Origin of the sequence: Streptomyces sp. NPDC051578 (genome assembly GCF_044454045.1) — a bacterium.
In the GTDB taxonomy this organism is placed as follows: domain Bacteria; phylum Actinomycetota; class Actinomycetes; order Streptomycetales; family Streptomycetaceae; genus Streptomyces.
The window spans coordinates 772,144-829,258 of the sequence record NZ_JBITDH010000001.1 but is presented as its reverse complement, the minus strand read 5'-3'; the positions used below and the strand labels follow the sequence as shown (position 1 = coordinate 829,258).

The window sequence follows — 57,115 nt, the reverse complement described above, 5'->3', positions numbered from 1 at the left end:
GGTGGTTCTCCGCGGACATCGATGCCGTCGCCATCGGACACGACCTCAACCGCGGGACGGCGGCCTTCCGCCGGGTCGTGAGGACGGACGTGTCTCTGATGGACGATCAGAAGGCGGCGGTGGTCTGAATGTTCGAGGGGGCTAAGATCACCCGGTACTCACGGGCACCTGGGCCTTCGGCCCGAAGGGGAAGACTGTGTCGATCGCTGTTCCCGCATCCTCCGTTCCTGCTCCAGCCGTTGTTCCTGCTCCCGCCGTTGTTCCTGCTCCTGATCCTCTCGCCGGCCCTCCGCGGATTCCTCCCGCCCCACCGGCGGCGGGTGTTGCGGCGCGGTCCGCCGGTGTTCCGGTTCCGTCGGCCGGTGTTCCGGTTCCGGCCGACGGGCGTGCTTCCGTACGGGCCTGCGCGCGGCGGCCGCTGGCGGTGGCCCTGCTGGCCGCGGCCCTCACCGCCGCGCCGGGAGCGGCCGCAGCGGCGGATTCCGGTTCGGCGTCGGAGCGGACCCCGGGGGGCGCGAGCGCCGTGCTGGACGGGCTGAAGACGTTCGGGCAGGCGGTCCTGCGCGGCGGGGACGGATCGGTCCGGCAGATCCCGGCCGGGCTGTACGAGATGCGCGTCGACGGCGGCGGGATGCTCCAGACGTACGGGGTCGGGGTGGCGGGCTTCGCGCAGCCCGAGGCCCGGTACACCGAGAGCGGGTGGGGCGGGACCCCGCTCGCCGCCAACCAGGAGGCGAGCCGCATCCGCTGGGTGCTGGAGCACTCCTACCCGCAGCTCAACGACCTGGCCGGACTCGCGAAGGCGGCCGGGGCCGGCTCCCTCACGGTGGAGAGCGCGGCGGCCGGGACCCAGGTGGCGATCTGGCGGCTGGCCGACGGTGCGCAGGTCGAGGCGGCGGACCCGGCGGCGGCGAAACTGGCCGACTACCTCCAGCGGGAGGCGGGCCGGCTGCCGGAGCCGCCGGCGTCGCTGGGACTGGACCCCGCAGAGGTGTCCGGCTCGGTATCGGGGCCGACGGGCGCCCGGCTGGGGCCGGTCACGGTGCGGACGGCTGCGCAGAGCGTGACGGTCACCCCGGACGCGGCGGCCGTGGCGATGGGCGTGCGGGTGGTGGACGCCGAGGGGCGGCCGCTGACCACCGCGACCAACGGGACCCGGCTCTACTTCGAGGTACCGCCGGGCACACCGGACGGACATGCCTCGGTCACCGTCCAGGGCTCCACCCGAGTCCCGGTCGGGCGGGTCTTCGCCAACGGGATCCCGGGGCAGGCGCAGATCGTGGCCGGCTCCAGCGCCGCCGCTACGGCCGCCACCGCGACCGCGCTGTGGCCCTCGCCCGGGGCGACCCCGATGGGCGGGGCGGCGGCGGTGCCGCTGTCCGCACCGCAGGACACCGCCGACGGGGAGCACCTGGCCACCAGCGGCAGCTCGGCGGCGACCCCCGTGATCGCGGCCCTGGCGGTCGGCCTGGTGGTCCTGGGCGGCATGGTGGTGCTGCTCCTGCGCAAGCGCCCCCTGGAGGGCGAGGAGGACGCGCGGGAGGAGGCCCAGCCCTAGCCCCTGGCCCGACCGCGGCCTGGCCCGCGTCCTGCCGCGCGGCGGGGCGGCCCCGACGACGCGGGCGGAGGTCTACTACGGCCTGGGCGGGGTCTCGGGTGAGGGCCGGGTGGGACCTCGGGCGCAGGGGGATTCGGATCAGGGTTGCCGGGTAGGCGGTGGCAATGGGTGATCAGAGGCTGACCTGGCAAGGTGCGTTCGCGCGGTGGGACCGGCGGCTGTTCGACGCGGTGGCGCAGCGGCACTGGCCGGGGGCCGACCAGGTGCTGCCGCGCCTCGGGCGGGCCGCCAACCACGGGGTGCTGTGGGGCGGGGCCGCCGCCGCGATCGGCGTGTTCGGCTCGACCCGCTCCAGGAAGGCCGCGCTGCGCGGCGCGGCCTCGCTCGCGCTGGCCTCGGCGACCATCAACACCGTCGGCAAGTGGTCGGTGCGCCGCGCCCGCCCGCTGCTGGACGGGGTGCCCACCGTGCGCCGCCTGAGCACCCAGCCGTGGACCACCTCGTTCCCGTCGGGCCACTCCGCCTCCGCCTTCGCCTTCACCACCGGGGTCGCGACGCAGGCCCCGGGGTGGGGCCTGGCCCTCGCACCCGTGGCCGCCTCGGTGGCGTTCTCCCGCGTGTACACGGGGGTGCACTATCCGTCCGACGTGGTGGCGGGTGCCGCACTCGGCGTGGCCGCCGGACTCGTCGTGCGCCGGATCGCGCGGGGCGTGGAGGAGGCGCGGACCGTACCGGGTGATGAGCGCAGGGCGGTCGGCGCTCCCGCGCTGCCCGACGGGGCGGGGCTGACCGTCGTGGTGAACACCGACTCCGGGACGGCCGCCCGCGCCGGGCTGGACTCCGTACTGGACCGGCTGCCCAAGGCGGAGCTCGTCGAATGCTCGGGCCCCGACCTGCCCGCGGAACTGGCCGCGGCGGCCTCCCGCTCCAAGGTGCTCGGCATCTGCGGCGGAGACGGCACCATCAACGCCGCCGCCACGGCCGCCCTGCGCGCCGGGGTCCCCCTCGCGGTGTTCCCCGGCGGCACCCTCAACCACTTCGCCCTCGACCTCGGTCTCGCCGGGGCCGAGGACACCTGCCGTGCCCTGGCCGACGGCCACGCGGTCCGGGTCGCCGTCGGCCGCTTCACCCCCGGCCCCCGCCCCGCCCGGCGGGACTCCGACTCCGGGCAAGGGTCCGGCGAGGGGCGGCACGCGGAGTCCGGCTACTTCCTGAACACCTTCAGCATCGGCGCCTACCCCGAACTGCTGCGGCACCGGCTGCGCTGGGCGCCCCGGATCGGCGGCGGGCCCGCCGCGCTGCTGGCGGCCTGGCGGGTGCTGCGGGCCGAGCACCCCGTGGCGCTACGGCTCGCCGGCCGCCCCCGCAAGGTCTGGCTGCTCTTCGCGGGCAACGGCACCTACCACGGCACCGGCCCCACGCCCCGGCGCCGCGACAGCCTCGGCGAGGGGCTGCTCGACGTACGCATGGTCTACGGCGGCGGCCGCCCCGGCCCCCGCCTCCTCGCCGCCGCCTTCGCCGGGCCCCTCACCCGTTCCCCCGTCCACACCGCGACCAAGCTGCGCAGCCTGCGCGTCGCCGACATCCCCGAGGGCACGCCCCTGGCCTACGACGGGGAGTACGCCCACGCCCCCTCGGCACTCGTCCTCGACGCGCTGCCCCACGCCCTCACCGTCTACCGCCCCCACTGAGGCCCGCCCCGCGACCCCCTACGCTCGCCCCGTGACCACTACCTACGTGATCGACGGGGCGCGCGTCCACTCCCTCCAGGACTTCTGGACGGCGCTCGGCGAAGCCGTCAACGGCCCCGGCGGCTACTTCGGCCGGGGCCTCGACAGCCTGACCGACTGCCTCCGCGGTGGCTTCGGCACGCCCGACGACGGCTCGTACGTCTTCGAGTGGCGCGACCACGCCGCCTCCCGGCGGGCCCTCGGCCACCCCGAGACCGCCCGCTATCTGGAGGGCATCCTCGCCCGCTGCCACCACACCAACCGCGGACGCGTCGCCGAGGAGCTCGCCCAGGCCCGGGCCGGGCGTGGCCCCACCCTCTTCGACATCCTGACGGGGATCTTCGCGGATCAGGCGCCCGACCTCCTCCGCCTCCTCTGACGTGCGCACCGGACGCCCTCAAACACGCTGCACGCGCAGGGCCGGCTCACGCCGGTGGTGGGGCCACTCCCAGGTCGGCCCGCATGGCGCCGCGCATGACCGTCCACTGTTCGTTGGCCCGCAGCAGGGCGGCCCGCAGCTCCTCGAAGGAGCCGTCCGGTGCCGCATCGCCTTCCTCCAGGCGCAGGACCCCGTCATAGATCTGCGCGAGCGTCCGCGACATGGAATCCAGCTCCGCCAGTACCGCGTCGGAGGCGGTCATCTGCGCCTCGGCGAAGCCCGCGTGCATCGCATGACGGGCTTCCTCCAGGGCCGCCCGCGCCTCCGCGGTGACTTCCGCCCGGTGGACCAGCCACAGGTACTTCATGAGCTCGATGCGGTAGCGGCGGTACCCGGAGTTCGAGGTCACGTAGCACTGGCGTCGTTTGTCCAGCTCGGCGGCCTGCTGCTGGCGGGCCCACTGGGCGTCCGCCGCCCGTTCCTGGCGTTCGAAGCGCTGCGATTCGGCACGCGCGACGAGCCGCTGGGACAGGACGGGCGCTATGAGGGTGCCCGCCACCGCGATCGTCGTACCGGCGAGTGCCAGTAAGGCGTTGTCCACCCGTCCTCCCCCGCCCCAGCTCAGGGGGCTCTGACCTACCCATTCGCCCGTGGGTATGGACGTCAGGCAAGATGGGGTGTATCTGCCCACCATCGATCTGCCGGACGGTTTCTCTTGGCTGAGTTCATCTACACCATGCGCAAGACGCGCAAGGCGCACGGCGACAAGGTGATTCTCGATGACGTCTACCTGAACTTCCTGCCAGGCGCCAAGATCGGTGTGGTCGGCCCCAACGGCGCCGGTAAGTCCACCGTTCTCAAGATCATGGCCGGGCTGGAGCAGCCGTCCAACGGCGACGCCTTCCTCTCGCCCGGTTACAGCGTCGGCATCCTCATGCAGGAGCCCAAGCTGGACGAGTCGAAGACCGTGCTGGAGAACGTCCAGGACGGCGCGGCCGAGGTCATGGCCAAGCTCAAGCGCTTCAACGAGGTCGCCGAGCTGATGGCGACCGACTACACCGACGCGCTCATGGACGAGATGGGCAAGCTCCAGGAGGACCTGGACCACGCCAACGCGTGGGACCTCGACGGTCAGCTGGAGCAGGCCATGGACGCCCTGGGCTGCCCGCCCGGCGACTGGCCGGTCACCAACCTCTCCGGTGGCGAGAAGCGCCGCGTGGCGCTCTGCAAGCTGCTGATCGAGGCCCCGGACCTGCTCCTCCTCGACGAGCCCACCAACCACCTCGACGCCGAGTCGGTGAACTGGCTGGAGCAGCACCTCTCGAAGTACGCGGGCGCCGTGGTGGCCGTGACCCACGACCGCTACTTCCTGAACAACGTCGCCGAGTGGATCCTCGAACTCGACCGCGGCCGCGCCCACCCCTACGAGGGAAACTACTCCACCTACCTGGAGAAGAAGGCCGCGCGCCTCAAGGTCGAGGGCCGCAAGGACGAGAAGCGCCAGAAGCGCCTCAAGGAAGAGCTGGAGTGGGTGCGGTCCAACGCCAAGGGGCGTCAGACCAAGTCCAAGGCCCGTCTCGCCCGCTACGAGGAGATGGCGGCCGAAGCGGACAAGATGCGCAAGCTCGACTTCGAGGAGATCCAGATCCCGCCGGGCCCGCGTCTGGGCTCGATCGTGGTCGAGGTCAACAACCTCTCGAAGGCGTTCGGCGACAAGGTCCTCATCGACGACCTGTCCTTCACGCTGCCGCGCAACGGCATCGTCGGCGTCATCGGCCCGAACGGTGCCGGCAAGACCACGCTCTTCAAGATGATCCAGGGCCTGGAGACTGCGGACTCCGGCTCCATCAAGGTCGGCGAGACCGTCAAGATCTCGTACGTGGACCAGAGCCGCGCCAACATCGACCCCAAGAAGACCCTCTGGGCGGTCGTGTCGGACGAGCTGGACTACATCAACGTCGGCCAGGTCGAGATGCCGTCCCGCGCGTACGTCAGCGCCTTCGGCTTCAAGGGCCCGGACCAGCAGAAGCCGGCCGGTGTGCTGTCCGGTGGTGAGCGCAACCGCCTGAACCTGGCGCTGACCCTCAAGGAGGGCGGCAACCTGCTCCTCCTCGACGAGCCCACCAACGACCTCGACGTCGAGACCCTGTCCTCGCTCGAGAACGCGCTGCTGGAGTTCCCCGGTGCGGCCGTGGTCATCTCCCACGACCGCTGGTTCCTCGACCGGGTCGCCACCCACATCCTCGCCTACGAGGGCGAGTCCAAGTGGTACTGGTTCGAGGGCAACTTCGAGTCGTACGAGAAGAACAAGATCGAGCGTCTCGGCCCGGACGCGGCCCGTCCGCACCGTGCCACCTACAAGAAGCTCACCCGAGGCTGAGGTCCGAGACCATGGCCAGACACCACTACCGGTGCCCGCTGCGCTGGGCGGACATGGATGCCTTCGGGCACGTCAACAACGTCGTCTTCCTCCGCTACCTGGAGGAGGCGCGCATCGACTTCATGTTCCGCCTGGCGCCGGGGGAGGGCAGCGAGTCGTTCACGGGCGGCTCCGTCGTCGCCCGGCACGAGATCGACTACAAGCTGCCCCTCGTGCACCGTCACGAGCCGGTCCTCATCGAGAGCTGGGTGACCCGGATCGGCGCCGCGTCCCTGACCATCCGCTACGAGGTCAAGGACGAGGCGACCGAGGACGCACCGGAGACGGTCTACGTGCGCGCCGAAACCGTGGTCGTGCCGTTCAACCTCGCCGAGGGGCGGCCCCGCCGCATCACGGCCGAGGAGAGGCGCTTCCTGGAGGAGTACCTCGACGAGCCCGTGCCGGCAGGCGCCCCGAAGCACCGTGAAGGGCGCATCGCGGCATGAACGGGCAGTTGCGCTTCGCCGATTCCGGGGAGGCGGCGGACCTCGCCGCCTTCCTGGGCCGGCTGGTGCACTACGACCGCGCCGCCGTCGTCCGCCTGCAGGCCCGGGCGGAGGGCGGCGCGCTCGCCGTCTTCGGGCGGCCGCCGTCCTTCGACGTCCTGGCCATCCGTACGGTGCGGCTCGCCGCGCCCGTCGGGCGGCCGCTGGACCTGACGGTCTCCGCTGGTGAACTGCTGGAGTCCGTGGACGAGGGCGCTGCCTGCGCCGTCGTCCCGAGGCCGGTCACCGGGCCGCCGTGGGCCGGTGTGCTGCCGCCCCAGGGCGGGTGGGAGCAGGTGCCCGGGCTGCCGGGCGCCGAGGCGATGCGGGCCGCCGTGGCCGGTGCCGTGGCGGAGTTCCGCTCCCGTGACGAGGCTCTGCCCCCGCAGCACCGGACCCGGTCCGAACGCGACCGGATCGGTCGGGACATCTGGTCCCGCACCCTCGGTGACAGCGAGCTGCCGCTGCGCGCCGTCCACGCCGCGCAGTCCCTCGGCTTCCTGCGGCCGGTCCGCACCACCGTCCCGGCCCAGGCGGCGGTCCCCGGGCGCCCCGAGCCGGTGGCGCTGTTCACCTCCGGCGGCTGGCTGCGGCTGCGCACCCCGTACGGGTCCGTCGCCCTGCGGCGCCCCGGGCGGAGCGGGGGGCTCGGCGCCCTGCTGGTCCGGCCGGTCTGAGCCGTCCCCTCAGCCCGCCGCGCAGACCTCGCACCGTGCCGGTCACACTCGGCCGGTCATCCCGCGCCGGTCTGACCGCGCCCTCTCACCGCTTCGACACGCGGAGCCCCGTCGCTCCGAGCGCGTCGGTCAGGCCGTGTTGATCATCGAGGCGGCCGCGTAGGTCAGGTACCGCCACAGCTGCGCCTCGTGCTCCGGCGCCAGCCCCAGCTCGTCCACCGCGACCCGCATGTGGCCCAGCCACGCGTCGTGCGCGGCCGCGTCCACCCGGAACGGCGCGTGCCGCATGCGCAGGCGCGGATGCCCGCGGTTCTCGCTGTACGTGGACGGGCCGCCCCAGTACTGCATCAGGAACAGCGCGAACCGCTCCTCGGCCGGACCGAGGTCGCCCTCCGGGTACATCGGGCGCAGCAGCGGGTCTTCGGCGACGCCCTGGTAGAAGCGGTGGACGAGCCGGCGGAAGGTGGCCTCGCCGCCCACCAGCTCGTAGAAGGTCTGCTCCTGGACCGTGCCCTGCGGATTGTCATTCACCCGACCATCGTCTCAGACACCCGGACGGAGGACCGGGGTCCTAGGACTCCGCCGTCCGGTACCGGCCGGTGCCCGTGGCCGACGACCACCACTCGCCTTCGCCGCCGACCGGCAGGACAGTGGAGGCATGCAAGGACACACCACAGGACGGGACGTGCGCGAGCTCGCGCACGCCGCCCAGGTGCGGGAGCTGACGGCCGCCGGGGTCCTGCAGGACCCGCACTGGCGGGCGGCCTTCTCGGCGGTGCCCCGCCACGTCTTCGTGCCGTACTTCTGGACCGGCCGCGGCGCCGGGCACGAGCGGCTGTGGGGCGAGGACCCGGACCCCGAGCGGCGGGCCCGCTGGCTGCGCGGGGTGTACACGGACACGCCCCTCGCGACCCGGCTGCGCGACGGCGAGCTGCTGTCCTCCAGCAGCCAGCCCTCCCTGATGGCCAAGATGCTGGAGTCGCTCGACGTGCGGGACGGGGACGACGTACTGGAGATCGGCACGGGCACCGGTTACAACGCGGCGCTGCTCTGCCACCGGCTCGGCGACGAGCACGTCACCACCGTGGACCTCGACGACGAGATCACCCAGTCCGCCCGGGCCCACCTGGCCAAGCTCGGCTACCGGCCGACCGTGGTCACCGGCGACGGGGCGCGCGGCTGTCCCTCCCGCGCCCCCTTCGACCGGATCCTGGTGACCTGCACCCTCCCGCTGATCCCGCCGGCCTGGCTCGTCCAGTGCCGGCCCGGGGCGCGCATCCTGGCGCCCCTGTCGACGGGCCTGATCGCGCTCACCGTCCGCGACGCCGACTTCGCAGAAGGCCGCTTCCTGCACACCCCGGCCTACTTCGTCCCCCTGCGCGGGGCCACCGCGGCGGAGCCCCCCTCCGCGGCCGCGCAGGAGGCGCTCCCGTACGAGCTGGTGGAGAACGAGCGCTTCCAGTTCATGCTGATCCTCAGCGGGGGCGCGCTGCACCCCCGGGAGGGGCTGGACCTGTGGCGCCGGGAAGGCCGCCCGGGCCGGGAGCGGTTCGGCGTCACGGTCACCCCGCAGGGCCAGTGGTCCTGGCTGGACGACCCCCAGGGCCCGTACGTCTGGCCGCTGGGGGAAGCCGCCTCGGTCTGAGTCCCGCGGGACTCAGCCGCGCCGGACGGTGATCGTCGTCCAGGCGCCCACGTGGACGCGGTCCCCATCGGCGAGGGGGATGGGGACGTAGGGCTGGATCGCCTCCTCGCCCCCGTTGATGGTGGTGCCGTTGGTGGAGTTCTGGTCCACCACCGCCCAGCTGCCGTCGGGCTGCTGGACGAGCACGGCGTGCTGGTGGGAGACGCCCGGGTCCTCCGGGGGCACCGACAGGTCGATGTCGGGGGACTCGCCCGTGGAGGCACGGCGGCGGCCGATGGTGACCTGGCCGCCGGAGAGCGGGAGGTGCTGCTCGGGGGAGTAGGCGGGGAGGTTGAGCCCGGCCGCCTCCGGGCCGCTGCGCTGCATCATCGCCATGAAGTACGAACGGTCCGGGCCGATCGTCGCGCTCCAGGACCCGCCGCCCTGCGACGGGAAGGACGGCTGCTGGGGCTGTTGCTGCGGCTGCTGGTGCTGCGGCGGCGCGTACTCCTGCTGGGGCTGCTGGTACTCCTGCGGAGCCTGGTGCTGATAGTGCTGCTGCTGCGGCGGAGCGTACTCCTGGCGCAGCGGCTGCTGCTCGTGCGCCGGCGGCGGGAGCAGCCAGTCGTCCTCGCGCTGGAGCGGCTCGGCCGGCCGGTTGACCCGCGACGGGCGCGAGCCCTGGTACTCGAAGTGGTCCTGGGAGAAGGTCGGCGGCGCCGGTACCGGCGGCGGGGGCACGGGCGCGCGGCCCGGGCCGGCCGGCGCGTCCGGGGCGAAGGAGGACGGCGTCGGCGTACGGGTCAGGAAGTTGAACCGGCACTCCTCGCAGAACGGCGCCATCGCCTCCCGCGGCGTGCGGCACTGCGGGCACAGCTCGGCCTGCGCGGTCGGCTCACCGGCCGTGGGAGGGTAGCCGTAGCCGTAGGAGGGCGCCGCGGGGGCGCTCGTAGCGGCAGCCATGCGGTGGCCGCAGACCTCGCACCAGTCGTCGGAGGCGGACCGGTGTCCGTTCGGGCAGGTCGGCATGGCGACGCTTCCCCCTTCTCCCTGCGTCATCGCGTCAGGTTCTTCTCAGGTCTTCTTCACTCGGACGGTCTGCGTCGAACGCGTTTCAAGGGTCATCTCGTCGGCATCGGCGACCTTCGCTTTCAGCCGCACAGTACCCGCCGCCGCATCCACGACATCCACCACCTTCGCCAGAAGTCCGGCAGTGCCGGCGTTCCCGGACGCGCTCGCCAGCTGCACGGCGCGCCCCAGCTTGGCGGTCGCGCCGTCGACATCGCCCAGTTTGCGCGCCTCCAGGCCCTGCTGGATAGCCTGCGCCAGCTCCGCCTGCCCCGTGTAGTGCGCCACCTGCGGACTGATGGCGGTGGAGGCGGCGAGGTCGTCCGTCCACACCGCCCGGACGAGCCCCTGGGCGAGCGTGACCGGCGGCTCGCCGGCGGCTCCGGGCGTCACCAGCATGGCCCGCGCGGCGAGCATCTCCTGGCCGACGGACGCTCCCGGCACCCTTACGCACACGTGGTACTCGCGGGACTCGTCGCCCCACGAACCGGTCGGGTAGTCGCCCGAGCGGGGTCCGGCCCCGGTCCGGCGGTCGGTGAGGTCCTGGACGGAGGGCGCGACCTGCTTGACGTACTGGACCTCCGCGCCGACCGGAGTCCACAGCCGCAGCGAGACGTCCGCCACCTCCTTGCCCATGACGTTCTCCATCATGCGCGTGAAGTCCTCGCTCAGGTGGGCGGGATCGGCCACGATGTCGGCGGAGCCGAGCAGCGCGCCCGCGATGTCCGTGACGTCCTTCACCTCCCAGTCGGTGCCGACGCCGCGCGCGTCGCAGGTGAACCGGCCCGCGCAGGTGTCGAGCGTGGCGCGCAGCACGGCGGGCTCCTCGTGCTCGTTGCGGCCGTCGGTGAGCAGAATCCCGTGCCGGATGGCCGCGGTCGACCCGTGCAGCAGGCCGTCGGCGAGGCGCAGCCAGGTGCCGATGGCGGTGCCTCCGCCGGCGCCGAGGCCGCGCAGCGCCTCCTTGGCCTGCGCGCGGGTGGCGGAGTCGGCGGTGGCGAGACGGCCCTGGCCGGGGTAGACCTCGCGGGCCACGTGGGTACCGGCGACCACCGCGAACGAGGTGCCGTCGCGCAGCGTGTCGATGGCGGCGGCGGTGGCCTCGCGGGCGCCGCGCATCTTGGCCGGCGGGTGGTCCATCGACCCCGAGCAGTCGAGCATGATCACGACGGCTGCGCCGCCGGGCGCGAGGGCGGCGGAACGGGCGACGGTGGCGCCGCCGGTGGAGGTCACCGTGACGATGGCGTGGACGTCGCGGCCGCCCTCGGGGAGGAACTCGTTCTGGTACACCTCCACGCTGAAGCGCGGGGCGCTCGGCTTGGCGAAGTTCGCCATCGGTGGGCTCCTAGGAGGTCGGTTCCGTTTCCGGTTCCGTTTCGGCGTGGACGGGGGGTCGCGGCGGGGCGGCGGCGAAGGGGACGACGGCCACGGTGATGTTGTCGTGGCCTCCCCCGTCGAGGGCGTGCCCCACCAGGACCTGCGCGCTGTGCAGGGGCCGGAACGCCGCGTCGGGGGGAAGGACCTCGGCCATCTCCCGCGCGGACTCGGCGTAGTTCCACAGGCCGTCCGTGCAGACGACGACGACACCCGGGTGGTCCGGCTTGAAGCTGGCGGTGTGCGGTTCGAGGTCGTACGCGTCGGCGCCGAGCCAGCCGGTGATGGCGTGGGCGCGGACGTCCGCGTACGCCTCGGCCTCGCCCATCAGCCCGGCCGCGACCATCTGGGCGGCCCAGGAGTCGTCCTCGGTGAGGCGGCGGGGCAGGGCGGCGCGGTCGTCGGGCACCCAGTAGGCGCGACTGTCGCCGACCCAGCCGATGGTGAGGACGCCGCCGCTGACGACGGCGCCGACGAGGGTGCAGGCGGGCGCGTTCTGGGCGCCGGGTACCTCCGGCGCGAGCGCGTTCACCGCGGCCGCGGCGGCGAGGATCGCCTCGTGCATGGCCTCCTGCGGGTGGGCGCCGCGGGGGAGGGCTTCGAGCAGGGCCTCGTTGGCGGCGCCGGCGGCCGCGGCGGAGGCCTCGTCGGGGCGGCTGGCGGAGGAGACGCCGTCGCAGACGATGGCCACGGTGGCGGCGGAGCCGTCGGGGAGGGCGGTGGCGGCCACCGCGAAGGAGTCCTCGTTGCGGTGGTGGCGCAGCCCGCGGTCGCTGACGGCGGCGACGCTCCCGAGCTCCTCTTCGAGGTGGTCCCGTTCGCGGGGCTGCGCGTGCCCGCAGTGCTCGCAGTACCCGTCGGTGTCCACCCGTCCGGCCCGGCAGGCGACGCAGGTCTTCCCGTCACCCGATCCGGCCCCGCCCTCCTGCGGTGTCCCCTGCGGGGTGCCGTGCGGGAACTCTTCGGCGGGGCCGGTTCCCTGCGGGGTGCCGTATGAGGGCTCTTCAGCGGGGCCCGACTGCCAGGGGCCGCCCTGACCGGACCCGGAGGCGGTACCACCGTCCGGTGTCCCCTGCGGGGTGGCGTACGGGGGTCCCTGGGCGGGGCCGGTTCCCTGCGGGGTGGCGTACGGGGGTTCCTGGGCGGGTCCGGTTCCCTGCGGGGCGGCGTACGGGGGTTCCTGGCCGGGGTTGGTTGTTTGCGGGGCGGCGTACGCGGCCTCCTGGGCGGGGTCCGCTTGCCAGGGGGCGGCGGCTCGGGCCGGGTCGGAGGGGGTGCCGGACCAGTCGCCGGCGTCGTCCACCAGGGTCGGGGCGGCGCTGGTCACGCTGCCCCACCCCGGAGCGGGCACCCCTGAGCCGTACCCGCCTGCGGGCGCGGCCTGTTCGGGGTCGTAGGGCCGGCCCCTGCCGGCGGCGGATGCCGGTACCGCCCGGGCGGCGTACTCCCCGGCGGACCCGTACTCGCTGCGCTCCTGATCGGCACCGTAGTGGCCGGGCCCGCCGGAGGCGGCATCCGTCCGGCCGGGCCCCCAGGGCGCCGAACCGCCGGGGTATCCGGCGGCGTTCGGGTCGCCCGGGCCGTAGCCGGCCGGGGAGCCGGCCCCGCCGGGGGCGGGGTGGCCGCTCGCGGCGGGGTGTGTTCCGGTGCCGGGGCGCTGGTCGGGGGTCGGGCCGGCCGGGGCGCCGGGGCCCCGAGGCGCGCCCGGGGCAGACGGGGGGACGGAGCGGTCCGGGGCGGACAACGCCGTCCCGCCGGGAGAGCCCGCGTCGGGGCCGACCGGGTGGCCGCAAACACCGCAGAAACGGTCAGCCTCTTCCAGGGGCTCCGCGCAGCCGGGGCAGCCCGACAGCCGATGCATCGACATCAATCACACCCACGTCCGGGGACGGAAACGGTTTGCCCGCTCCACCAGTTCGATCCTCTCCTCGCCCCGCTGCGCCAGCCGAGCGAGGACGCGGTACGAGCGCTCCAGGCCGAAGCGCAGCCCCCGCTCGTCCAGTTGACTGCCGAGCAGCGAGGTCCGGCCGGGGTCGGCACCCCGGCTACCCGACAGTACCCAGTCCAGGGCCGAGCCCAGAACCTCCACCGAAAGCCGTTCCCTGCGCACCGAGTCCAGCCCGAACCGCCCCAGCGCCTCCACCTGCGCGGCAGCCGCCACCAGGTCGGGCAGCAGCAGCTCTTCCGGGGACCGGTCGCGCAGGCGTGCCCGTACGGCCGCCACCCGGGCGGCGGTGTAGTGGATGGACACCTCCGGAACCGACTCCAGGGTCCGCACCGCCCCCGCCCGGTCGCCGGAGGCGAGCTGCACCCGCGCCAGCCCGAACGCCGCGCTCACGAAGCCGGGATCGGTGATCCAGACGAGCCGGTAGTACTCGGCGGCGTTGTCCAACTGCCCCAGGATCTCCGCGCACAGCCCCAGCGCGAGCTTCGGGGCCGGTTCGCCCGGGAAGGCGTCGTAGACGGCGTCGAAGGACAGGGCGGCTATCTCGTCGTCCCCGGTGGCCAGGGAGGCGATGCCGCGCGCCCACACCACCCGCCAGTCGTCGGGGTGCCGGACCTCCAGCTCGGCCAGCGCCGCCCCCGCCACCACGAGTTCGCCCAGCTCCAGCCGGGCCCGCAGCTCCCGCAGCCGCAGTTCGGCGGAGTCCGCCGGTGCCGAGCCCAGTGCCCCCAGGAGGTCGGCGGGGGCGGCCGTGAGCAGGCCGGCCAGGAACCCGGCGTTGGCGTCGGCCGCGTCCACCAGCGGGACCGGAAGCGCCAGCGCCGTATCCCGGGCGTCCAGCGCCGCGAGCCCGCCACGCAGAGCCGGGCCCGCCGGTACGGCACGGTTCACCGCCCCGCCCCGCCGCTGCGCCGGGACCAACGCCCCGGCCTCGGCGACGGTCCCCGCCTCGTCCGCGAACAACCGGGTGTCGGGGACCCGCAGTTCGGGCCCGAACAGCGTCGACAGCTGGGGGCGAGGCCGGCCCGTCTGGAGCGCGACGACCTCCCGCAGCACGCCCGTCAGCTGGTCGGCCATCTCCTGCGCGGACGCGAACCTGCGGCCGGGATCCGGATCCGTGGCCCGCACCAGCAGCCGGTAGAACGACTCGTACCGCCGGAACACCTCGATGTGCTCGGGGTCGGGCAGCGAATCCACGAAGACGTTCGTGTAGCCCTGGAAATCGAAGGTCAGCACCGCCAGGGTCCGCGCCACCGTGTACAGGTCCGACGCCACCGACGGGCCCAGCTCCGCGACCTCCGGCGCCTGGTAGCCCACGGTGCCGTAGATGGCCGACTCCTCGTCGTCCATCCGGCGCACCGCGCCCATGTCGATCAGCTTGAGCTGGTCCTGCTGCTGGATCGCGTTGTCGACCTTGAAGTCGCAGTACAGCAGGTTCCTGCTGTGCAGGTGACCGAGCGCCTCCAGCGCCTCGATGCCGTACGCGCACGCCTGCTCGACCGGTAGCGGGTCGCGCCGGCCGTCCGGCCGCCGCCGCCCGTTGGCGATCTCCTTGAGCGACTTGCCGCCGACGTACTCCATGACGATGTACCCGTCCAGCGAACCGGTCCGCTGGTCCAGGTGCTCCACGAAGTTGTAGATCCGCACGATGTTGGAGTGCTCGATCTCCGCGAGGAAGCGCCGCTCGGAGATCGCCGCCTCCATCGCGTCCTGGTCCCCGGTGTCCAGCAGACCCTTGAGCACCACCCAGCGGTCCGAGACCGCCTTGTCCACCGCCAGGTACACCCAGCCGAGGCCGCCGTGGGCCAGGCAGCCCGCCACCTCGTACTGCCCGCGCACCACGTCACCCGCGTTCAGCTTGGGCACGAAGGAGTACGGGTGCCCGCACTTGGTGCAGAACCCCTCCGTCCGGCCCGGCCGGTCGCCGCGCGCCCGACCCACCGGGGCCCCGCAGTCCGAGCGGGAGCAGAACCGCTTGCGTTCGGGGACCTCGGGGTTCTCCAGTACGGCCGCCGAGGGGTCCGGTCGCGGCACCTGCGGCACCTCGACCAGTCCGGCCCCCAGCCGGCCGCGCCCCGAGGACGAGCCGGCCGATCCCGAACTGCGCACCGAGACCGACCGACTGGAGGCCGTCCCGGGAAGCGAACGCGACAGCCGCCCCGACACCGAACGCCGTGACGAGGACGACCGCGAGGACCGCGCCGACCGGGAGGAGCGGGCCGACGCCGACGAAGAGCGCCCCGAGCCGCGGGAATCGCCGTGCCGCGCGGCGCTGGTCATGCCGGTGGGCGGCGACACCAGTTCCTCCGCACCCGCCGAGGCGGCGCCGATCGGCGCCAGCCCGCAGGTGTCGCAGTAGACCTCGCCGCCCCCCATGTCCTCGTACGACCCCGGGCAGCCGGGGCGCACGCACGCGGTTCCGATCAGGCTCATCCGTCTTCCCTTTCCGCCCCGCCCACGGCGGGGGGCATCTCCTGCGACGGCGACGGCGATGGCGGCTGCGGCGTCAGCGCCTCGGCCGTCGCCCGCTGGTAGCGCAGGACCGCCTGCTCGGCGGCCCGCAGGTCGCACGGCGCGCTCCACAGCATCCGCCGGGCCGTGTCGTAGCGCTCCATCAGCAGCGGGTCCTCGGCCAGGCCGTGGCGGGTGACCTTCGCCTTGTACGCGTCGAGCCGGCCCCGAAGCTCCGCCCGCACCGCGAGCGGCGCCGTGACCGCCGTCAGCGACTCGCGCGCGCGGCGCAGTTCGTCCTCGGCGCGTTCCTCCAGGGACTCCAGGAGCGGGGACAGCCGGTGCCACTGTGCCTGGCGCCGGTACTCCGCCGCCGCTGAGAGCTGCTCCTGCAACGCCGTCGGCGGACCGCTGACGGCCGGGACCTCCGACGCGGCGATCTTCGCCAGTACCTCGCCGCGCGCCGTCCGCGCTTCCGCGAGGGTCCGGTCGGCCCGCGACAGGACGTCCCGCACGGCCATCAGCCGCTGCTCGGCGTCCTGCCGTACCGCCAGCACCGCCTCGATCTCACGGCGTACGTCGTCCAGGGCGCGCGCGGCCCGGTCGTACCGGGTGGTGTCCGGACGGCCGCCGCCCGGGGCGGAACTCCCCGCCGTCCTGACCCAGAACGCGAGCGGGTCCGCGATCACCTGCTCCCGCAGCTGCGCCAGCTCGGCGGTGATGTCTTCGAGGTCGTCCCCCGAGGGGTGTTCACCGGGACGCACGCCGACGGAGCGCGCCAGCGAACGGGTCCGGTGCAGCTCGGCGGCGAGCAGGTCGATCCGCGCGGGCAGCACCGACCAGACCGCGTCGGCGGCCACGACCACGTCCAGGGAGGCCGCGTACAGCTCGTTCATCCGGAGCACCAGCTCCGCGAGGGAGAACCGCTCCGCGAGCCCGGCCCCCTCTGCCCCGGCCCCGGCGACCACCACACCGGGTCCCCGCAGCCGGTCGGTCAGCTCCACGAGGTCCTCGCGGTTCGGCCAGCGCCGCCGTTCGCGGATCTGCCGGGCCGCGGCCAAGGCGCCGCTGTAGGCGTCGAAGTACGTCCAGAGCCGGGTGATCGCCGCGTCGGCGGCCGCCCACCGCTCCTTGGTGGTCCCGGTCAGCGCGGCGCCCTCCAGCAGCCGCCGCCCGGCATGGTCCTGGAGCGCGAGCAGGGAGGTCTCCACGGCCTCGTGCTCCGCGCCCAGGCGGGTCAGCGCGCGGTCGACCTCGTCGCGGTCCATCACTGCCGATCCCGTCTGCGCAAGACGCACCCGGCTCTCCCCGTTCTCCTCGCCCGCGTACGGCTGCGATCCCGATCCCGATCCCGATCCGGCCACGGCCTCAGCCGTCCCGGTACTTGGGCGCGGGCGGTGCGGTGACGTTCGGGAGCACGGCCTCCAGGTGGGTGCGGTAGGCCTGCATCCAGGGGCTGTCGTTGCCGCCCGCGCGGTAGTTCTCCAGCACCTTGTTGACGCGGCGCACCAGGTCGCCGGCGTCCTTGTTCATCGCGACCCCGTAGAACTCGCGGGTGAACGGCGAGCCGACCAGCTGCACGGAGGGGTCCTGCGCCGCCTGGCCCGCCGCGAGGGCGTTGTCGGTGATGATGCCGTCCACCTCGCCCAGCTGGAGCCGGACCAGGCAGTCCAGCTGGTTGGCCACGGAGACCGGGACCGCGCCGTAGGACTGGGACTTGAGGGCGGTCTCGGCGGTGGAACCGGCGGCGGTGCAGATCTTGCGGCCGTTCAGCGAGGTGTCGTACCCGGTGATCGGGGAGCCCTTCGGCGCCAGGACCTGCTGCCCGGCCTCGAAGTAGGCCGTCGAGAACGCGACGTCCTCCAGCCGCTTGCAGTTGATGGTCATGGTCCGCACCACGATGTCGACGCGGTTCTCCTTGAGCGCGGGGATGCGCTGGCTGGTGGGGATGGCCCGGTAGATGACGGCGTTCTCATCACCCAGGATGTCCTTGGCGATGGCCTTGACCAGCGCGATGTCGAAGCCGTCGAGGTGGCCGTCCGGCTTGCGGTAGCCCCACTTGAAGCTGTTCTGGTCCACGCCCGCGACGAGCTTGCCCGCCTTGCGGATCCGCTCGATCGCCGGGCCGTCCACCCCGTCGGGCCGCAGGCTGGCCTCGGGGTCCTGGCAGGTGTCGGCCGGGGTCGCCGGAGCCAACGCCATCGTGGCGGGCGGGCGGACCGCGCCGGGCCCGACGGCGTCCGGAGCGGCCTGGGCCAACGGCAGCAGCACCGCCGCCGCGGTCAGCGCGCAGGCGAACGCCATGGCGCCGACCCCTCCCCAGCCGCGCAGCCGGTGCACGGGCCGACGCGCCGGGAAGCCCCCGGGCCGCCCGGCCCCTGCGGCCGCCCCGGTGCGGCCGGCCGCAGGGCCCGTGGGCTCCCCGGCCGGGCTGCCGTCGGCGCCGTACCCCTGGTCCCGTCCCGCGCGTATCCGCATCGATCTCACCTGTACTCCGAAAGCCTGCGACCGATGCCGAGCAGTGCGGCCGCCGCGCCGACGACCGCCAGGGCCGCCGAGCCCGACGCCAGACCGCCCAGTGCCCCGAGTCCGCCCCGGGCCGCCTGAGTGAACTGCTTCTGCTCATGGGCCACGGCCTGCTCCAGGGAGGCGTCCACCGTGTCGAACGAGGCCCCGCTGCTGTCCTTGTGGTCCTTGTCGCCGATGACCTGCGGCAGCGCGAGCTCGTAGTCGCCGCGCATGTCGGTTTCCCGGGCCGCCGCGTGCCGCTGCTTCCACTGCGCCACGCCGTCCAGGGCCTGCTGGACGGGCCGGCGCCCACTGGTGTCATCGGCCAGCCGCAGCGCCGTCGCCAGCCCCGAGTCCAACTCCTTCATGTTCTTCGTGAACTCCACGTCGTACTTGTCGGACGTCTTGTCCTCGGCCAGTACGGCGCCGCGCGCGATCAGCGTCAGGTTCTCGCCGGCCCGCGCCTGGAGCGAGGCGATCCGCGCGTCGTTCAGCACCTTCAGCGACTCCTGCCCGCCGGAACGGGCCTCACTCAGACCCGACCGGGCCAGTGTCTGCCCGACGGTCAGCCACAGCAGCACCACCGCCGCGGCGGCCGTCGCCGCGACGAGGCCGTGGTTGAAGACGCGGTTGGTCCGGCGGTAGTTGCGCCGCTGTGCCCACACCAGGGCGCCGAGCGCGAGCAGTCCGGTGAGCGTTGCGACCGGGGGCCAGGAACGGGCGTCGTCGTAGTCCTTGTAGAGCCGGCCCGTCTCCGCCTCGTAGAGCCGCTGGGCGGCCGGCAGCAGCACCGTGCTCATCTGCTCGTTGGCGTACCGCAGGTACGCGCCGCCGAGCGGCAGACCCTGGCGGTTGGTGGCCCGCGCCTGCTCGATCAGGCCCGTGTAGCGCGGCAGCTGCTGCCCGAGGAGCGCGATCTCCTTGCGGGAGTCGCCGCCGGCGTCGGTGTTGGCGGCCGCGTTGACCAGCAGCCGGGACGCGTTGGCGATGTCCTTCTCGTACCGTTCGCGGACCTCGCGCGGCTCCTGGGCGCCCGCGAGGAATCCGCTGGAGGACGCGGTGTCCGCGTCCGCGAGGGAACGGTAGATGCTCGCCGCGTCCGCGCTCAGCGGCTGGCTGTGCCCCACCACGTCCTCGGCGGCGGTCACCCGGTCCGAGACCTCCCAGACCGCCGACGTGCCGAACAGCAGGACCAGCGAGGCGAGTACCGCCCCGATGATGCGCAGCCGGCCCGGCTCGGTCGTCGCGGCCGCGCGCAGCCGCTCGACGCCCTCGGCCCAGGCGGTGCGCGGCCCCGGCGGTGCGGGCGCGGGCGGTCCGGCGGCGGGCGTCGTGGAGACACCGCCGCCGGGCGCGGGCGCGCGTGATGTGATGGCCACCGTGACCTCCCCCTCGGTCATGACTTCCCCCCGGCTGCCGGGCGGGGCGCCCCCCGGTCCGGTCACCGCGGGAGTACCCGTCGCAGCAGTATGGCCGCATCGGCGGTCAACTACAGCACCAGGTGCCGGATCTTGACGACCCTTCCCCCGGTCCGGCGCCGCCGCCGCTTCGGTCACCGCTTCCGCTGCCGCTCGCGTCTCCCCTTCACCGTCAATACGTCCGGGCTCCCGTCACGGTTCCAGACCGGCCGCCCCCGCGGGCAGGTTCACCCGAAATGGGCACGGAGTTTTCCGTACGCCTCGGGCGGCGCCCCCACCGCGTCCAGCCCGAGCAGTCCCGCGCCCAGCACCGGCGGGGCCACCACCACCGACACCCGGGCCCGCGGGGCGACTTCCGCCAGCCCCGCCTCGATCGCCCCGTTCAGCTGCGGATGTCCGGCGGCGAGCACCCCGCCGCCCAGCAGGACCGGCACCTCCTCGCCGAGCATCCCGAGCCGCGCCAGCGCCACCGACGCCATGGCGACCACCTCCCGCGCCTGGCGCTCCACCACCGCCGAAGCCACCGGGTCCCCGGCCGCGGCGACCGCGAACAGCACCGGCACCAGCTCGTGGGTGCGCTCGTAGGCGACCGTGCCCAGGTGCAGGGCCTCGATCAGCCCCGCCATCGTCGCGAAACCGAAGTGTGCCGGCACCGCCGAGGCCAGCCCGGTCGGGCTGCCGCGCCCGTCCTCGGCCCGCGCCGCCCACCACAGGGCCTCCCCGGCCAGGCCCGAACCGCCGCCCCAGTCGCCGGAGATCCGCCCGAGCGCCGGGAACCGCGCGGTCCGCCCGTCGGGGGCCACCCCCACGCAGTTGATCCCGGCCCCGCACACCACGGCGACCCCGTACACAGCGCCGGGCGCCGTCAGCCCGGCCCGCAGGACGGCGAAGGTGTCGTTGCGCACCTCGGCCGCCGTGCCCCAGCCGCGGGCGCCGATCGCTTCCGCGAGCCGTCGCTCCTCCACCGGCAGGTCGGCGTTGGCCAGGCAGGCCGACACCTGCTCCGCGTACGGGCCGCCGGCACGCAGCCCGGCCGCCTCCGCCGCCTGGGCGACGGCCTGCCCGAGCACGTCCACGGCGGCCCCGACCCCGGTGCGGGGCGGCTGGAAGCCCCCGGAGCGGCCGGTGCCGAGCACCGTGCCGTCCGCGCCGATGAGAGCCGCGTCGGTCTTGCTGTTCCCGGCGTCGACGGCCAGCACGGCGGCCGGGAGCGGGGCGGCGTGCGGGGCCGGGAGCGGGGCGGCGCGCGGCGCGGCCGGGTTCACGCCCATGCCAGGTACTCCCTGTTGTGCGCGAGCAGCCGGTCCGTCAGACCCTCGGCGAGGTCGAACTGCCCGACCAGCGGGTGCGCCAGCAGGGCCCGGAAGACCCGCTCGCGGCCGCCGCGCAGCGCCGCGTCCAGCGCGAGGTCCTCGTACGCGGTGACGTGGGCGATCAGCCCGGCGTACAGGGGGTCCAGCCGGGGCACCGCCAGCGGCACCGGCCCCGGGCCGTCCGGGCCGTCCGCGTCGTCGACGCGTGCCTGCACCTCGATGACGGCGTCGTCCGGCAGGAACGGCAGGGTCCCGGCGTTGCGGGTGTTGACGACCTGGACGGGGGAAGCGCCGGAGCCGTCGCCCAGCAGGGCCGCCGCGAGGTCCACGGCCGCCTCCGAGTAGAACGCCCCGCCCCGCTCGGCCAGCAGTGCGGGCTTCTCGTCCAGGGCGGGATCGGCGTACAGGGCGAGCAGCTCCCGCTCCATGGCGGCGACCTCGGCGGCCCGCGAGGGCTTCGAACCGAGTTCCCGGACCACCTCGTCGTGCGCGTAGAAGTAGCGCAGGTAGTACGACGGCACCACGCGGAGCCGGTCCAGCACGGCCCGCGGCAGCCGCAGGTCGGCGGCGACGGCACCGCCGTGCTCGGCGAGCAGCCCGGGCAGCAGGTCCTCGCCGTCGGGGCCGCCCTTGCGCACGCCCAGCTCCCACGTCAGGTGGTTGAGGCCGACGTGGTCGAGGTGGATGCCGGACGGGTCGACCCCCAGCAGCGCCGCGAACTTCCGTTGGAGGCCGATGGCGACGTTGCACAGCCCCACCGCCCGGTGACCGGCGCCCAGCAGCGCCCGCGTGACGATCCCGACCGGGTTGGTGAAGTCGATGATCCAGGCGTCGGGGCTGGCCCGCCGGACCCGTTCGGCGATGTCGAGGACGACCGGGACGGTGCGCAGCGCCTTGGCGAGCCCGCCCGCACCAGTCGTCTCCTGGCCGACGCAGCCGCACTCCAGGGGCCACGTCTCGTCCCGGAGCCGGGCCGCCTGTCCGCCGATCCGCAGCTGGAGGAGGACCGCGTCGGCTCCGGCCGCGCCCGCGTCCAGATCGGAGGTGGTGGTGATCTTGCCGGGGTGGTCCTGCCTGGCGAAGATCCGCCGGGCCAGGGCGCCGACCAGCTCCAGCCGCTCCTCGGCCGGATCGATCAGCACCAGTTCGCTGACGGGCAGGGTGTCGCGCAGCCGCGCGAAGCCGTCGATCAGCTCGGGTGTGTAGGTGGAACCGCCGCCCACCACTGCGAGTTTCATCGTCGCTAGCCTTTCACTCCGGTCAGGGTGACTCCCTCGACGAACGCCTTCTGGGCGAAGAAGAAGAGGACGATCACCGGCGCCATGACCAGCACGGTCGCCGCCATGGTCAGGTTCCAGTTGGTGTGGTGCGCCCCCTTGAAGGACTCCAGCCCGTAACTGAGCGTCCAGGCGGCCGGGTTGTCCGAGGCGTAGATCTGCGGACCGAAGTAGTCGTTCCAGGCGTAGAAGAACTGGAACAGCGCGACGGCGGCGATCCCGGGCCTGGCCAGCGGCAGGACGACGCGCAGCAGCGTGCGCAGTTCGCCGCAGCCGTCGACGCGTGCCGCGTCCAGGTACTCGCCGGGGATCGTCAGCAGGAACTGGCGCAGCAGGAAGATGGAGAACGCGTCGCCGAACGCCATGGGGACGACCAGCGGCCACAGGGTGCCGGACAGGTCGAGCTGCTTGGCCCAGAACAGGTACATCGGGATGACCACCACCTGCGGCGGCAGCATCATCATCGCGATCACCAGCAGCAGTGACAGCCGCCGTCCGCGGAAGCGGAACGTGGCGAGCGCGTAGGCGACGGGTAGCGAGGAGACCACGGTCAGCAGTGTGCCGACTCCCGCGTACAGCAGCGTGTTGCGCCACCAGGTCAGAAAACCGGGGGTGCGCCACACCGTGGCGTAGTTGTCCCACTGCCAGGCGTGGGGCCACAGGTCGCGGGTCAGGGCCTGCCGGTCGTCCATCAGGGAGGTCAGGAAGAGGAAGACGAAGGGGAGGATGAAGAACAGGGCGGCGGCCACCCCCAGGCTGTGTACGGCCACCCAGTGGACGAGCGCGCCCCGGCGGCGCCGGGGCGGTGCGGGCGCGGTCCGCTCGGTGGCGGCGCCCCTCGCCGTCGTGGTCACGGCCATGTCAGTCACCTGATCCGATCAGTCCGCCACGGCGGCGCATCAGCAGCGCGGTGAAGGCCATGGAGAGGGCGAAGAGGACGAGGGCGACCGCGCACGCGGCGCCGTAGTCGAAGCGCTGGAAACCCAGGTTGTAGACGACCTGCGGGAGGGTCAGCGTGGACTTGTCGGGGTAGCCCGGCTCGAACTGTTCGCCCGAGCCGCCGATCACGCCGGCCGCCACCTTCCCGGCGACCAGGGGCTGCGTGTAGTACTGCATGGCCTGGATGACCCCGGTGACCACGGCGAACAGGATGATCGGGGAGATGTTCGGGAGGGTGATGTGCCGCAGCCGCGCCCACGCGCCGGCCCCGTCCAGCTCGGCGGCCTCGTACTGCTCCTTCGGCACGTCGAGCAGCGCGGCCATGAAGATGACCATCAGGTCGCCGACGCCCCACACCGCGAGCACGGTCAGCGCCGGCTTGGACCAGTCGGCGTCGGTGAACCAGCCGGGCGAGTGCAGTCCGACGCCCTCCAGCAGCACCGAGGCCGGCCCCGTGCCCGGGTTGAGGAGGAAGACGAACGCCAGCGTCGCGGCCACCGGCGGGGCGAGGTAGGGCAGGTAGAACAGGGTGCGGAAGAGCCCGGGCGCCGTCTTGATCTTCGTGATGAGCAGACCGGTGCCGAGACCGAAGACGACCCGGCAGCCGACCATCACCACGACCAGCCACAGCGTGTTGCGCATCGCCGGCCAGAACAGCGGATAGTCGGTGAACACGTACGTCCAGTTGCGCAGACCGTTGAAGGCGGGCGGGCGGAAGCCGTCGTACTTGGTGAAGGAGAAGTACACGGTGGACAGCAGCGGGTAGGCGAAGAAGAGCGCGAACCCGATCAGCCAGGGCGACATGAAGGCGGCGGTGCGCAGCGCCGAACGGCGCCGCTTCGCCCGCGCGGTGTGCGGGGTGGCCATCGGGCTACTCGGCCTTCGCGATGTCGGTGTCTATCTGCTGGTCGGTGCGGGCGAGCCCGGCCGGGACGTCGGCCACGTCGCCCTTCTCGACCCGGTACGCGAAGTCCTCGAAGGTCAGTTGGTAGGTACCGCCGTCCGCCTGGGCCGGGGTGGTGGCGGACCGGGGGTGGCGGGCGATGTCGATGAACGTCTTGAACTCCGGGGTGACCTGGAGCTTCGGCGACGCCAGCGCCGCCAGCGTGGAGGGGACGTTGTGGATGGCGTTGGCGAAGGCCACCACCGCGTCGGTGTCGGTGGTCATGTACTTCACCAGCTCCCAGGCGGCGTTCTGCTTGCGGCTCGCCGTCGAGATCCCCATGACCGTGCCGGAGACATAGCCCTTGCCGTAGTCGGCCACCTGGTCGTCCGGCACGGGCAGCGGTGCGGTGCCGATCTCGAAGGGGACGCCGGCCTCCTTCGCCATCGCGGGGCGCCACTCCCCGTCGATCTGCATGGCGACCTTGCCGGTGTGGAAGGGGTGTTCGGCGCTCCATTCGTCCCCGAAGGTGGCGCGGTACTTCTCCAGCTTCTCGTAGCCGCCGAGCTTGTCCACGAGGTCCTTCTGCGCGGCCAGCATCTTCGCGAAGGCCGGGTCCCGGGCCAGGTTCGACCTGCCCCGGGCGTCGAAGTAGGTCCCGCCCCACTGGGCGGCCAGCCGGGTCGGTTTCGTCTCGTAGCCGTGGAAGGTGGGCATCACCCCGAGCCGGTCGTAGGTGTCGCCGCGCGCCACCGTGAGCTTCTGCGCGTCCTCGGCGAACTGGCTCCACGTCCTGGGCGGTTCGGTGATGCCCGCCGCCGCGAAGGCGCTCTTGTCGTAGACGAGGCCGTACGCGTCGCTCAGCAGCGGCAGGGTGCACTGGTTGCCGTTGTACTGCGTGTACTCCAGCAGCGTCCCGGGGAACACCTTCGCCTTGTCGACGCCGGACTTGGTGAGGAAGGGGTTCAGGTCCGCGAAGGCGCCGGAGTTGCAGAACTTGCCGACGCTGTCGGTGGTGAAGGAGGAGACCACGTCGGGGGCCTTGTCGCCGCCCGCGCGCAACGCCTGGTTGATCTTGTCGTCGGTCATGTCGGCGGTGACGCGGACCGTGATGTTCGGGTGGGCCCGCTCGAACCGGGCGATGTTCTCCTCGATCGCCCGGACCTCTCCGGGCGCGGACCAGCCGTGCCAGAAGGTGAGCGTGACCTGCGCGTTCGGGTCGTCGTCGGCGGAGGCGCCGCTCTGGCCCGTACAGGCCGTGGCGAGGGCGGTCATCGCCGCGAGGGCGGCGATGGCGGTGGTCGGGCGTCCGGATCTGGGCATGGCGGGGCTCGCTCTCTGGGTGAGGAACTTCCGTGGGGGGTGCCGTGGACGGGGTGGGGACCTGGGGGCGCGGGAGGTGGGGGTCGTGTGGGGGGTGGACGCGGGGCGTCAGCGTCGGCGGGAGGTGTCGAAGACCTCTTCGCGGGTGGTGCTCAGGGCGCTCTCCAGCGCGCCGCGCAGGACGGGTCGCTCGCGCACTTCGCCGGGGACCAGGCGGGGCCGGGAAGGTGCCAGTTCGGCGAGCTCGGCCTCCAGCAGCGCGCGCAGAGGTTCGCCGCCCGCGGCGATCGCGGCCCCGGACAGGACCACGATCTCCGGGTCGAGCACGGCGACCAGGGAGGCCAGACCGGTCGCGAGGACGGTGGCGTACGACTGGAGGAACCGCAGGTACGCGCCCTGCGGCCGGGCGGCGGCCCGCTCCAGCAGGGCGACGCCGAGGGCGACCTGCGGACGGTCCGCGGCCGCGTTGCCGCCTGCGGCCGGACTGCCCTCCGGGGCTCCGAAGCCGTCCGGGGCCCCGAACCCCTCGGGCATCGCGATCCCCAGCTCCCGCGCGAGGCGGGGCAGCACCTGTACGCCCGCCAGCTCCTGGTAGCCGCCGGTGTTGGCGCGGGTGACCTGCCGGACGAGGGGGTGGCCGGGCACGGGCAGGAAGCCGACCTCGCCCGCGCCGCCGGTCCAGCCGCGGTGCAGACGGCCGCCGAGCACGAGCGCGGCGCCGAGCCCCTCCTCGTTCCACAGCAGGACGAAGTCCTCGTGGCCGCGGGCCGCGCCGAGCCGCTGTTCGGCGATCGCGGCGAGGTTCACGTCGTTCTCGTACTCGACCGGCATCGGCAGGGCCGCCGCCAGCTCGTCGAGGAGGGTGGGGGAGTGCCAGCCGGGCAGGTGGCTGGCATAGCGCAGCTGGCCGGTCTGCGGGTCGAACGCGCCAGGCGTGGCGATGACCAGCCGGTGCACGTCCGTGCGCCGGAGCCCGGCGGCCCCGACGGCCTTGCCGAGCGCCTCGGTGACCTGCTCGACGGCGTCGCTGCCCTCCCGGTAGGGCAGTTCGAAGCTGCCGACCACCTCGCCGGTGAGGTCGCAGACGGCAGCGGACACCCGATCGGGGGTGACGTCGAGTCCGCCCACGTGGGCGGCGCGGGCGTTGAGGGCGTAGAGCTGGGCGTTGGGCCCGGGCCGGCCGCCGTCGGTGCCGGTGGCCACGACCAGCCCGGCGGCCTCCAGCCGGGCCAGCAACTGGGAGGCCGTGGGCTTGGACAGGCCGGTCAGGTGCCCGATCCGGGTCCGGGACAGCGGTCCGTGCGTCAGCAGGAGTTCCAGCGCGGCACGGTCGTTCATGGCGCGCAGCAGGCTGGGCGTTCCGGGGGTGGCGGCGGGCATGGAGGTGGCTCTCCCTCGGCAGGTGAACTGTTAGGTAAGTTTCCTATTGCCTTCGGAGCCGTGTCAATGGCGCTGCCCCGCGGGTTGTGACCTGCGGGGCAGCGGTGAGGCGGCGGCGGCGCGAGCGACGCGGGCTACGGGACTACTTGGTGATGCGGGGGTTTCCCGGCGCGGCCGGCGGCGGGATCGGGCTGGTGGCCAGGGACTGCGCCGAGGTCGGGTTGGCCAGCGCCGACGGCGGGGCGACGGCGGCCGCCGGGTCGGCGGCGCCCTCCTCGGCGTCGTCGGCGGCCGGCAGACCGCCGATGATGCCGATGCCCGCCGCGTCGAACGCCTCCTTGATCCGCCAGCGCAGCTCGCGCTCCACGGCGAACTGCTGGCCCGGCATGGTCTTGGCCGACACCTTCACCGTCATCGAGGCCAGCAGCACCTCGTCGAGCCCCAGCACCTCCACCGGGCCCCACAGCCGCTCGTCCCACGGCGACTCCTTCGCCATGCCGTCGGCGACCTGCTGGACCACCTCGCGCAGGCGGGAGAGGCTCTCCGTCGGCTTGACCTGCACGGCCACGCCCGCCGTGGCCCAGCCCTGGCTGAGGTTGCCGATCCGCTTGATCTCGCCGTTGCGCACGTACCAGATCTCGCCGTTGTCCCCGCGCAGCTTCGTCACGCGCAGTCCGACCTCGACGACCTCGCCGGAGGCCACCCCGGCGTCGATCTTGTCGCCGACGCCGTACTGGTCCTCCAGGATCATGAACACGCCGGACAGGAAGTCCGTCACCAGGTTCCGTGCGCCGAAACCGATCGCCACACCGGCCACACCCGCACTCGCCAGCAGCGGCGCGAGGTCTATCCGCAGCTGGGAGAGCACCATCAGCACGGCCGTGCCGAGGATGAGGAACGAGGCCACCGAGCGCAGCACCGAACCGATCGCCTCCGAGCGCTGGCGCCGCCGCTCCGCGTTGACGAGCAGCCCGCCCAGCGCCGTTCCCTCGACGGCCTCGGCGCCCCGGTTCATCCGGCTGATCAGCTTGGTCAGCGACTTGCGGATGACCGAGCGCATGGCGAAGGCGATGACCAGGATCAGCAGGATCCGCAGGCCCATGGCCAGCCAATCGGCCCAGTTCTTCTCGATGAAGTCCGTGGCGTTCGTCACGCTCTCGGTGGCGGCACCCGTCGTCGTCGGGATGTCGTCTGCCAGCGGTAGCAGGGTGGCGGGCGAGGGCACGGCGGGGAACCTCCAGGCATAGCGGGCCGACCGCGGGGGAAAAGCGGACGACCCGACCACACTAACGGGGCAGCCGCCCCGACCCCGCCGCCGTGCGCGAGGGAGAGACCGGCCTCACGTGGGGACGGAACGGGTGTGTCGGAAAACACCTCCGACCCGTTACGAGCGCGTGGTGGCGCTTCCACCAGCCCTAAGGGGAGACTGGAGAGCAGATCGTCCCGGCGCGAGCCACGCGCCGCCGGCGTACAAGGAGGCAGTCCGTGCCGCACGTCCTGGTCCTCAACGCGTCGTACGAGCCCCTCGGCGTCGTACCGCTCCGCCGCGCGCTCGTCCTCGTCCTGGAGAACAAAGCGGTCTCCCTGGAGGAATCCGGCGCCTTCCTGCACAGCGCGACGAGAGCCGTCCCCGCGCCCAGCGTGGTCAGGCTCAAGCGCTTCGTGCGGGTCCCCTACCGGGGGCCCGTTCCACTCACCCGGCGCGCGCTCTTCGCCCGCGACGGCGGCCGCTGCATGTACTGCGGGGCCGTCGCGACGAGCGTCGACCACGTCGTCCCGCGCAGCCGGGGCGGCCAGCACGCCTGGGACAACGTGGTCGCCGCGTGCCGCCGCTGCAACCACGTCAAGGCCGACCGGCACCTGCTGGAACTGGGCTGGCGGCTGCGCCACCAGCCGGCCCCGCCGTCCGGTCTGGCCTGGCGCATCATCGGAACGGGCCACCGCGATCCCCGTTGGATGCCGTACCTGGAGCCGTTCGGGGCCGAGGCGGCACTGGACCGGATCGGGGTGGCGGCGTCATAGCGCGGGCGCCACAAGGGGCGTAGGGCCCACGGCCGGTTCCGCCCGGCGCGCCCGTGAAGCCGGGCCGGGCGGTTCCCGCATACCCGGGCGCCGTACGAGCCGGGCGCCGTACGAGCCGGGCGCCTTACGAGCCGGGCGCCGTACCAGCCGGCCGCCGCACGAGCCGCTCGTCGGTCCGGCCCCCACCGCGGGCGGCCCCGCCCCTTGACGGCGGCTCGCGGAGCATCGGAGAGGGGATCCAGGACCTGTCCGGCCGCGGGACGGCCCCGGCCCCCGGCCGGCTGGGCGCTTCGTACGGCGCGGCCCGCACACATGCCCGGCGGACCGGTCACGGGGGAGCCGCCGAGCGGCGTCCCGGTCGCCGCGGCCGCGGCCGCGGCGGCCCGCTGCCCGCCCCTGAGCTGCACGGAGCCACCCCGTCCCGGTGCGCCCCCACCCGTACGAACGCGCCGGGCCCCCCGTCCGCGCGGCGGAGGCGCCGGCGCCCGACGGTGATCGTGGGCGGCTACGCCGGGAATGCCGGGCGCCCGACGGGGTAGTGCTGCGGTGTTCGCCGGGCGTGTTACATCGGTCCCACGAACCCGCGCGAAGGAGTGCTTCCATGAAAGCCCGACCCGTCCGCAGCTCCACCGTCCACCCCGCGGCCACCCGCGCGCCCCTGCGCCACCTCCGCGCCCAGAGCGGTCCGGCGGACGTGCCCTGCACCCCCCTGACCAGCGAACCGCCGCTCAGCTGCACCGCGTACGCCCCCCTGACCAGCGAACCCCCGCTCACCTACGAGGCCGCGCTGACGAGCGAGCCCTCCGTACCCACCCGCGCGGGCGACTGACCACCACCCAGCGATCAGACAGGGACTCACATGGACGACCTCGACCGGCTCGCGGCCCTGCACGGAGTCGCCACCTCCTACCAGCCCGCCGAGGACGTCACGCTGCGGGTCCCGCGGACCACCGTCGTCGCCGCGCTCGGCCGGCTGGGGGTGGCCGCCGGGGACCCGCAGGCCGTACGGGCCGAGTTGGCGTCGGCGGAGCGGACCGCGGCGGACCGGCTGCTGCCCCCGGTCCTCGTCAGCTGGGCGGGAGCGGCCCCGGACGAGCTGGCCGGACTCCCGCCCGGCACCGCGATCCGCGTCGCCCTGGAGGAGGGCGGTGAACTGCCCTGGGGGCCCGGACTGCCGCTGGGCGTACACCGCCTGACCGCCCAGGCCCCCGACGGCCGCACCGCCACCGCCACCCTGATCCTGGCCCCGGACCGGGCCCCGGCCGCCCCCGGCCGCACCCACGGCCTGCTCGTCCAGCTCTACTCCCTGCTCTCCGAACGCTCCTGGGGCATGGGCGACCTCGGGGACCTGGCCGCCCTGGCCGACTGGGCGGCCCGCACCCACGGAGCCGGGTTCCTCCAGGTCAACCCGCTGCACGCGGCCGTCCCCGGCAGCCCGACCGACCCCTCCCCCTACCGGCCGTCCTCACGCCGCTTCCCCGATCCGGTCTACCTGCGCATCGAGGACGTCCCCGAGTACGCCGCCTGCCCCGACCGCGAAGCGCTGGCCGAACTGGCCGCCCGGGCCGGGGAGCTGCGGCGCGCGGTGTTGGAGAAGGGCGCCCTCATCGACCGGGACGCGGTGTGGGAGCTCAAGCGCGCCGCCCTGGAACTCCTGTACGCGGTCCCGCGCGAGCCCTCCCGGGACGCCGGGTTCCGCACGTTCCGGGAGGCGGGCGGCTCCGCACTGGCCCGGCACGCCACCTGGTTCGCGCTGGCCGAGCGGTACGGCACCGACCGGGCGCGCTGGCCCGAGGGCGCCGAGGACGCGCCGGAGACCGCCCGGGGCGCCGAGTTCCACTGCTGGCTGGCCTGGCTGACCGACGCTCAGCTCACCGCCGCCCAGCGCGCCGCCCGGGACGCTGGCATGACGGTCGGCCTGGTCCACGACCTGGCCGTCGGGGTGCACCCCGAGGGCGCGGACGTCTGGGCCGCGCCGGACACGTACGCCGCTGCGGCCACCGTCGGCGCACCGCCGGACGCCTTCAACGCGCGCGGCCAGGACTGGGGGCTGCCGCCCTGGCGCCCCGACGCGCTCGCCGCGAGCGGCTACGCCCCCTTCCGGGCCCTGCTGCGCGGGGTGTTCCGGTACGCGGGCGCGCTGCGCATCGACCACGTGATGGGCCTGTTCCGGCTCTGGTGGATCCCCGAGGGCACCCCGCCGGCCGAGGGCACGTACGTCTCCTACGACGGCGAGGCGATGCTGGCCGTGCTGGTGCTGGAGGCCCACCGGGCCGGCGCCCTGGTCATCGGCGAGGACCTCGGCACGGTCGAGCACGGGGTACGGCGGGCGCTCGCCCGGCGCGGCGTGCTCGGTACGTCGGTGCTGTGGTTCGAACGGGACTGGCAGGGCGGGGGGCAGCCGCTGGAGCCGGCGGACTGGCGGGCCGACTGCCTGGCCACCGTCACCACCCACGACCTGCCTCCCACCGCCGCCAAGCTGGCCGGCAGCCATGTCGAACTGCGCGACCGCCTGGGCCTGCTGACCCGGCCCGTGGACACCGAACGGGCCGAGGACGCCGCCGACACCGCCGAGTGGCTGGCCGTGCTGGACCGGATGGGCCTGGAGGCCAAGGGCGAGGAGGCCGCCGTACGCGGGCTGTACGCCTTCCTGCTGCGCACGCCCGCCCACCTGGTCGGCGTGTGGCTGCCCGACGCGGTGGGGGACCGGCGGCCGCAGAACCTGCCGGGCACCTGGGACCAGTACCCCAACTGGCGGCTGCCCGTCGCCGACGAGGCCGGACGGCCGGTGGCGCTGGAGGCGCTGATGGCCTCATCCCGCGCGAACGCCCTGCTGAGCGCGGTGCGGGCGGGCGCGCGCACCCGTACGGCACCCCCGGGCGCGCGCCCCCTTTAGGTGTTCGCTACGTTTGCACCGTGGACAAGAAGAACGCTCTGCGCGCCGGCGCCGTCACGGCCGGAACGACGCTGATGATGCTGCTGATGACGTCTCCCGCCCTCGCGGCGATCCGCGACGACGGCGATGACCCGGGCCCGGGCCTGAGCATCGGTGAGACGCTCGGCCTGTACGTGGCCACGCCGATCGTGCTGTTCCTGGTCATCGCGGGTCTGGTGATGGTCGGCGACAAGTCGCGCAAGCAGCGTCCGACCGACTGATCCGGCCGCCCTCGCACGGGCGGTCCCATAAGACTTCCGGGGCGCCGGGGGTCCGCACGCCGACCTGTGGTCGGTGGTCGCGCGACCCCCGGCGCCTCGTCGTGCCCGGCGCCGGTGAACGGCTCCCCGGTGAAGGGCTCAGGGTGAACGGCTCCCCGGTGAGGGGCTCAGGTGAACGGCTCCCCGGTGAGGGGCTCAGGTGAACGGCTCCCCGGTGAACGGATCGCGGCTCGCGGTAAGGCTCAGCCGACGCCCGCCATCAGCTTGCGCAGCAGCCCGCTGAGCGCCTCTACCTCTTCGCCGTCCAGCCCCGACAGTGCGGCGCGCTGCACTTCCAGGCCCGCGGCGACGGCCTCGTCGATGAGCTTGAGCCCGCGCTCGGTGATCGTCACCTGGAGCCCGCGCCGGTCGTTCGGGTCGGGGTTGCGGCACAGCAGTCCGGCCTTCTCCAGCTTGTCCAGCCGACCCGTCATACCGCCGCTGGTGAGCATCAGCGTGGCCGAAAGCTGTCGCGGCGAGAGGGTGTAGGGGGCCCCGGACCGGCGCAGGGTGGCGACCACGTCGAACTCGCCGAGGGAGACCCCGTAGCGGTTGTAGGTCCGTTCCATCTCTTCGCTGACGGCCCGGGCGATCCGGTTGATGCGGCCGAACACGGCCATCGGGACGGTGTTCAGGTCCGGTCGCACCGCGTGCCACTGGTCGGTGATCGCGTCGACGGCGTCCTTGTTGGCCTCGGTCATGAGCACAGTATCCGGCCTCTCCTTCTTCGATCACCAAAAGTCGCTTGACGAAAAGTAGCTTAGCGCTAAGCTACTTACAAGCAACCTAACGGGGCCCGCCGACCTCGTCCCCGACCTCGTAGCCGTCCCACCCCCGAGGAGTAGCCGTGAACCGCCTCGCCACCGTCGCCCTGACCGCCCTGGCCCCCATCTCCTGGGGCTCCACCTACGCCGTCGCCACCGAACTGCTCCCACCCGACCGGCCGCTGTTCACCGGCGTCATGCGCGCCCTGCCCGCCGGTCTGCTGCTGACCCTCCTGTCCCGCCGCCTCCCCAAGGGCGAGTGGTGGTGGAAGTCCGCCGTCCTCGGCGCGCTGAACATCGGTGCCTTCTTCCCGCTCCTCTTCCTCGCCGCCTACCGGCTGCCCGGCGGCGTCGCGGCCGTCCTCGGCAGCGCCGGCCCGCTGTTCGTCGTAGGACTCGCCGCCCTGGTCCTGGGCGAGAGGGCGAGCCTGCGCACCGTCCTCGCCGCCGTCACCGGAGCGCTCGGCGTCAGCATGGTGGTGCTGACCGCCGCCGCGAAGCTCGACCTCCTCGGCATCATCGCGGGTGTGGTCTCCTCCGCCTCCATGGCCGCGGGCACCGTGATGACCAAGCGCTGGGGCCGCCCGGACGGCGTCGGACCGCTGGCCATGACCGGCTGGCAGCTCACCGCCGGCGGGCTGATCATCATCCCCATCGCGGCCCTCGTCGAAGGCGCCCCGCCCGCGCTCGACGGCAAGGCCTTCCTGGGCTACGGCTACATGATGCTCCTCAACACCGGCACCGCGTACTGGCTCTGGTTCCGCGGCATCGGCAAGCTCTCCGCCACCTCCGTCACCCTGCTCGGCCCGCTCTCCCCGCTCACCGCGGCCGTCATCGGCTGGGCGGTCCTCGGGCAGGCGCTCTCCCCCGTCCAGCTCGTCGGCATGGCGATCGCCTTCGGGGCCACCGTCGCGGGCCAGCTGTTCGCGGCCCGGGCCGCCGCCGCCCAGGCCGCCCTGAACCCGGAACCGTTCACTTCTGCTGAAAAGACCGATCGGAACATTTCGATGGACCTGACAGCTGGACCGGTGCGACCGTAGCCACACGAACCGTCGACCGAATCCCGAGGGGGAGACACCCAGTGGCCGTCCTGGACCGCAACCGCACCATCCCACCAGCAGCACAGCAGTCCACCGGCACGGGGAAGAAGGGAGCCGCCGGCCTCGGCGTGCTCCTGGCCCTGGTCGCGACGGTCGTCTGGTCCGGCAGCTTCGTCGCCACCCGGGGAATGGCCGAGACCGTACCGCCCGTCCAGGCCGTCTTCTGGCGCTGGGTCATCGCCGCCCTCGCGGTCACCCCGTTCGCCGCCCGCCAGGCCTGGCAGCAGCGGGCCCTGATCCGGCGCCACCTGCGCTACACCGCGCTCGCCACCCTCTTCGGCGTCACCCTCTACAACACCCTCGTGCACCAGGCGGGGCTGACCACCTCCGCCTCGAACATGGGCATGATCATGGCGGCCTCGCCGGTCGTCATGGCCCTCTACGCCCGCCTCGGCGGCGAACGGCTCGGCGCCCGCCGCGTCCTCGGGATGCTGCTCGCCGCCTTCGGGGTACTGCTCCTGGTCGGGGACGGCTCGATCGGCTTCGACTTCACCGCGGGCGACCTGTGGATGTTCGCCGCCGCCCTCTCCTTCGCCACCTACAGCGCACTGCTCAAGCGCAAGCCCGCCGAACTGGGCGGCCTGGCCTTCCTGCTCACCACCTTCGTGCTCGGCGCCCTGATGCTGGCGCCCGCCTACGCCGTGTCCCTCACCGTCCAGGGCGGCTTCCCGCTGACCCCCGCCACCGGCGGCATGCTGCTCTACGTCGGCGTGATGTCCTCCGCCGTCGCCTTCTTCGCCTGGAACAAGGCCGTCTCGCTCATCGGCGCCGCCCGCGCCGGAGTCGTCTACTACCTCCAGCCGGTCTGCGTCGCCGGTCTCGGACTGCTCCTGCTGGGCGAGCGGACCGGCCCGGCGCAGCTGCTGTGCATGGCGCTGATCCTCCTGGGCGTGGGGCTGGGGAGTGCCCGCCGGTAGGTTCGGGCCCATGACCGAGTGGGACATCAAGAAGCTGCGGATCCTGCGGACGCTGGCCGACCGGGGAACCGTGACCGCGACGGCCGGGGCGCTCCACATGACGCCCTCGGCCGTCTCGCAGCAGCTGACCAACCTGGGCCGGCAGCTGGGGGTCCCGCTCCTGGAGGCCCAGGGCCGGCGGGTACGGCTCACGGACGCCGCCCACCTCGTCCTGCGGCACGCCGAGGCCGTCTTCGCCCAGCTGGAACGGGCCGACGCGGAACTCGCCGGGTACCTCTCCGGGGACGTCGGCGAGGTACGGATCGGCGCCTTCTCCACCGCGGTGCCCGCCCTGGTGGTGCCGGCCGTCGCGGCCCTGCGCCGGACCCGTCCCGGGGTGGAGGTGCGGGTGCGCGAGACGGAGGCCGCCGAGTCCTACGAGCTGCTCTCCGCCGGGGTCGTCGACCTCGCGCTGTCCCTCGCGGCCCACGCGCCGACCGCCCGCGACCCCCGCTTCACCCGGGTCACCCTGCTGGAGGACCCGCTGGACGTGGCGCTGCCGCCCGACCACCCCCTCGCCGCCACACCGCTCGTGCGGCTGGCCGACCTGTCGGGGGACCGGTGGATCTACGGCGGCAGCGGCCCCTGGTCCCAGATCACCCGCTCCGCCTGCGAGGCGGCCGGGTTCGTGCCGGAGCAGGCGCACTCGGCGTCCGGCTGGAGCGCGATCCTGGCGATGGTCGAAGCGGGCATGGGGGTGGCCCTCGTACCCCGCATGGTGACCGAACGCGCCTCGGGCACCGCCGTACGGGTGCTGGCCCACGACCGCCCCGCCCGGCACGTCATCGCGGCCACCCGCAGCGGAGCCGAGTCGGCCCCGGCGCTGGCCCCGGTCCTGGAGGCGCTGCGGGACGCGGCCGCGGCGCGCGCCACCGCTTGAGCGGACACGGGTGTGCCCCGGCCCGCCGGAGCGGGCCGGGGCACACGGGGCTCAGGACGCGGCGGCCGCGTCCGCCGCCCGGGCCTTGAGGGCGCGCTCGACACCCGCGCGCGCCTCCGACACCAGACGGCGCAGACCCGCGTTCGGCTCGGCCGAGGCCAGCCACGCGTCCGTCGCGTCCAGCGTCGCGCGCGAGACCTGGAGGGACGGGTACAGCCCCACCGCGACCTGCTGCGCGATCTCGTGGCTGCGGGTGTCCCAGACCTCCTTGACCGCCGCGAAGTACTTCTGCGTGTACGGGGCCAGCAGCTCGACCTGGTCGGACTGGACGAAGCCGCCGATCACCGCCTCCTGCACGGCGTTCGGCAGGTCACCCGACTCCACGACCGAAGCCCAGGCCTGCGCCTTGGCCTCCGCCGTCGGGCGCGCCGCCCGGGCGGTGGCCGCGTGGCGCTGGCCGGCCGCCGTGGCGTCCCGCTCCAGCTCGGCCTCGATCGCCGCCTCGCCGGCCACGCCCGTCGCCACCAGCCGCTCGAGGAACGCCCAGCGCAGCTCGGTGTCGACCACCAGGCCCTCGACCTCCGCCGAGCCGTCCAGCAGAGCCGACAGGTACGTCAGCTGCCCCTCGGTCCGGGCCGTCGCCGCGAACGCACGGGCCCACGCGAGCTGGTGGTCGCTGCCCGGCGCCGCCGCCCGCAGGTGCTCCAGCGTCGCCTCGGTCCAGGTGGCCAGGCCCTGCTCGCGCCACGCCGGGTCGGCGTACAGGTCGATCGCCAGCTTCACCTGGCGGTGCAGCGACTGCACGACGCCGATGTCCGACTCCTTGCCGATGCCCGACAGGACGAGGGAGAGGTAGTCGCGGGTCGCCAGCTCGCCGTCGCGGGTCATGTCCCAGGCCGAGGCCCAGCACAGCGCGCGCGGCAGCGACTCGGTGAAGTCGCCCAGGTAGGCGGTGACGTTGGACAGGGACACCTCGTCCAGGCGGACCTTCGCGTACGACAGGTCGTCGTCGTTCAGCAGCACCACGGCCGGACGGGCGCGGCCCACCAGCTCGGGCACCTGCGTCAGACCGCCGTCGATGTCCAGCTCGATCCGGTCCGTGCGCGTCAGCAGGCCGTCGCGCAGGTCGTACAGGCCGATCGCGATGCGGTGCGGGCGCAGGACGGGCTCGCCCTTGGCGCCCGCCGGCAGGGCCGGGGCCTCCTGGCGGACGCCGAAGGCCGTGATGACGCCCTGCGCGTCCGTCTCGATCTCCGGGCGCAGGATGTTGATGCCGGCGGTCTCCAGCCACGCCTTCGACCAGGCGGTCAGGTCGCGGCCCGAGGTCTCCTCCAGGGCGCCCAGCAGATCGGACAGGCGCGTGTTGCCGAAGGCGTGCGCCTTGAAGTACGCCTGCACGCCCTTGAAGAAGGCGTCCATGCCGACGTAGGCGACGAGCTGCTTGAGCACCGAGGCGCCCTTGGCGTACGTGATCCCGTCGAAGTTGACGAGGACGTCGTCCAGGTCACGGATGTCCGCCATGATCGGGTGCGTGGACGGCAGCTGGTCCTGCCGGTACGCCCAGGTCTTCATCGAGTTGGCGAAGGTGGTCCAGGCGTGCGGCCACTTCGAGCCCTCGGCGTAGGCCTGGCAGGCGATCGAGGTGTAGGTGGCGAACGACTCGTTGAGCCACAGGTCGTTCCACCACTCCATGGTGACCAGGTCGCCGAACCACATGTGCGCCAGCTCGTGCAGGATCGTCTCCGCGCGCACCTCGTAGGCCGCGTCCGTCACCTTCGAGCGGAAGACGTACTGGTCGCGGATGGTGACGGCGCCCGCGTTCTCCATCGCGCCCGCGTTGAACTCGGGCACGAAGAGCTGGTCGTACTTGGCGAAGGGGTAGTCGTAGGCGAACTTCTCCTGGAACCAGTCGAAGCCCTGCCGCGTCACCTCGAAGATCGCGTCGGCGTCGAGGAACTCCGCGAGGGAGGGCCGGCAGTAGATGCCGAGTGGCACGGACTGCCCGTCCTTGCCCTCGTAGGAGCTGTGCACCGCGTGGTACGGGCCGGCGATCAGCGCGGTGATGTACGTCGAGATCCGCGGGGTCGGCTCGAAGCGCCAGACGTTGTCCTTGACGTCCTCGGGAGCGGGCGTCGGGGAGTTCGAGATGACCGTCCAGCCCTCGGGAGCCGTCACCGTGAACTGGAAGGTGGCCTTCAAGTCGGGCTGTTCGAAGCTGGCGAAGACCCGCCGCGCGTCCGGCACCTCGAACTGGGTGTACAGGTACGCCTGCTGGTCGACCGGGTCGACGAACCGGTGCAGGCCCTCGCCGGTGTTGGTGTAGGCGCAGTCCGCGACGACGCGGAGCTCGTTGTCGCCGGCGGCCAGGTGCTCCAGCGCGATCCGGGAGTCCCGGAAGACGGCGGCCACGTCGAGGGCCTTGCCGTTCAGGACGGCCTCGTGCACGGAGGGCGCGACGAGGTCGATGAAGGTCGCGGCGCCCGCCTCGGCCGACCGGAAGCGCACGGTGGTCACGGACCGGTAGGTGCCCCCCTCCTGCGCACCGCTGAGATCGAGTTCGATCTCGTACGAGTCGACGGTGAGCAGCTTCGCCCGCTGCTGAGCCTCTTCACGGGTGAGATTCGTGCCAGGCACGCGGTCATCTCCTTTGATGGTGACGTTGCCGGCCCATCCTTCCACGCGGCCCCGCGGCGGCGCGCCCGGGTAATCCACGGGCGAACAGGGACCGGACCCGGGCCGTCTCCCGGCACGCCGAAGGGGCGGCGCCGGCTCGCGGCGCCGCCCCTTCGGCGGGTGCGGGGGTGGGACCGGCGGCCCGGTCAGCCCTGCTTGAGCTCCTCGGCGACCAGCTCCGCGATCTGGACCGCGTTCAGGGCCGCGCCCTTGCGCAGGTTGTCGTTGGAGAGGAACAGCGCGAGGCCGTTCTCCGCCGTCTCGTCGGTGCGGATGCGGCCCACGTACGAGGCGTCCTTGCCCGCCGCCTGGAGCGGGGTCGGGATCTCGGAGAGCTCGACGCCCGGGGCGTCCGCCAGCAGCTCGTAGGCGCGCTCCACGCTCAGCGGACGCTCGAAGCGGACGTTGACCTGGAGCGAGTGACCCGAGAAGACCGGGACGCGCACACAGGTGCCGGACACCTTGAGCTCCGGGATCTCCAGGATCTTGCGGGACTCGTTGCGGAGCTTCTGCTCCTCGTCGGTCTCGTAGGAGCCGTCGTCCACGATCGAACCCGCCAGGGGCAGCACGTTGAAGGCGATGGGCCGCTTGTAGACGCCCGGCTCGGGGAACTCGACGGCCTCGCCGTCGTGGACGAGCGCGGTGGCCTCGCCGGCCACGGCCTTGACCTGGCCGTCGAGCTCGGCCACACCGGCCAGGCCCGAGCCCGAGACGGCCTGGTAGGTGGTGGCGACCATCGCGGTCAGGCCGGCCTCGTCGTGCAGCGGGCGCAGGACCGGCATCGCGGCCATCGTGGTGCAGTTCGGGTTGGCGATGATGCCCTTGGGGCGGTCCTTGACCGCGTGCGGGTTCACCTCGGAGACGACCAGCGGGACCTCCGGGTCACCACGCCAGGCCGAGGAGTTGTCGATCACGACGGCGCCCTGCGAGGCGACCTTCTCCGCGAGCGCCCTGGAGGTGGCGCCGCCGGCGGAGAACAGCACGATGTCCAGGCCGGAGTAGTCGGCGGTGGAGGCGTCCTCGATGGTGATCTCGCGGCCCTCCCACTCCAGGGTCGAACCGGCCGAACGGGCCGAGGCGAACAGCCGCAGCTCGTCCACCGGGAACTTCCGCTCGGCGAGGATGCCGCGCATGACTCCGCCGACCTGTCCGGTGGCTCCGACGATTCCGACCCTCACGGTGACTCCCTCATGTGTGCGTTCGACGCGGGCGCGCATAAGGACATCATGCGTGCGGTCCTACGAACCTTGTCCAATCCATTGTCCGAGGTGCGGACGATCTCTGCGCGCGAATACCGTGGCGAGTCCGTCACAGGGCCGCCGCCGACCCGCCCCGGACACCGTTTCGCCTGGTCGGCGCCGGCATCGGCGTCGAAACGCCCGGAGGGGCGGCGCTCGGTCGAGCGCCGCCCCTCCGGTGTCGTACGTACTACGGCAGGACCTTGTCGATCTGCACGCTGCCGGTGCCCGCGGCGGTGCCGCGGCCGTTCAGCAGCTGGACCTGGCCGAAGAACTGCCGGCCCTCGGGGGCCGGGCTGCTGACCAGGACGTTCGCCGAGACCTGCGCGCTCGCGCCGTTGGCGAGGTTCACCGCGGCTGCCTCGTCGACCTGGACGGAGCCCAGGGCGGTCGAGAAGTACACGTCGCGGTAGTCGTACGTGGTGCTGCCCGACGGGACGGCGTAGCCGATCACCTTGATGCTGTAGGTGCCGGCGGCCGGGTTGAGCAGGCTCACGGCCTCCTCGGAGTCGCCGTCGGCGGAGGAGCCGACCTTGACGCCGTCCTTGTAGACCTCGAGGTCGAGGTCGGCGGCGGCGTCGGAGACCTTGCCGATCGCGACGTCGAGGCGCGAGACGCCCTCGCCGACCGTGACCTCGGTGGTCTGGGTCTCACCGGCGGCGATGGTCGGCTTGGCGACCTTCGCGGAGCCGAGCGGGCCGCCCTGGAGCTTGCCGCCGGCGATCGCCGCGGCGTCGTTCTTGATGCTCCACTGGACGGGTGCCGGGGCGCCCTGCTTGACCTCGGGGAGCACCTTGACCGCGGGGTCGAAGGTGGCGCCGAGGACCGAGACGTCCAGCTTGAACGGGTTGTCGAGCAGCGGCGACGTGCGGCGCGCCTCGACCTCGATCTCCCACACGCCCGGGGTCGGGTCGGCGTAGGAGCGCAGGTCGGGGCGGCACTTGTTCGCCGGGTTGTCGTAGTTCGGGTAGCACATGGTCGTCGCGCTGTCCTCGACGCCCACACCGTACGGGTGGATCGAGATGAAGCGCGTCTGGCTGCCCGCCGCGAGACCGCCCAGGGCGACCTCAAGGGTCTTGGCGCCCTGCGGGACCGTCACGAAGTACGACTTGTGGCTGTTGCGCTGGACCGAGGAGGTCTGGGACTGCGCGAACGACGGCTTGGCCAGCGGGGCCGAGGCGACGACGGTGGCGAGGACCTGCTTGTCGATGCCCTCGGTGGTCTCGTCGTCCAGCTGGAGGATGCCGCTGTGGACGCCGGCCGACTTGACGTTGGCCTCGACCTTGATGGTGACGGGCTTGTTCAGCGGCAGGGTGACGTAGTCGTAGCCGCCGACCACCTTGAAGGTGCCGTCGTCGTTGCGCCAGCTCAGGTTGTGGCGGGTGCCGTACTTGACGCCGGTGGTGCGGGTGACGACGACGTCGTACACCTTCTTCTGGCCGACCTTGAGGCCGCCCTCGCGGTCGTAGATGCCGGTGCCGAAGCCAGGCGTCTTGAGGAACTGGTCGATCGCGGTGTCGACCGGCGCCTTGACGGTGAACTCGTTGGCCTTCGCGCCGCGCTGGAGGGACTCCCACGCGCCGAGGACGTTGATCAGACCGGAGCCCTGGGCGTGCGCCGGGACGTCGGCGATCTTCTTCGCCGTGCTGGTGAGCGCCACGCGCAGGCTCGCCGGGGTGACGGTCATGTGCTGCTGCTTGGCCGCCGAGAGGAGCAGGGCGCTGGCGCCCGTCGCCTGCGGCGAGGACATCGAGGTGCCCTGGAGCATGGAGTAGCCGGCCGGCAGGCCGTAGCCGGCCTCCTTCACCGGGGAGCCGGGCAGCCAGGTCTGCGTGGTGTTGATGGCCGCGCCGGGGGCGGTGATGGTCGGCGTGAACCCGCCGTCCTCACGCGGACCGCGCGAGGAGAAGGGGAACATGTCGTACTTCTTGGTGACGCCGGAGCCGTAGTTGGCGGCCCAGGTCTCCTTGGAGACCGCCGCGCCCACGGAGATGACCTTGTCCGCGAGACCGGGGTCGCCGATCGTGTTGAGGCCGGGGCCCTCGTTGCCGGCCGAGATGACCAGCTGGACGCCGTAGGTGTCGATCAGGTTCTTGTAGAGCTCGGCGCGGGCGTTGTTGCCGTCGTTGAGCGCAGGCAGACCGCCGATGGACATGTTCACGATGTCCACGCCGCGGTTGGCGACCAGGTCGATCATGCCCTCGGTCAGCGCGACGTTGGTGCAGCCGCCGGACCAGGAGCAGGCGCGCGAGGAGACGATCTTGGCGCCGGGCGCCTCGCCGTTCATCTTGCCGCCGAAGAGGCTGTTGGCGGCGGTGATGCCCGCGACGTGCGTGCCGTGCTCGGACTCGATGATGCCGATGTTGACGAAGTCGGCCTTCTTGCCGACCCAGTCACCACCCAGCGGGTCCATCGGGACGTCCTTGCGGATCTGGATCACGAACGGGACGCGCTCGACGACGTCGGTCGCCGGGTTGTCCGTGCCGAAGTAGCCGATCTGGTAGCCGTCCTTGTACGGCTTCATCGGCTCGTTGTTCGTGAAGTCGCCGTCCTGGTCGGTGTCGACGCGGACGGTGCCGGCGACCGGGTCGTAGAGCATGCCGAACTTGTCGGTCGTGTCCCCGTCGCGGTTGACGTCGCCCTTCTCGTCACCGGTGGCGGTGATCGACTCGCTGAAGCGGCTGAACTGGAAAGAGCCCTCGGGGGCCTTCCAGCTCTGACCGGCGGCGGTGAAGGTGCCGCCCGTGGCCGTGACCGGGGTGATCTGGGCGCGCCAGGTGCCGTCGTTGTCCGTGATCGGGTCGGTCGCGGTGACCCAGTCGACGATCTTGCGCTCGCCGGTGGTGGTCTTCTGGAGCGCGGGGTGACCGAGGTCGACGCCGGAGTCCAGGATGCCGATGGTCACGCCGCGGCCGTCGGCCTCGGGGTGCTGGGCGACGAAGTCGACCGCGCCCGTCTCGAAGGACGGGTTGTACGGGTTCTTCGCCGGGGTGTCCTTGCCCGGCCCCGGGTAGGTCTCGGCCGCGGTCTTCTGGCTCGCGCCGGCGTCCTTGCCCGAGTCCGGCCGCGGGTCCGACAGCTGGATCTCGTGCTTGAGGTCCATGGCGTGGACCGAGGACAGCTTGCCGGCTTCCTTCAGCGCGGCCTCGGCCTTGCCGGTGGGGATCGTGGCGCGCACGTAGCCGAGCTTGTCGTTCGTCTGGCCCACCGAAGCGCCCTGTACGGCGCCCAGCTGGTCGGCGACCTGCTTGGTCTGACCGGGCGCGGTGGCCACCATGACGGTGACGGTCGCGTCACCCTTGGCCTTGGCGTCCTGGAGCAGTTCGGCGTCGGACGAACCGAGCTTCTGGTCCGCGGACTTGACCGCCGCCGGGGCGCCGGGGTCGGTGGCTCCCGTCGCGGCGAAGACGGGCATCGCCCCGGACGCGCAGAGCGCGGCCACCAGGCCTGCGGCCGCCGCGACGCGGGCGACGCGCCTGGAGGCCGGTATTGCCCCGGTTGTGGAGCTGGGGGATTCGAGGGTCATCAGCATCCCTGGCTAAGAGAAAGATACGGTCCGGATTTCGGTGCCGGATGACCGGTCAGCCTTGCGCAAGTGACCACTGTTTGGGGAGACATGTCATTGACCGAGACCTGACATGGCGGACTCTCGCCACAGCGGAGGATGCGCCAGCGGGGATGCAACGGGGCATAGGGGGGCGACTTGCAGGGGTTGGTGAGTGGACTTGTCGACTTTCCGGCGGTGCGTCAGGCGTGAACCTGCGCCCGGACGCGCCGCCGGTGTGACAACTTCCGACCGTTCAGCGCACGCGCGTGCGCGCGTAGTGCCGTGAGGCCTTCGCCCGGTTTCCGCAGACGGCCATCGAGCACCAGCGCCGGGTGCCGTTGCGCGAGGTGTCGTGGAAGTGCAGTACGCAGGTCTCGGAAGCGCACTTGCGGATCCGGTCGGGCGCGGAGGCCAGCAGTTCCAGGTAGTCGCGGGCCGCGATCCAGGCCGGCCCCCAGGCGGGATCGGTGAACTCGGCCCGCTCGCCCGGCCCTTCGGCGGTCAGCGTGGCCCGGATCCGGCCGTGCTCCAGCACGGCGTCGACGAGTGCGCGCGCGCCCTCGTCGGCGGGGTCCGCCACCGCGCGGGCCAGCGACTCGCGGGCGGTCAGCAGGTGCACCAGGGTCGGGGCGTCGGCGCGGAAGCGGCCGGCCAGGCCGCTGCTCTCCAGCCAGACGGCGAGCCCCTCCAGGCGGCTCAGCCCGAAGGCCCCGCCGAACAGGTCCGCGACCTCGCCGTCCATCATCCAGCGCGTGTTCAGCAGGTCGAGGGAGACCGGCTCGCCGGTCAGCGGGCGCGGATCCGCCGGGCTCTGCGCCGTCATGAAAGGCCTCCTCGCCCGGTCCGCGACCCGTCTCCGGGCCTTCGCTAACCCGTCAAGCGTACGTGACCGGTTGACGTCGCCTTCTGTAACCCCTAAGTTGAATTTAGAAGGTTAGAAACCTCGCTGGACAACTCTGGAAGGGGGCAGCCGTGACGGCTGTCATCAGCACGCTGCGCACCGGCCACGTGGGCCTGAACGTCACCGATATCACCCGCTCGCTCGCGTTCTACCGGGACGCCCTCGGCTTCGAACTCCTCGGCGAGGGCAAGGAGGACGGCCGCCGCTTCGCCTTCCTCGGCCAGGGAGGCGACCTCGTCCTCACGCTCTGGCAGCAGGCCGAGAGCGGGTACGAGCCGGCCTCCGCGGGCCTGCACCACCTGGCCCTGTCCGCCGGGACCGTCGAGGAGGTACGGGAGTACGAGATCAGGCTGCGCCGTCTCGGCGTGCGGTTCGCCCACGACGGTGTCGTGGCCCACCGCGAGGGAGCGGCATCGGGCGGCATCTTCTTCCACGACCCGGACGGGACCCGCCTGGAGATCTCCGTCCCCAGCGGCGCCGAGGATGCTCCCGTACCCACCCCCGGGGCCCCGACCTGCGGATTCTTCTAATGTCCGGGTACCACTGGGGCTCCCTGGCCGTTCAGGAACAGGCCGGTGTCCGGGACCTCGCCGAGCACGTCGGCCGCTCGATCGGCGCCGACATCCGCGAGGTGGCCGCCGCCTTCCTCGCCCAGCAGCCGCACCTCGTCGTCGGCGCGTCCGACGGCGGGGGCCGGCTGTGGGCCTCCCTGCTCACCGGCGTCCCCGGCTTCGTACGGGCCACCGGGCGGCGCCGGATCGAGGTCGAGGGCGGCCTGCCGGAAGGCGACCCCCTGGCCGGGGCCCTCGCCACCACCGGTACCGCGGTCGGCACCCTCTCGCTCGACCCGCGCACCCGGCGCCGGATGCGCCTCAACGGCACCCTGGAGGCCACCCCGGACGGGTTCGCGGTGGCGGCCGAGCAGGTCTTCGCCAACTGCCCGAAGTACCTCCAGAAGCGCCGGCCCCTGCTGCGCGAGCGGACGGGCAGCGGTGTCGTCAGCCGCGGGGGCGTGCTCACCCCGGGCCAGGCGCGGGCCGTCCGGGCCGCCGACACGTTCTTCATCGCCACCACCGCCGGGCGCGACGGGGCCGACGCCAGCCACCGGGGCGGTCTGCCCGGCTTCGTGGAGGTGCACTCGCCGGCCGAGCTGTCCTGGCCGGACTACCCGGGCAACGCGATGTTCATGACCCTGGGGAACCTGGTCGCCGACCCCCGGGCCGGACTGCTGTTCCCCGACTGGGAGAGCGGGGCGGTGCTCCAGCTCAGCGGGCGGGCCCGGACCGAGTTCGGGGCCGGCGGCGAGCGGCGGGTGCGCTTCGTGGTGGAGTCGGCGGTGCAGAGCCTGCATCCGGGACGGCTGCTGTGGAGCGCCCCGGAATACTCCCCGGCCAATCCGGCGCTCCCGGATCACCGGGGCAGGACCACCAGGTAGGCGGCCGGCTCCCGGTCGACGGACGCCGTCAGCGCGGTCCGGACGACCGCCGCCTGCTGCTCGGGCCAGTCGCGCAGCTTGCGCGGGGTGATGTGGATGACGGTCACCCCGAGCCGTTCCAGGGCGTCCCGCTTGCGGACGGTCTCCGACCACTGCTCGTCCTCGCCCTGGCGGGGGGCCCGGGTGTCGATCTCGACGGCGACGGCTTGGTCGGGCCAGTACGCGTCGACCCCGCCGAGGTGGGGACCACCAGGCAGGCGCAGGTCCACGTTCCAGACCGGCTCCGGGAGCTCGTAGCCCCGTACGAGCTGGTACAGCCGGTCCTCCGCGATGGCCCGGCCCTCGGCGAGCAGGGACTCGACGGCGTCGACCACGTGCGGCCGGTTCAGCAGCCGGGCCACCGTCAGCTCCCGCACCACGGCGGCCGGTTCGCAGTGTCCCGCCCGGACGGCCTCGCTCAGCAGGCGGCGTACCGTAGCGGCGTCGGAGAGCCGGGCGACGGCGTCGGCGAGGGCGCGGGCCACGGGGGCGACGGGCAGGCCGGTCACCTGCATCGGCCGGGGCGGGGTGTGCGTGCGGATGATCCGGACGCCGCCGGTGGACCGCAGCCGGCGGGTGTTCGAGACGAGTACGTCGATGTCCGCGAGCGCCGTGAGCGCGGGGGCCGCGCCGAACCGGTACAGGGCGAGGGCGGCGAGCCCGGTGATCATGGCCTCGTCGGCTGTGCGGCGCCCGGCGTACAGCAGGGCGGCGTGCAGCCGCTCCTCGCTGGTCGGGGGGCCGGGGTGGAGCAGGAACACCCCCGGCAGGATCTGCTGCCAGGCCCGGCCGGCGGCGTCGGAGGCGCTGACGCCGTGCTCGCGGAGCTGCGCGAGGGTGAGCACGCGGGGGCGGCTGCCGGTGAGGTGGGTGAGGGGGAGGGGCGCGTTGTGGTTCATGCGGCGGAGATTCCCGCACTGCGGGGGCCCGCTAACCCCTGTTACGTTCCCGTCGACAAATCGGGACAAGCCCGCACTAAAGTACGGCCGTTCGAAAGCCGATACCGCCGTTCGCTTCCCGCCCGGACCGGCTGGTCACCGGCGACGACGTCCGGTGTCCGGCGCTGGGGCAGGGCCGGCCCGGCCGGGCGGGAAGCGCTCTGTGCGACTATCCGACGGCGGCGGCGCCGGTGGCGGCGCCCGCGTCACACGCCTGGGCGCGCAGCGCGCGGGCGAGGTCGTCCCGGGACTCGATCACCAGCCGCCGCAGCGCCGGCGGAGCCGACTCGCGCGCCGCCAGCCACGCGTCCGTCGCCTCCAGCGTGGCGGCCGAGTCCTGCAGGGCCGGGTACAGGCCCTTCACCACGTCCATCCCGATCTGGATCGACCGCTCGGCCCACACCCGCTCGATCGCCTCGAAGTACCGCTCCGTGTAAGGCGCCAGAAGGGCCCGCTGCGAAGACTGCTGCATCCCCGCGATCGTGGCCTCGACCAGCGCGTTCGACAGTGCGTCGGACTCCACGACCGCAGCCCACGCCTGGTCCTTGACCGCCGCCGACGGCCTGGCCGCCAGGCACCGCACGTGGTGGCGGCGGCCCGACGCCGTGTCGTCGCGCGCCAGTTCCGCGGCCAGGACGCCCTCGTCCACCGCCCCGTGCGCGGTCAGCGGCAGCAGGAAGTCCCAGCGCAGCTCCTGATCGACCTCCAGCCCCTCGATGCGCGCCGAACCGTCGAGCAGCCCGAGCAGCAGCTGGAAGTCGCCCTCCGTCGTGGCGCCCGCCGCGAAGAAGCGGGCCCAGATCAGCTGGTGCTCGGACGCCGGCTCCGAGAAGCGCAACTCCTGGAGCGCGACCGCCGACAGCACCCGCCCGCCCTGCTCGCGCCACTCGGGCGCCGCGTAGTGGGTGACGGCCGTCAGGGCCTGGTGGTGCAGCATCTGGAGCACCCCGAGGTCGCTCTCCCGGCCGGAGTGGGCCAGGACCAGCGAGACGAAGTCGCGGGCCGGCATCAGGGCGTCGCGCGTCAGGTTCCACAGCGCCGACCAGCACAGGGCCCGGGCGAGGGGGTCCCGTACGTCGCCCAGGTGCGTGCGCAGCGTCGCCAGCGAACCCTCGTCGAAGCGGATCTTGCAGTAGGTGAGGTCGTCGTCGTTGACCAGGATGAGGTCGGGCCGCTCCTGCCCGGCCAGTTCCGCCACGGCCGTACGCGCCCCCGCGACGTCCGCCTCGGTGCGTGCGTACCGCACCAGGGCGCCGTCCTCGAGCCGGTACAGGCCCACCGCGACCCGGTGCGGGCGCAGCTCGTCGCCCTCCTGCACCACCGCGAGTTCGCCGATCCGGCCGTCCTCGCCGTAGGTGACCTCCGGCGCCAGCGCGTTCACACCGGCCGTCTGGAGCCACGCCCGCGACCACTCGGCCATGTCCCGGCCCGAGACCTCCCCGAGCACCGACAGCAGGTCCTCCAGGGTGGTGTTCCCGTACGCGTTCGCCTTGAAGTAGCGCCGCGCGCCCTCCAGGAACGCCTCCCGCCCGACGTAGGCGACGAGCTGCTTGAGCACCGCCGCGCCCTTGGCGTAGGTGATGCCGTCGAAGTTCAGCTTCGCGGCCTCCAGGTCAGGGATGTCGGCCGTGATCGGGTGCGTGGAGGGCAGCTGGTCGGCCCGGTAGGCCCACGCCTTGCGGTTGTTGGCGAAGGTCACCCACGCCTGGTCGAACCGGGTCGCCTCGACCAGCCCGAACGAGCCCATGAAGTCGGCGAAGGACTCCTTGAGCCACAGGTCGTCCCACCACTTCATGGTGACCAGGTCGCCGAACCACATGTGCGCCATCTCGTGCAGGATGACGTTCGCGCGCCGCTCGTACGAGGCCTGCGTGACCTTCCCGCGGAAGATGTACTCCTCCCGGAAAGTCACCATGCCCGGGTTCTCCATCGCGCCCAGGTTGTACTCGGGCACGAACGCCTGGTCGTACTTGCCGAACGGGTACGGGTAGTCGAACAGCTCGTGGAACAGGTCGAAGCCCTGCTTCGTGACGAGGAAGACGTCGTCCGCGTCGAAGTGCTTCGCCAGGCCCTTGCGGCACATCGCGCCGAGCGGGATCGTCAGGTCCCCGCGCGTGTAGGTGTCCGTGACGTAGTGGTACGGGCCCGCCACCACGCAGGTGATGTACGTGGAGATCGGCGCGGTCTCGGCGAAGCGCCGGGTCAGCCCCTCCCGGGACTCCTCGACCCCGTTGCTCCACACCTGCCAGCCCTCGGGCGCGGTGACCTCGAAGCGGTAGGGCGCCTTCAGGTCCGGCTGCTCGAAGTTGGCGTACACCCGCCGGGCGTCGGCCGGCTCGTACTGGGTGTAGAGGTAGACCTCGCCGTCCTCCGGGTCCACGAAGCGGTGCATGCCCTCGCCGGTGCGGCTGTAGGCGCAGTTCGCGTCGACCACCAGGACGTTCTCGGTGGCGAGGCCGTCCAGGGCGATCCGCGAGCCGTCGAAGACGGCGGACGGGTTCAGCGCGCGCCCGTTCAGGGTGATCGTGTTCACCGAGGGGGCGATCAGGTCGGCGAACGTGGAACCGTCCGCGGTCGCGGCCCGGAAGCGGATCGTCGTCACCGACCGGAAGGTCCGCGGGCCGTCGGCCGGTTCGGCCTCGTCCACCGCCGACCTCAGGTCGAGGGACACCTCGTACCCGTCGACGGTCAGCAGCTCGGCCCGTTCGCGGGCCTCGTCACGGGACAGATTCTCTCCGGGCACCTGCACTCCTTCGTGCGTGATCGCGGTCTTGGCCGAATCCTCGCACGGGGGGAATGCGAGCGGCTCGGAGCCGGTTGGGGAGGGGGCAACGTGACCGGATTCGGGTGAACGACTTGAGGAGAGACATGGCCGACACGCAGGTGCGCGGGAAGACCCCGGTCGATTTCTGGTTCGACCCGCTCTGCCCCTGGGCGTGGATGACCTCGCGCTGGATGCTCGAAGTCGAGAAGGTGCGCGACATCGAGGTCCGCTGGCACGTGATGAGCCTTGCCGTCCTCAACGAGAACAAGCTCGAAGAGCTGCCCGAGCGCTACCGCGAGATCCTCGGCCCGAAGGGCTGGGCGCCGGTGCGCGTGGTCATAGCGGCCCAGCAGAAGCACGGTGACGAGTACACCGGCAAGCTCTACACGGCCCTCGGCACCCGCATCCACAACGAGGACAAGGGCGCGACCCGCGAGGTCATCGCCGAGGCGCTGGCGGAGGTCGGCCTCCCGGCCGAGCTGCTCGCCTACGCCGACTCCGACGAGTACGACGAGGTGCTGCGCGCCTCGCACAACGACGGCATCGACCGGGTCGGCCAGGAGGTCGGCACCCCGGTGATCTCCGTGCCCGGCGCCGACGGCGCCGAGGTGGCCTTCTTCGGGCCGGTGGTGACGCCGGCCCCGCGCGGCGAGGCCGCCGCCCGGCTGTGGGACGGCACCCTGCTCGTCGCGTCCACCCCGGGCTTCTACGAGATCAAGCGCACCCGTACCCGGGGGCCCGTCTTCGAGTAGGCGCCCCGGATCCGCATACGGAAGACCCCCGTGAGTCACGTCCTCACGGGGGTCTTCCGCTGTACACGCCCGCCGGTGAAGGTTGAGAAGACGATCACGAGGCGGCCGGGCCTTGGCGCCGATCAGCCCTTGACGGGGATCAGCAGCGGGGTGTTGGCCTTGGCGTCCGCGTAGCGCTTGGCGACGTCCTGCCAGTTGACGACGTTCCACATCGCCTCGATGAAGTCCACCTTCTGGTTCTTGTACTGCAGGTAGAAGGCGTGCTCCCAGGCGTCGAAGACCAGGACCGGCACCGAGGCCTGGCCGACGTTGCCCTGGTGGTCGTAGACCTGCTCGACGATCAGACGGCCACTGATCGGCTCGTACGCGAGCACGCCCCAGCCCGAGCCCTGCGTGGCGGAGGCCGCGAAGGTCAGCTGCTTCTTGAACTTGGCGAAGGAGCCGAAGGACTCGGTGATCGCGTCCGCGAGGTCGCCGACGCCGTCGGCGGCGGTCGGCTCGCCGCCGCCCTCGCCGGTCTTCGGGCTGGCCATGTTGTGCCAGTAGATGCTGTGCAGGATGTGGCCGGAGAGGTGGAAGGCCAGGTTCTTCTCCAGGCCGTTCAGCGCGCCCCAGTTCTCCTTGTCGCGCGCCTCCTCCAGCTGCTCCAGCGTGGTGTTGGCGCCGGCGACGTAGGCCGCGTGGTGCTTGTCGTGGTGCAGCTCGATGATCTGCGGGTTGATCACCGGCTCAAGTGCCGCGTAGTCGTACGGAAGCTCAGGAAGCGTGTAGATGGCCATGCGTGTTCCGGTCCCCTCGGCGTGCCAACTGCTTATTGCAACCAATGCGCAACTGCACGCTAACAGTATCTATTTCCGAACGCACGTAAGGGTCGCCTGCCTTCGTGCCGCGCACGACGAAGGCGCGCCCCGTGCCCCGCACGGAACGCGCCTCGGCTGCCGCGGATCGGTCAGGCGGCCGCGGTCCGCCGCCCGCGCACCAGGCCGGCCACCGCGAGGACGGCCGTCAGTCCGGCCGTGAAGACGACCTGGATCCGGGTGTCCTCGCCCAGGGCCATCAGGACCAGCACCCCGGCGACCCCGGCCAGCGCGACCCACGTCAGGTACGGGAAGCCCCACATCCGTACGACCAGCTTCCCCGGAGCCTCCCGCTCCAGGCGGCGGCGCAGCACCATCTGGGAGACGCCGATGAAGCCCCAGACGACGAGGATCACCCCGCCCACCATGTTCAGCAGCCAGGCGAACAGGGTGTCCGGGTACCAGTAGGACAGCAGCACGGTGACGAACCCGAAGCCGGAGGAGGCCAGCACCGCCCGGCGCGGCACACCGCCGCTGACCTTGCCCAGCGCCCTCGGGCCCTGGCCCCGGGACACCAGCGAGTGGGCCATGCGCGAGGAGCCGTAGATGTTGGCGTTCATCGCCGACATCAGGGCGATCAGGATGACCACGTTCATGATCTGGCCCGCGGCCGGGATGCCGAGGTGGTCCAGGGCGGCGGCGTACGGGCCGTGTTCGACCACCGCCGGGTCGTTCCACGGCAGCAGCGTGACGATGACCAGCATCGAGCCGACGTAGACGATCGCGATCCGCCACATGGTGGTCCGCACGGCCCGGGCCACGCCCTTGACCGGGTCCTCGGACTCGGCTGCCGCGATCGTCACCGTCTCCAGCCCGCCGTACGCGACCACCGACGCGAGCAGGCCGACGAGCAGCCCGTCCACCCCCTCGGGCAGGAAGCCGCCTTCGTGGACCAGGTGTGCGGCGCCGGGGGAGGAGGTCCCGGGCAGCAGCCCCAGGACGGCCAGCACCCCGAGGCCCAGGAACAGCGCGATCGCCCCGATCTTGAGGGCGGCGAACCAGAACTCGAACTCGCCGAAGTTCTTCACGGCGGTCAGGTTGCTGACGGTGAACACCACCATGAAGAGCAGCACCCACATCCACGACGCGGTGCCCGGGAACCAGCCCGTCATGATGTGCGCCGCACCGATCCCCTCGATGGCGACGCCGACGCACAGCAGCGTCCAGAACATCCAGCCGGCCGTGAACCCGGCCCACGGGCCGATCGCTCGCTCCGCGTGGACGGAGAACGAGCCCGAGGCGGGGTTCGCGGCGGACATCTCGCCGAGCATCCGCATCACACACATCACCAGCAGCCCGGACACGGCGTACGCGAGCACGATCGAGGGACCCGCCGCCGCGATGCCGGCGCCGGAGCCGACGAAGAGGCCGGCGCCGATGACCCCACCGAGGGCGATCATGGACAGGTGGCGTTGCTTGAGGCCGCCGGCGAGGGGCGATCCGTGGCCGGTCCCGGGCGGCGCCTGCTGTTCGGGCGGGGCGGTGGTGCTCTCGTCGGCGGTGCTCTGACTCATGGCGCCATCTTGCCCACCGTCCGATAACCGGATGCGCCGTGTCCATCATGCGGACAGTGGGCCCGGTTGTGGGCCGGGCGATGGGCCGGGCGATGGTCCGGGCGGTGCTCGGGTGGTGGACTCGGGCGGCAGGCTCATACGGTGCCCGGCAGGGCTGCGTCAGGCCCGGCGGGCCCGCAGTTCCCGTACGCCCGCGATCGCCAGCACCACCGCGGCCGCCCCGGAGGACCACAGCAGCTGCGGCCGCGCCGAATCGTCGAACAGCATCAGCACCAGGACCGCCGCCATGCCGAGCAGCGCCGCCCAGGTGAGGAACGGGAAGCACCACATCGGCAGCGTCAGCCGCTCCGGCATCTCCCGCTCGATCCGCCGGCGCAGCCTCAGCTGCGAGACCGCGATCAGCGCCCACACGAACAGCAACACCGCGCCCACCGCGTTGAGCATGTAGAGGAACACCGTGTCCGGCCACAGCAGGTTCAGCACCACCGACACGAACCCGAACGCGACCGACGCGAACACCGCGCGGCGCGGCACCCCGCCCCCGGACACCTTGAGCAGCCCCTTGGGCGCCTCGCCCCGCTCGGCCAGCGAGAAGACCATGCGGGAGGACCCGTACAGGTTGGCGTTCAGCGCGGACAGCAGCGCCACGAACACCACGATCTCCATGATCTGGCCGGCCGACGGGATGCCGATGGAGTCCAGCACGGCCACGTACGGGCTCTGCCCCGGCTCCAGCGAATCCCAGGGCAGCAGGGTCACGATCACCAGCATCGAGCCGACGTAGAAGAAGAGGATGCGCCACACCGCGCTGCGCACCGCGCGGGCGACGGAGCGGGCCGGGTCGTCGGACTCGGCGGCCGCGATGGTGACGACCTCCAGGCCGCCGAAGGCGAAGACGACCGCGAGCATGCCGGCGACCACCCCGCCGAAGCCCTTGGGGAAGAACCCGCCGTGGCCCGTCAGGTTGCCCACGCCGACCGGGTCGGTGTCGGGGAGCAGGCCGAAGACCGCCAGCGTCGCCAGGATCAGGAAGAGCACGATGGCGGCGACCTTGAGGGCCGCGAACCAGAACTCGAACTCGCCGAAGTTCTTCACGGCGGTCAGGTTGGTGACGGTGAAGACCACCATGAAGATCAGCACCCAGACCCACTGGTCGACCGCGGGCAGCCAGCCGTTCGCGATCTTCGCTGCGCCCGTCGCCTCCACGGCCAGCACCACGACCAGCAGGAACCAGTACAGCCACCCCGCCGAGAAACCCGCCCACCGCCCCAGCGCCTTCTCCGCGTAGACGGAGAACGAACCGGACGCGGGCATCGCGGCCGACATCTCGCCGAGCATCCGCATCACGAGCATTGCGAGGACGCCGGCGAGCAGGTACGAGCAGATGATCGCGGGTCCGGCGATCGAGATGCCGGCGCCGGAGCCGACGAAGAGCCCGGCGCCGATCACTCCGCCGAGACCCAGCATGGTCAGGTGGCGCTGCTTGAGGCTGTGGCTCAGGGGTTCGGGGGGTTCGGGGGAAAGCCCGTCCGCTTGGGCGGCGTGCTTGTCGGTCAGGCGGTCGCGCATGAGGGTGGGCTCGTACTCTCGTTCGGCCTGGTGGCGAGGGGGATTCGCGCAGATTGGAGGGACCCTACAGTCTCGCCGGAGGGTGTTCGTCTACGCAAAACGGACGTGGAGTCTCTAGTGGGTCGTGATGGGGATCACTGCAACTCTGGTATGGGGAAGGGTTTTTGTCCACTCCCCACCAAACCGCGCAGTACGGCTTGTTCCTGGCGGCGGTGGGGCGGCGCCCGGCCCCGGACTAACGTCGATGATCGTCCCGTCATCCGATCACCCCCACGCGGAGTCCCCTGATGAGCACTGCTTCCGTCTCCTCCCGGCCCGGCGCCGTCCTCGCCGACCTGCTGCCCGCGAGCCGCGTCCGTGACGTGGCGCTCGTCGTCGGCGGAGCCGCGCTCATGGGCGTCGCCGCCCAGATCTCGGTCAAGGTGCCGGGCCTGATCGTGCCGATCACCGCACAGACCTTCGCCGCACTGCTCGTCGGCGCCGCGCTCGGCGCCGGCCGCTCCTTCCTCTCCATGGCGCTCTACACGCTCGTCGGCATGGCCGGCGTGCCGTGGTTCGCGCACGGCGCCTCGGGCGCGGGCGGCGCCACCTTCGGCTACGTGCTCGGCATGCTCCTCGCCTCCACCGTCGTCGGCGCCCTCGCCCGGCGCGGCGCGGACCGCTCCGTCCTGCGCACGGCGGGCACGATGGTGCTCGGCTCGGCCCTCGTCTACGCGGTGGGCGTCCCGTACCTGGCCCTGTCCACCGGGATGTCCCTCGGTGCGGCGGTGGCGGGCGGCTTGACCCCGTTCCTGATCGGCGACGCCGTCAAGGCGGCGCTGGCGATGGGCCTGCTGCCCGCGACGTGGAAGCTCCTCGACCGCCGCTGAGCCGCCGTACGCGAAACGGAGCAGCCCCGGACCACGAGCGTGGTCCGGGGCTGCTGCGCGGGGGGTTCCCCGGGACTACGCGGGCGTGTGGGCCCCGGCGGCCTTGCGGCGCCAGTCGCGGACCGCGCCGATCACCAGGACGACCGCCGCGACCAGCAGCGACAGCATCACGGTCTCGCGGTTGTCCTTGTCGTAGACCATGTAGGCCAGGACGAAGGTGATCATGCCGGCGGTGATCCAGGTCAGACCCGGGAAGAGCCACATCTTGACGGTGAGCTTCTCCGGCGCCTCCCGCTCCAGGATCCGGCGCATCCGCAGCTGGGTCAGGCAGATGACCAGCCACACGAAGAGCGCGATCGCACCCGAGGAGTTCAGCAGGAAGTCGAAGACCGTGTCCGGGAACGCGTAGTTGAAGTACACGGCGAGGAAGCCGAAGACCACGGACCCCAGGATCGCGGCGGTCGGCACACCGTTCTTGCTCACCTTGGCGAACGCCTTCGGGGCGTCACCGCGCTCGCCCAGCGAGAACGCCATGCGCGAAGCGGTGTACAGGCCCGAGTTCAGGCAGGACAGCACGGCCGTCAGGACGATCACGTTCATGATCTGACCGGCGTGCGCGATGCCGATCGAGTCGAGGGCGGCGACGTAGGAGCCCTTGTCGACGATCGACTTGTCGTTCCACGGCAGCAGGGTCAGCACGATGAAGATCGAGCCGAGGTAGAAGACGCCGATGCGCCAGATCACCGAGTTGGTGGCCTTGGTGACCGCGCGGCGCGGGTCCTCGGACTCACCGGCGGCCAGGGTGACGATCTCACTGCCCATGAACGAGAAGACGACCATCAGCACACCGGTGAGGATCGAGCCCCAGCCGTTGGGCATGAACCCGCCGGTGTCCGTGAGGTGCGCGAATCCCGCACCCGGGTTGTCCGAGCCCGGCAGCACGCCGAAGACGGCGAGCATGCCGACGATCACGAACGCGCCGATGGCGACGACCTTGATGCCCGCGAACCAGAACTCGAACTCGCCGTAGGAGGCTACGGAGCCGAGGTTGGTGACGGTCAGGACCGCCATCACGATCAGCGCCCATCCCCACTGCGGGACGGCCGGTATCCAGCCTTCGAGGATCTTCGCGCCGGCGGTGGCCTCCACGGCCAGGACGACGACCCAGAAGAACCAGTACAGCCAGCCGATGGAGAAACCGGCCCAGCGGCCGAGCGCGCGGTCGGCGTAAGCGGAGAAGGAGCCCGAGTTCGGGCTCGCGGCGGCCATCTCGCCCAGCATGCGCATCACGAAGACGACCATCGCTCCGACGAGTGCGTACGACACGAGGATGGCGGGACCGGTCTTGGCGATGCCGCCGCCGGAGCCGACGAAGAGTCCTGCTCCGATGACGCCGCCGATGGCGATCATGGACAGGTGGCGGTTCTTGAGACCGGCCTTCAGACCATCGGAGGGCTTGGCGTCGCCGGGGGTGCCGGAGGGGTCGCCTGCCTTCTGAAGGGTCGTCGTGGAGCTCATGGACGATTCCTTAGGTTCTCGGGTTGCGAGTCCCGGCATTGAAACCTGAGATGAACGCCAGACGGAAGACCTCCTTCCGGAAGGTTGCCCGGGGCTAAAGTCCGGGACCTTCGTCCCACCCCGTCCCGTCTGGGTTGTTGGGCATAATTTGAGCTTGGCGAGTGACCCATGCCACACCCCCGCCGCCACCCTCCAGCGGCAGTCCAGGCCGGCCGTGCCACACTCGACCCATGCGCGTGTACCTCGGATCTGACCATGCCGGCTTTGAGCTGAAGAACCACCTCGTGGACTGGCTCAAGGACAACGGCCACGAGCCCGTCGACTGCGGGCCCCACATCTACGACGCCGTCGACGACTACCCGCCGTTCTGCCTGCGCGCCGCGGAGAAGACCGCGGCGGACGCCGACAGCCTCGGCATCGTCATCGGCGGCTCCGGCAACGGCGAACAGATCGCCGCGAACAAGGTCAAGGGCGTGCGCGCCATCCTGGCCTGGAGCGTCGAGACCGCGAAGCTCGGCCGTGAGCACAACAACGCCAACGTGATCTCCGTCGGCGGCCGGATGCACACCCAGGACGAGGCCGTCGGCTTCATCGAGGCCTTCCTGGCGACCCCGTACTCCGGCGAGGAGCGCCACACCCGCCGCATCGACATGCTCACCGCCTACGAGACCACCGGCGAGCTCCCCCCGATCCCGGCCCACCACCCCCAGGGCTGATCGCACGCTCCAGCCGGGGCGGGGGGGCGGGGGGGGGGGGGGGGGGGGGGGGCGCGGGGGGGGGGGGGGGGGGCGCGCCGGGGGGGGGGGCGCGGGGGGGGCCCGGCCCGCCGGCCC

47 protein-coding genes (1 of these 47 cut by a window edge) are annotated in these 57,115 nt (G+C 72.7%); 20 read left to right on the top strand and 27 right to left on the bottom strand.

Annotation, left to right across the window (positions count from 1 at the left end; genetic code table 11):
- From ACIA6C_RS03720 to ACIA6C_RS03705, 4 genes are all read left to right on the top strand, one after another.
- Positions 1-128, top strand: partial view of a single-stranded DNA-binding protein gene (locus ACIA6C_RS03720; protein WP_399272666.1) — the final stretch only. Its footprint begins 280 nt before the window's first position; only the last 128 of its 408 coding nucleotides appear in the window; the start codon falls outside the window, past its left edge; its stop codon occupies positions 126-128.
- Positions 129-424: 296 nt separating this feature from the next.
- Positions 425-1,558 carry a TQXA domain-containing protein gene (locus ACIA6C_RS03715; RefSeq protein ID WP_399272664.1) on the top strand — a complete coding sequence of 378 codons (1,134 nt, stop codon included), beginning with the start codon at positions 425-427 and terminating at the stop codon, positions 1,556-1,558.
- Positions 1,559-1,722: 164 nt separating this feature from the next.
- On the top strand, positions 1,723-3,249 hold the full coding sequence (locus ACIA6C_RS03710; protein ID WP_399272662.1) for a bifunctional phosphatase PAP2/diacylglycerol kinase family protein: 1,527 nt from the start codon (positions 1,723-1,725) through the stop codon (positions 3,247-3,249).
- A gap of 31 nt (positions 3,250-3,280) precedes the next feature.
- Positions 3,281-3,667: a barstar family protein gene (locus tag ACIA6C_RS03705; RefSeq protein ID WP_399272660.1), complete on the top strand. Its 387-nt coding sequence runs from the start codon at positions 3,281-3,283 to the stop codon at positions 3,665-3,667.
- A gap of 46 nt (positions 3,668-3,713) precedes the next feature.
- Here ACIA6C_RS03705 and ACIA6C_RS03700 read toward each other — a convergent pair whose 3' ends face one another.
- Entirely contained in the window at positions 3,714-4,268 is a 555-nt protein-coding gene (locus ACIA6C_RS03700; RefSeq protein WP_399272658.1) for a hypothetical protein, read from the bottom strand.
- Positions 4,269-4,382: 114 nt separating this feature from the next.
- Here ACIA6C_RS03700 and ettA point away from each other — a divergent pair, with 114 nt between their 5' ends.
- The 3 genes from ettA to ACIA6C_RS03685 are packed head-to-tail and all read left to right on the top strand — an operon-like array spanning position 4,383 to position 7,248.
- Positions 4,383-6,047 (top strand): energy-dependent translational throttle protein EttA, encoded by a 1,665-nt coding sequence (gene ettA / locus ACIA6C_RS03695; protein WP_361136827.1) that lies wholly within the window; start codon positions 4,383-4,385, stop codon positions 6,045-6,047.
- Positions 6,048-6,058: 11 nt separating this feature from the next.
- Entirely contained in the window at positions 6,059-6,532 is a 474-nt protein-coding gene (locus tag ACIA6C_RS03690) for an acyl-CoA thioesterase (RefSeq protein ID WP_399272656.1), read from the top strand.
- On the top strand, positions 6,529-7,248 hold the full coding sequence (locus ACIA6C_RS03685) for a hypothetical protein (RefSeq protein ID WP_399272654.1): 720 nt from the start codon (positions 6,529-6,531) through the stop codon (positions 7,246-7,248). The genes ACIA6C_RS03690 and ACIA6C_RS03685 overlap by 4 nt, the downstream gene beginning before the upstream one ends.
- A 129-nt stretch (positions 7,249-7,377) precedes the next feature.
- Here ACIA6C_RS03685 and ACIA6C_RS03680 read toward each other — a convergent pair whose 3' ends face one another.
- Positions 7,378-7,779 (bottom strand): globin, encoded by a 402-nt coding sequence (locus ACIA6C_RS03680; RefSeq protein WP_361136833.1) that lies wholly within the window; start codon positions 7,777-7,779, stop codon positions 7,378-7,380.
- A 127-nt stretch (positions 7,780-7,906) separates the two neighbouring features.
- Between ACIA6C_RS03680 and ACIA6C_RS03675 the strand changes: the two genes are divergently transcribed.
- Complete coding sequence (locus ACIA6C_RS03675; RefSeq protein ID WP_399272652.1) at positions 7,907-8,893, top strand: methyltransferase domain-containing protein; 987 nt, start codon at positions 7,907-7,909, stop codon at positions 8,891-8,893.
- Positions 8,894-8,905: 12 nt separating this feature from the next.
- On the opposite strand, the gene ACIA6C_RS03670 is transcribed toward ACIA6C_RS03675, so the two are convergent.
- The 14 genes from ACIA6C_RS03670 to ACIA6C_RS03605 form a co-directional block, all read right to left on the bottom strand.
- The gene (locus ACIA6C_RS03670; RefSeq protein ID WP_399272650.1) at positions 8,906-9,931 is read right to left on the bottom strand and encodes an FHA domain-containing protein; all 1,026 of its coding nucleotides are present in this window, start codon (positions 9,929-9,931) and stop codon (positions 8,906-8,908) included.
- 15 nt (positions 9,932-9,946) lie between these two features.
- Complete coding sequence (locus tag ACIA6C_RS03665; RefSeq protein ID WP_399272648.1) at positions 9,947-11,275, bottom strand: VWA domain-containing protein; 1,329 nt, start codon at positions 11,273-11,275, stop codon at positions 9,947-9,949.
- 10 nt (positions 11,276-11,285) lie between these two features.
- Complete coding sequence (locus tag ACIA6C_RS03660; RefSeq protein WP_399274455.1) at positions 11,286-12,665, bottom strand: protein phosphatase 2C domain-containing protein; 1,380 nt, start codon at positions 12,663-12,665, stop codon at positions 11,286-11,288.
- A 519-nt stretch (positions 12,666-13,184) separates the two neighbouring features.
- The gene (locus ACIA6C_RS03655; RefSeq protein ID WP_399272645.1) at positions 13,185-15,692 is read right to left on the bottom strand and encodes a tetratricopeptide repeat protein; all 2,508 of its coding nucleotides are present in this window, start codon (positions 15,690-15,692) and stop codon (positions 13,185-13,187) included.
- Complete coding sequence (locus ACIA6C_RS03650) at positions 15,689-16,978, bottom strand: hypothetical protein (protein WP_399274453.1); 1,290 nt, start codon at positions 16,976-16,978, stop codon at positions 15,689-15,691. Before ACIA6C_RS03650 ends, ACIA6C_RS03655 begins: the two co-directional genes overlap by 4 nt.
- Before the next feature lie 100 nt (positions 16,979-17,078).
- Positions 17,079-18,014 (bottom strand): glutamate ABC transporter substrate-binding protein, encoded by a 936-nt coding sequence (locus ACIA6C_RS03645; RefSeq protein ID WP_399274451.1) that lies wholly within the window; start codon positions 18,012-18,014, stop codon positions 17,079-17,081.
- A gap of 179 nt (positions 18,015-18,193) precedes the next feature.
- Positions 18,194-19,618, bottom strand: coding sequence for a hypothetical protein (locus ACIA6C_RS03640; RefSeq protein WP_399272643.1), 1,425 nt, complete (start codon positions 19,616-19,618; stop codon positions 18,194-18,196).
- 245 nt (positions 19,619-19,863) lie between these two features.
- The gene (locus ACIA6C_RS03635) at positions 19,864-20,907 is read right to left on the bottom strand and encodes an N-acetylglucosamine kinase (protein WP_399272641.1); all 1,044 of its coding nucleotides are present in this window, start codon (positions 20,905-20,907) and stop codon (positions 19,864-19,866) included.
- Positions 20,898-22,187, bottom strand: coding sequence for a 6-phospho-beta-glucosidase (locus ACIA6C_RS03630; RefSeq protein WP_399272639.1), 1,290 nt, complete (start codon positions 22,185-22,187; stop codon positions 20,898-20,900). Before ACIA6C_RS03630 ends, ACIA6C_RS03635 begins: the two co-directional genes overlap by 10 nt.
- A gap of 5 nt (positions 22,188-22,192) precedes the next feature.
- Entirely contained in the window at positions 22,193-23,086 is an 894-nt protein-coding gene (locus ACIA6C_RS03625) for a carbohydrate ABC transporter permease (protein WP_399272637.1), read from the bottom strand.
- 1 nt (position 23,087) lies between these two features.
- Positions 23,088-24,032 carry a carbohydrate ABC transporter permease gene (locus tag ACIA6C_RS03620; protein WP_399272635.1) on the bottom strand — a complete coding sequence of 315 codons (945 nt, stop codon included), beginning with the start codon at positions 24,030-24,032 and terminating at the stop codon, positions 23,088-23,090.
- Positions 24,033-24,036: 4 nt separating this feature from the next.
- Positions 24,037-25,371 carry an ABC transporter substrate-binding protein gene (locus tag ACIA6C_RS03615; protein ID WP_399272633.1) on the bottom strand — a complete coding sequence of 445 codons (1,335 nt, stop codon included), beginning with the start codon at positions 25,369-25,371 and terminating at the stop codon, positions 24,037-24,039.
- Between the two features lie 108 nt (positions 25,372-25,479).
- Positions 25,480-26,751, bottom strand: a complete 1,272-nt coding sequence (locus tag ACIA6C_RS03610; RefSeq protein WP_399272631.1) for an ROK family protein — start codon at positions 26,749-26,751, stop codon at positions 25,480-25,482.
- A 142-nt stretch (positions 26,752-26,893) separates the two neighbouring features.
- Positions 26,894-27,976 (bottom strand): mechanosensitive ion channel family protein, encoded by a 1,083-nt coding sequence (locus tag ACIA6C_RS03605; RefSeq protein WP_399272629.1) that lies wholly within the window; start codon positions 27,974-27,976, stop codon positions 26,894-26,896.
- Between the two features lie 260 nt (positions 27,977-28,236).
- On the opposite strand from ACIA6C_RS03605, the gene ACIA6C_RS03600 reads away from it, so the two are divergent.
- From ACIA6C_RS03600 to ACIA6C_RS03585, 4 genes are all read left to right on the top strand, one after another.
- Positions 28,237-28,773 carry an HNH endonuclease gene (locus ACIA6C_RS03600; protein ID WP_361136857.1) on the top strand — a complete coding sequence of 179 codons (537 nt, stop codon included), beginning with the start codon at positions 28,237-28,239 and terminating at the stop codon, positions 28,771-28,773.
- A 601-nt stretch (positions 28,774-29,374) separates the two neighbouring features.
- Positions 29,375-29,602, top strand: coding sequence for a hypothetical protein (locus ACIA6C_RS03595; protein WP_399272627.1), 228 nt, complete (start codon positions 29,375-29,377; stop codon positions 29,600-29,602).
- Positions 29,603-29,632: 30 nt separating this feature from the next.
- The gene (malQ, locus tag ACIA6C_RS03590; protein WP_399272625.1) at positions 29,633-31,669 is read left to right on the top strand and encodes a 4-alpha-glucanotransferase; all 2,037 of its coding nucleotides are present in this window, start codon (positions 29,633-29,635) and stop codon (positions 31,667-31,669) included.
- 20 nt (positions 31,670-31,689) lie between these two features.
- Positions 31,690-31,929 (top strand): hypothetical protein, encoded by a 240-nt coding sequence (locus tag ACIA6C_RS03585; RefSeq protein ID WP_361136861.1) that lies wholly within the window; start codon positions 31,690-31,692, stop codon positions 31,927-31,929.
- 242 nt (positions 31,930-32,171) lie between these two features.
- Here ACIA6C_RS03585 and ACIA6C_RS03580 read toward each other — a convergent pair whose 3' ends face one another.
- On the bottom strand, positions 32,172-32,669 hold the full coding sequence (locus tag ACIA6C_RS03580) for a MarR family transcriptional regulator (RefSeq protein WP_361136863.1): 498 nt from the start codon (positions 32,667-32,669) through the stop codon (positions 32,172-32,174).
- Between the two features lie 146 nt (positions 32,670-32,815).
- Here ACIA6C_RS03580 and ACIA6C_RS03575 point away from each other — a divergent pair, with 146 nt between their 5' ends.
- Genes ACIA6C_RS03575 through ACIA6C_RS03565 form a run of 3 tightly spaced genes read left to right on the top strand, consistent with a single transcriptional unit; the run spans position 32,816 to position 35,668 of the window.
- Entirely contained in the window at positions 32,816-33,772 is a 957-nt protein-coding gene (locus ACIA6C_RS03575; protein ID WP_399272623.1) for an EamA family transporter, read from the top strand.
- A 41-nt stretch (positions 33,773-33,813) separates the two neighbouring features.
- Positions 33,814-34,749 carry a DMT family transporter gene (locus ACIA6C_RS03570; RefSeq protein WP_399272621.1) on the top strand — a complete coding sequence of 312 codons (936 nt, stop codon included), beginning with the start codon at positions 33,814-33,816 and terminating at the stop codon, positions 34,747-34,749.
- A gap of 10 nt (positions 34,750-34,759) precedes the next feature.
- Positions 34,760-35,668 (top strand): LysR family transcriptional regulator, encoded by a 909-nt coding sequence (locus tag ACIA6C_RS03565; RefSeq protein WP_399272619.1) that lies wholly within the window; start codon positions 34,760-34,762, stop codon positions 35,666-35,668.
- A 51-nt stretch (positions 35,669-35,719) separates the two neighbouring features.
- On the opposite strand, the gene pepN (ACIA6C_RS03560) is transcribed toward ACIA6C_RS03565, so the two are convergent.
- From pepN (ACIA6C_RS03560) to ACIA6C_RS03545, 4 genes are all read right to left on the bottom strand, one after another.
- Entirely contained in the window at positions 35,720-38,302 is a 2,583-nt protein-coding gene (gene pepN / locus ACIA6C_RS03560) for an aminopeptidase N (RefSeq protein ID WP_399272617.1), read from the bottom strand.
- Positions 38,303-38,487: 185 nt separating this feature from the next.
- Positions 38,488-39,519, bottom strand: a complete 1,032-nt coding sequence (locus ACIA6C_RS03555) for an aspartate-semialdehyde dehydrogenase (RefSeq protein WP_399272615.1) — start codon at positions 39,517-39,519, stop codon at positions 38,488-38,490.
- Positions 39,520-39,769: 250 nt separating this feature from the next.
- Positions 39,770-43,105, bottom strand: a complete 3,336-nt coding sequence (locus ACIA6C_RS03550) for a S8 family serine peptidase (protein WP_399272613.1) — start codon at positions 43,103-43,105, stop codon at positions 39,770-39,772.
- 274 nt (positions 43,106-43,379) lie between these two features.
- Entirely contained in the window at positions 43,380-43,949 is a 570-nt protein-coding gene (locus ACIA6C_RS03545; RefSeq protein WP_399272611.1) for a CGNR zinc finger domain-containing protein, read from the bottom strand.
- Positions 43,950-44,098: 149 nt separating this feature from the next.
- On the opposite strand from ACIA6C_RS03545, the gene ACIA6C_RS03540 reads away from it, so the two are divergent.
- Positions 44,099-44,557 (top strand): VOC family protein, encoded by a 459-nt coding sequence (locus tag ACIA6C_RS03540; RefSeq protein ID WP_399272609.1) that lies wholly within the window; start codon positions 44,099-44,101, stop codon positions 44,555-44,557.
- On the top strand, positions 44,557-45,462 hold the full coding sequence (locus ACIA6C_RS03535; protein WP_399272607.1) for a pyridoxamine 5'-phosphate oxidase family protein: 906 nt from the start codon (positions 44,557-44,559) through the stop codon (positions 45,460-45,462). The genes ACIA6C_RS03540 and ACIA6C_RS03535 overlap by 1 nt, the downstream gene beginning before the upstream one ends.
- On the opposite strand, the gene ACIA6C_RS03530 is transcribed toward ACIA6C_RS03535, so the two are convergent.
- Positions 45,438-46,400, bottom strand: a complete 963-nt coding sequence (locus tag ACIA6C_RS03530; RefSeq protein ID WP_399272605.1) for a hypothetical protein — start codon at positions 46,398-46,400, stop codon at positions 45,438-45,440. The genes ACIA6C_RS03535 and ACIA6C_RS03530 overlap by 25 nt on opposite strands.
- 208 nt (positions 46,401-46,608) lie before the next feature.
- Positions 46,609-49,182, bottom strand: coding sequence for an aminopeptidase N (gene pepN / locus ACIA6C_RS03525; protein ID WP_399272603.1), 2,574 nt, complete (start codon positions 49,180-49,182; stop codon positions 46,609-46,611).
- A 125-nt stretch (positions 49,183-49,307) separates the two neighbouring features.
- On the opposite strand from pepN (ACIA6C_RS03525), the gene ACIA6C_RS03520 reads away from it, so the two are divergent.
- Entirely contained in the window at positions 49,308-49,955 is a 648-nt protein-coding gene (locus tag ACIA6C_RS03520; RefSeq protein WP_361136887.1) for a DsbA family protein, read from the top strand.
- 122 nt (positions 49,956-50,077) lie between these two features.
- On the opposite strand, the gene ACIA6C_RS03515 is transcribed toward ACIA6C_RS03520, so the two are convergent.
- The 3 genes from ACIA6C_RS03515 to ACIA6C_RS03505 all read right to left on the bottom strand — a co-directional run bounded on the left by ACIA6C_RS03515 (position 50,078) and on the right by ACIA6C_RS03505 (position 53,895).
- Entirely contained in the window at positions 50,078-50,734 is a 657-nt protein-coding gene (locus ACIA6C_RS03515; protein ID WP_361136889.1) for a superoxide dismutase, read from the bottom strand.
- Between the two features lie 170 nt (positions 50,735-50,904).
- Entirely contained in the window at positions 50,905-52,326 is a 1,422-nt protein-coding gene (locus ACIA6C_RS03510) for an amino acid permease (RefSeq protein WP_399272601.1), read from the bottom strand.
- Positions 52,327-52,485: 159 nt separating this feature from the next.
- Entirely contained in the window at positions 52,486-53,895 is a 1,410-nt protein-coding gene (locus ACIA6C_RS03505; RefSeq protein ID WP_366082340.1) for an amino acid permease, read from the bottom strand.
- Positions 53,896-54,182: 287 nt separating this feature from the next.
- On the opposite strand from ACIA6C_RS03505, the gene ACIA6C_RS03500 reads away from it, so the two are divergent.
- Positions 54,183-54,764 (top strand): biotin transporter BioY, encoded by a 582-nt coding sequence (locus tag ACIA6C_RS03500; protein WP_361136895.1) that lies wholly within the window; start codon positions 54,183-54,185, stop codon positions 54,762-54,764.
- 75 nt (positions 54,765-54,839) lie between these two features.
- Here ACIA6C_RS03500 and ACIA6C_RS03495 read toward each other — a convergent pair whose 3' ends face one another.
- Positions 54,840-56,282 (bottom strand): amino acid permease, encoded by a 1,443-nt coding sequence (locus ACIA6C_RS03495; RefSeq protein ID WP_399272598.1) that lies wholly within the window; start codon positions 56,280-56,282, stop codon positions 54,840-54,842.
- 230 nt (positions 56,283-56,512) lie between these two features.
- Between ACIA6C_RS03495 and ACIA6C_RS03490 the strand changes: the two genes are divergently transcribed.
- Positions 56,513-56,998, top strand: coding sequence for a ribose-5-phosphate isomerase (locus ACIA6C_RS03490; protein WP_366082338.1), 486 nt, complete (start codon positions 56,513-56,515; stop codon positions 56,996-56,998).
- The last annotated feature ends 117 nt before the right edge of the window (positions 56,999-57,115 follow it).

Excerpts from the sequence above, each read along its gene's own strand:
- ACIA6C_RS03625 (WP_399272637.1), bottom strand. The coding sequence starts at position 23,086 with ATGGCCGTGACCACGACGGCGAGGGGCGCCGCCACCGAGCGGACCGCG.
- ACIA6C_RS03515 (WP_361136889.1), bottom strand. The coding sequence starts at position 50,734 with ATGGCCATCTACACGCTTCCTGAGCTTCCGTACGACTACGCGGCACTT.
- ACIA6C_RS03535 (WP_399272607.1), top strand. The coding sequence starts at position 44,557 with ATGTCCGGGTACCACTGGGGCTCCCTGGCCGTTCAGGAACAGGCCGGT.
- ACIA6C_RS03565 (WP_399272619.1), top strand. The coding sequence starts at position 34,760 with ATGACCGAGTGGGACATCAAGAAGCTGCGGATCCTGCGGACGCTGGCC.
- ACIA6C_RS03620 (WP_399272635.1), bottom strand. The coding sequence starts at position 24,032 with ATGGCCACCCCGCACACCGCGCGGGCGAAGCGGCGCCGTTCGGCGCTG.
- ACIA6C_RS03580 (WP_361136863.1), bottom strand. The coding sequence starts at position 32,669 with ATGACCGAGGCCAACAAGGACGCCGTCGACGCGATCACCGACCAGTGG.
- ACIA6C_RS03550 (WP_399272613.1), bottom strand. The coding sequence starts at position 43,105 with ATGACCCTCGAATCCCCCAGCTCCACAACCGGGGCAATACCGGCCTCC.
- ACIA6C_RS03595 (WP_399272627.1), top strand. The coding sequence starts at position 29,375 with ATGAAAGCCCGACCCGTCCGCAGCTCCACCGTCCACCCCGCGGCCACC.
- ACIA6C_RS03500 (WP_361136895.1), top strand. The coding sequence starts at position 54,183 with ATGAGCACTGCTTCCGTCTCCTCCCGGCCCGGCGCCGTCCTCGCCGAC.
- ACIA6C_RS03545 (WP_399272611.1), bottom strand. The coding sequence starts at position 43,949 with ATGACGGCGCAGAGCCCGGCGGATCCGCGCCCGCTGACCGGCGAGCCG.
- ACIA6C_RS03670 (WP_399272650.1), bottom strand. The coding sequence starts at position 9,931 with ATGACGCAGGGAGAAGGGGGAAGCGTCGCCATGCCGACCTGCCCGAAC.
- ACIA6C_RS03510 (WP_399272601.1), bottom strand. The coding sequence starts at position 52,326 with ATGAGTCAGAGCACCGCCGACGAGAGCACCACCGCCCCGCCCGAACAG.
- malQ (WP_399272625.1), top strand. The coding sequence starts at position 29,633 with ATGGACGACCTCGACCGGCTCGCGGCCCTGCACGGAGTCGCCACCTCC.
- ACIA6C_RS03505 (WP_366082340.1), bottom strand. The coding sequence starts at position 53,895 with ATGCGCGACCGCCTGACCGACAAGCACGCCGCCCAAGCGGACGGGCTT.
- ACIA6C_RS03615 (WP_399272633.1), bottom strand. The coding sequence starts at position 25,371 with ATGCCCAGATCCGGACGCCCGACCACCGCCATCGCCGCCCTCGCGGCG.
- ACIA6C_RS03630 (WP_399272639.1), bottom strand. The coding sequence starts at position 22,187 with ATGAAACTCGCAGTGGTGGGCGGCGGTTCCACCTACACACCCGAGCTG.
- ACIA6C_RS03645 (WP_399274451.1), bottom strand. The coding sequence starts at position 18,014 with ATGGCGTTCGCCTGCGCGCTGACCGCGGCGGCGGTGCTGCTGCCGTTG.
- ACIA6C_RS03655 (WP_399272645.1), bottom strand. The coding sequence starts at position 15,692 with ATGAGCCTGATCGGAACCGCGTGCGTGCGCCCCGGCTGCCCGGGGTCG.
- ACIA6C_RS03520 (WP_361136887.1), top strand. The coding sequence starts at position 49,308 with ATGGCCGACACGCAGGTGCGCGGGAAGACCCCGGTCGATTTCTGGTTC.
- ACIA6C_RS03530 (WP_399272605.1), bottom strand. The coding sequence starts at position 46,400 with ATGAACCACAACGCGCCCCTCCCCCTCACCCACCTCACCGGCAGCCGC.
- ACIA6C_RS03690 (WP_399272656.1), top strand. The coding sequence starts at position 6,059 with ATGGCCAGACACCACTACCGGTGCCCGCTGCGCTGGGCGGACATGGAT.
- ACIA6C_RS03650 (WP_399274453.1), bottom strand. The coding sequence starts at position 16,978 with ATGGACCGCGACGAGGTCGACCGCGCGCTGACCCGCCTGGGCGCGGAG.
- ACIA6C_RS03710 (WP_399272662.1), top strand. The coding sequence starts at position 1,723 with ATGGGTGATCAGAGGCTGACCTGGCAAGGTGCGTTCGCGCGGTGGGAC.
- ACIA6C_RS03640 (WP_399272643.1), bottom strand. The coding sequence starts at position 19,618 with ATGACCGAGGGGGAGGTCACGGTGGCCATCACATCACGCGCGCCCGCG.
- ACIA6C_RS03635 (WP_399272641.1), bottom strand. The coding sequence starts at position 20,907 with ATGGGCGTGAACCCGGCCGCGCCGCGCGCCGCCCCGCTCCCGGCCCCG.
- ACIA6C_RS03675 (WP_399272652.1), top strand. The coding sequence starts at position 7,907 with ATGCAAGGACACACCACAGGACGGGACGTGCGCGAGCTCGCGCACGCC.
- ACIA6C_RS03610 (WP_399272631.1), bottom strand. The coding sequence starts at position 26,751 with ATGCCCGCCGCCACCCCCGGAACGCCCAGCCTGCTGCGCGCCATGAAC.
- ACIA6C_RS03490 (WP_366082338.1), top strand. The coding sequence starts at position 56,513 with ATGCGCGTGTACCTCGGATCTGACCATGCCGGCTTTGAGCTGAAGAAC.
- ACIA6C_RS03665 (WP_399272648.1), bottom strand. The coding sequence starts at position 11,275 with ATGGCGAACTTCGCCAAGCCGAGCGCCCCGCGCTTCAGCGTGGAGGTG.
- ACIA6C_RS03685 (WP_399272654.1), top strand. The coding sequence starts at position 6,529 with ATGAACGGGCAGTTGCGCTTCGCCGATTCCGGGGAGGCGGCGGACCTC.
- ACIA6C_RS03495 (WP_399272598.1), bottom strand. The coding sequence starts at position 56,282 with ATGAGCTCCACGACGACCCTTCAGAAGGCAGGCGACCCCTCCGGCACC.